This window comes from Duganella sp. HH101 (assembly GCF_001758795.1).
GTDB lineage: Bacteria > Pseudomonadota > Gammaproteobacteria > Burkholderiales > Burkholderiaceae_D > Rugamonas > Rugamonas rivuli.
Map to the genome: position 1 here is coordinate 1 of NZ_LRON01000010.1, position 57671 is coordinate 57671.

The window sequence follows — 57671 nt, forward strand, 5'->3', positions numbered from 1 at the left end:
GCGCGCTGCCGCTGGCGGCCGGCAGCCATATGCTGGCCTTCCCCAATCACCGCCATGCGCGCTTGTACGTGCCGCCGCATGACGGCGCCGCGCCGCTGCCGCTGCTGGTGCTGCTGCACGGCGCAGGCGGCCGGCACGGCGGCGGCGACGCCATCGCGCTGGCGCACGCGACCCGCCACGGCACGCTGCTGTTGCTGCCGGAAGCGCAGTCGACCAGCTGGGATGTGCTGCGCGGCGGCTACGGCGCCGACCTGGCCTTCATCGACCGCCTGCTGGCGTGGGCCATGCAGCGCTACCCGGTCGACGCCGGCGCCGTCACCATCGGCGGCTTTTCCGACGGCGCCTCGTACGCGCTGTCGGTGGGCTTGATGAACGGCGAGCTGTTCGGCGACATCCTGGCGTTCTCGCCGGGCTTCATCGCGCCGCTGCGGCGCAGCGGCATGCCGCGCGTGTTCATCGCCCACGGCAGGCGGGACCAGGTGCTGTCGGTGGAACGGGGCAAGGCCATCGCGCTGAAGCTGGCCGGCGAAGGCTACGACGTGCGCTACGCGGAATTCGACGGCGCCCACCTGGTCGAACCGGTCGTCGCCCACGCGGCCTTGCGCCAGCTGGCGGCGCGCTAGTCCGCTAGACGCCGTCGGCGGCGACCACCTGGTTGCGGCCGCCCGCCTTGGCGGCGTACAGGGCCTTGTCGGCCGCCTCCACCAGCATGCCGGCCACGTGCTCGCCGCGGCGCGGCGCGATGGCCGCCACGCCGGCGCTGATGGTGATCACGCCGAACGGGCTGCCGCGGTGCGCCGTCTGCAGCTGCTCGATCGCCTGGCGGATGCGCTCGGCCACCGCCATCGCTCCCGCCAGCTCGGTGTTCGGCATCAGGATGCCGATCTCCTCGCCGCCGTAGCGCGCCACCACGTCGCCGGCGCGCTTGGGCGTCAGCACGCGTATCAGCTTGCTGACGGTGCGCAGGCAGTCGTCGCCGGCGCCGTGGCCGTACAGGTCGTTGTACTGCTTGAAGTAGTCGACGTCGATCATCACGAAGGCCAGCGTATCGGCGTGGCGCACGGCGCGGCTGAACTCATTGCCCAGCGTGACGTCGAGCTGGCGGCGGTTGGCCAGCCCGGTCAGGCCGTCCTGCATGGCCAGCCGCTCCAGCGTGCGGTTGGCGCCTTCCAGCTGGTCGCGCGCCTGGCGCAGCTCGGCCTCGGCCTGCACCCGCAGGTTGATCTGCCCCACCAGCCGCTTGCCGAAAAAGCCCAGCAGCGCGGCCAGCACGATCACGCCGATCGAGCGCGTGAAGCTGTCGCGCCGCCAGTGCTCCAGCATTTCCTCCTGCGACAGCGCGGCCGTCACGAACAGCGGATAGTGCTCCAGCGCGCGGTAGGAATTGAAGCGCAGCTCGTCGTCGTAGGGCGAGACGAACATGCCGCTGCCGCTGCCGTGCCGCGCGGTGTAGGCCAGGAACAGCGGGTTGTCGCGCAGGCTGGTGCCGACGCGGTTGTCGTCGAACGGCCGGCGCGCCATCAGCACGCCCTGGTTGGAGATCAGCGCCACCGCGCCGCGCGCGCCGATGTCGAAGCTCTGGTAGAAGCGGCTGAAGTAATCGATGTCCAGCGTGGCCAGCACCACGCCGCCGAAGCTGCCGTCGGCCCGGTTCAGGCGGCGCGACACCGGGATGATCCACTTGCCGCTGGTGCGGCTGATCACCGGCTCGCCGACGTGCGGCCCGCGGCCGTCGTGGGTGCGGTGGTAAACGAAGTATTCGCGGTCGGCGTTGTTGAGCGACGGCCCCAGCACCGCGCGCGAGTTGACCAGCCATTGGCCGCCCTCGTCGTAGACGAACAGGCCGGCCAGCTGCGGCAGGTTGGCCACCTGGGCCTGCATCTGCCGGTGCACGCGCGCCAGCGCCGGGGCGCCCCGGCCGTCGGACTCGATGCGCTCGACGATGTCGGCCAGCGAGGTGTCGGCCGCCTTGATGGTGTCGTCGGCGTGCTGCGCCATCGCGCGCGCGACGTTGGACGTGAGGCGCTGGATTTCCTGCACCTGGGCGTCGCGCGCGATCAGGCTGCGCCAGACGTCGACCGCGATCAGCGACAGGCAGACCACGCCGACGAACAGCGTCGCCCAGAAGGTGATGGTGTAGCGTTTAAACATGGCCCCGCGCATGGCCCCGCGCATGGCCCCGAACAGGGCCCGGCGGCGCGGCCAGCATGGGCTGCAGGCTGCGCCACACCAGCTCCGGCGTCAGCTTGACCATGCAGTCCTGGTGGCCCAGCGGGCACTCGCGCTGCCGGCACGGCGCGCAAGCGAGGCGCAGCGAGATCGACGCGGCCAGGTCGGCAAACGGCGGCGCGTGGTCGGGATCGGTGGGGCCGTACAGCGCCACCACCGGCCGGTTCAGCGCCGAGGCGATGTGCAGCAGGCCGGAATCGTTGGCGACCACGGCGGCGCTGGCGGCGATCAGCGCGATGGCGTCGGCCAGGCTGGTGGCGCCGGCCAGGTTGAAGGCGGCCGCGCCCGGCACGCCCTGCGCCACCTCGGCGCAGGCGTCCTGGTCCTTGGGCGAGCCGAGCAGCACGATCTGCGTCGCGCCCTCGCGTTCGAGCACGGCGCGCGCCAGGGCGGCGAAATGCGCGGCCGGCCAGCGCTTGGCGCCGCCGAACTCGGCGCCGGGGGCGAAGGCGACGATGGGCCGCGCCGGATCCAGGCCCAGGCGGGCGCAGACGGCGGCGATCTGCGCCTCGCTGGCCGCCATGCGCGGGCGCGGCAAGGCGGCGCGCCCGGCCGCCGACTGCACGGCCTGCGGCGGCGCCGCCAGCGCGGCGTAGAACGCCACCATCGGCCGCGGCGGCGTTTCGTCGCGATGCATGACGTTGATCAGGCCGTGCCGGCTTTCGCCCTTGTAGCCGACCCGGCGGCGGATGCCGGCCAGCCAGGGGATCAACGCGTATTTGATGGTGTTGGGCAGGACGTAGGCTTCGGCATAGCCGCGCCGGCGCAGCAGGCGCGCGTATTTCCAGCGCTCGCGCAGTTGCAGCGCGCCGTGGCGGAACGGGGTTTCCAGCACTTCGCCGACTTCGGCCATCTGCCGCCACACCGGCGACACCGCCGGCGGCGCCAGCACGTCGATCGGCCGCCCCGGATGGGCCGCGCGCAGCAGCTGCAGCAGCGGCTGCGCCATGACGGCGTCGCCTATCCAGTTGGGGGAAATGACCAGGATGCGCTCTGCGGCCCCGGCGGTGACGTTTTTTTCTGGCAACACGGATTCTTTCATCATCGTCGGGCCGGTGGCCCTTGCCGGACCGATTATCGCCCATCGCGGGCCCAGCGACAAGCGCCCGCGCCCTGCCGGGCGGCCCGAAAAACCGCGGCCTTGGCGCTATGGCGTGCTGCTATAATCGGAGCTTTTGCTCCGGCCACAGGCCCCACTCGCGTGACCATGACTCCAGCCAGCCCCTCGACGCCGCAAATTGAATATGGCGGTCCGCTCTCCTCCACGATGATCTTCCTGCTGCCGGCGCTGGCGATGTCGAGCAAGGTCGGCCTCGGGCTGGTGCAATTGATGATCTTATTGCTGCTGATACGCCGCCGCCGCCCGCTGCTGGCGCTGTACCGGCGCCACTGGGACGATATCGGTGGCGTGATGCTGGCCTTCGGCGGCTACTTCCTGGTGTCGCTGGTGCGCATGCTGCTGGACCACCAGCGCCTGAACACCCTGGATGGCCCGTCGCGCCTGCTGTTCGGCCTGAGCTGCATCGGCGTGGTCTACTACCTGCGCCCGCGCGCCCGCCACTTCTGGCTGGGCCTGTCGTTCGCCGCCGTGCTGTCGGCTGTCATGGCGCTCTACCAGGTCACACTGGGCGGCATGGAGCGGGCGATCGGCCTCACCCACCATGAAATCACCTTCGGCGACCTGGCGCTGGCCTGCGGCCTGCTGTCGCTGTGCGGCCTGGCCGACCTGCGCCACACGCGCATGAGCTGGCTGCCCGGCCTGGGCCTGGTGTGCGGCCTGCTGGCCTCGATCCTGTCGGGCTCGCGCGGCGGCTGGCTGGCGCTGCCGCTGGTGCTGATCCCCGTGACCCGCTACGGCGTGCAGATCTACGGCCGCCGCCTGCTGCTGGTGGGCGTGGTGCTGCTGGCGGTGGTGGTGCTGGCCTTCGCCGTGCCGGCCACCGGCGTGGCGCTGCGGATCGAACAAGCCTTCGCTGAAATCCAGCGCTACCTGACGCTGGGCGACGCCACCACCTCGGTCGGCATCCGCCTGGAGCTGTGGAGGGCCTCGCTGATGATGTTCGCCGAACACCCGTGGCTGGGCGTGGGCCGCGACCAGTTCGACGTCGCGCTGCACGCGCTGGCGGCCCAGGGCCGGCTGCAGCCGTCGCCGGCGCTGGCCTACAGCAGCAGCCACAACGACATGCTGCACTGCCTGGCCACCGGCGGCCTGCTGGACTTCGGCCTGCTGCTGGCCATGTACATCGCCCCGCTGCGCTTCTTCTCGGGCCAGCTGCGCCGCCCGGACCAGGGCCAGCGCGCGCTGGCGCTGGCCGGCGTGATCGTGGTGGTGGCCTTCTTCGGCTTCGGCCTGACCGACGTCATGTTCTGGCTGATGATGCCCAAGGTGTTCTACGTGATGATGGTGTGCAGCCTGGTCGGCCTGTGCCTGGCGGCCCAGTATCCGGCGCCGGAGCCGCGCCGCATCCTGATCGCTCGCACCGACAATATCGGCGACGTCGTGCTGACGCTGCCGCTGGCCGGCTACCTGAAGCAGCGCTATCCGCAGGCCGAGGTGGTGTTCCTGTGCCGCCGCTACGCCGCCGCCGTGGTGGCGCAGTGCCGCCACGTCGACCAGGTGCTGACGCTGGAGGAGCTGGGCGACGACTGGGCCCACGGCCTGGCGCACAGCGGCTGCGACACCATGATCTTCACCTTCCCGATGCGCACGCTGGCGGCGGCCGCGCGCCGCGCCGGCATCAACCGCCGCATCGGCAGCAGCCACCGCATCCACCACTGGTACCACTGCAACCGCCTGGCCACCTTCAGCCGCGCCGATTCGCCGCTGCACGAGGCGCAGCTGAACTTCAAGCTGCTGCTGCCGCTGGGCATAGACCACGTGCCGCCGCTGGAACAGTTGAAGACCATGTACGGCCTGAACACGCCGCGCCACCCGGCCGCCGACGCCGTGCTGGACCAGCCCGGCTTCAGCGTGATCCTGCATCCCAAGTCCAACGGCAATGGCCGCGAGTGGCCGCTGCAGCACTACACGGCGCTGGCCGCGCTGCTGGGCAAGGTGGACGGCGTGCGCGTGCTGGTGACGGGCAGCGCCGCCGAGGGCGAGCTGCTGGCGCAACAGGCGCCGGCGCTGCTGGCCTTGCCGAATGTGGAAAACCTGTGCGGCAAGCTGGACCTGGACGGCTTCACCGCGCTGATCGGCGGCTGCGGCGGCCTGATCGCCAGCGGCACCGGGCCGCTGCACCTGGCCTCGGCGCTGGGGCGGCCGGCGGCCGGCCTGTTCCCGCCGCTCAAGCCCATCGATCCGGTGCGCTGGGGCGCGCTGGGTCCGCGCGCGCGCAGCCTGGTGACGTCGCCGGCCTGCGGCCAGTGCGCCGATCCGGCGCTGTGCACCTGCATGCTGGCGATCACGCCGGAGCAGGTGCTGGCGGTGGTGATGGAGTGGCGCGCCGAAGCGCTGGTCGAGGCGGCACCTGCCTGAACCACGGCGCAGGCCGGGCCTGCGCCAGTGCTTTAATCCTGCATCGTAATCCGCACCAGGTCGGCGACATTGTCGACCCCCAGCTTGGCCATCAGCCGCGCCTTGTGCACTTCCACCGTGCGCACGCTGATGCCCAGCGCCGGCCCGATCTCGCGATTGTGGCGGCCCGTGACCACCAGCGCCATCACTTCCCGCTCGCGCGGCGTCAGCTCGCTGAGCAGGCTGACGTTGCGGCTGCGCTTTTGCTGCTCGCTGTGCACGCTGCGGGCGCGCGCCAGCGCCTCGTCGATGGCGCCGATCAGCTTGGCGTCGTCGAAGGGTTTCTCGAGGAAGTCCACGGCGTCGGCCTTGAACGCCGCGCGCGCCATGCTGACGTCGCCGTGGCCGCTCATGATGATCACCGGGATCGGGCAGCCGCGCCGCTGCAGCTCCAGTTGCAGGCTCAGGCCGTCCATGCCGGACATGCGGATGTCGATCAGCATGCAGCCGCGCCAGGCCGGCTGCCACGATTGCAGGAAGGCTTCGCCGCTGGCGAACATGGCGGTGCGGTAGCCGCGCACGCCCAGCAGCAGGCCCAGCGCGTCGCGCACCGAGGGATCGTCGTCGACGATGAATACGGTCAAATCATGCTGCATAGTGTTCTCCATCCTGCTCCAACGGGCGCGCCAAGGGCAGCGCCAACCTGAAAATTCCATGCTCGCCCACCTCGGCCCACAGCGAACCGCCGTGCGCCTCCATGATGGCGCGGCTCAGCACCAGCCCCAGCCCCAGGCCGCTGGCCTTGGACGAAACAAACGGCTCGAACAGGCGCGCCGCCAGCGCCGCCGACACGCCGTTGCCGCTATCCTCCACCGACAGCTGCAGACAGCCGCCCCGCAGCGGCGCCTGGCCCGGGCGGCGCTTGCCGTCCAGCCGCTGCGCCGACAGCGTGAAGCTGCGGCGCGCGGCCGGCGGGGCGCTCCTGCACCGCCTCCAAGCGCGTTGGCCAGCAGGTTGCGCAGCACCAGCTCCAGCTGCAGGCGGTCGGCCAGGATGGCCAGCGGCGGGATCTCGCCCACCTTGAGCTCGACGCCGTGCTCGCGCAGCTGGCTGAAGAACTGCTGGCTGATGCCCGACACCAGCTGGCCGGCGTCGACCGCCTCCAGCTTCATGGCGCCGGTGCGGAAGAAATCGCGCAGCCGCCGCACCACGTCGGCGGCCCGGCCCGCTTCGGCGATCATGCGCTGGATCGCGCCCTTGAGCACCTCGCCGCTCTCGCCCCGCTCCAGCAGGAACTCGCAGGCCTTGCCGTAGGCGCCCAGCGCCGTCAGCGGCTGGTTCAACTCGTGGGCCAGCGCGGCGGCCATCTCGCCGGCCGCCGCCAGCCGCAGCGTCTGCTTCAACTCGCTGGCCACCTTGCGCAGCTCGTCGACCGCGATGCCGATCGAAAAGCCCACCAGCGCCAGCACCGCGTCCAGCATCTGCAGCTCGTGCACGGCGATGTTGACCGCGTGGTTCCATTTGACCAGCGCGCCGATGCCGGCCTGCAGCACAAACACCATCAGCGCCGTGCCGAACAGGCCCTGGCGGAACGCCGCCCAGATCACCGGCAGGAACAGGAAATAAAAATGCTTGAACTCCGAGGTGGCGATGGTGCCGAACACCATGGTCAGCACGCAGATCGCCAGCGCCAGGTAGGCCAGCGTCTCGGCCCGCCACACGGTGGCCTTCAGCTGCCGCCGCCCGCTGGGGCTGGACAGCATCCAGATCAGCGGCATCGACACCAGCACCCCGACCACGTCGCCGATGCCGAAGCGCAGCACCGCCTCGCCCCACTGCCCGGCCGGGATCAGCCCGGCCGCCGACAGCACGGTGATGTAGCCGACATCGTTGACCAGGGTGCCGACCACCACGATCAACAGCCACTGGAACAGGCGGTCGCGGCTGTCGAACACGCCGCCGTCGCCGAAGCGGCGCCGCAGCGCCGCGCCCAGCACGCCGTAGCCGGCCGCCAGCCACATGGAACTGAGCAGGCTCACCGTCCAGCCGGCCGGCATGCCGCGCACCAGCAGTTCGCCGCCGACCAGGGCCAGCAGCCACGGCAGCGCCGCGCGCCAGCCATGGCGCAGCCAGAACACCAGGCCCAGCGCCGGGTCCGGATTCCACGGCGTGATGTTCAAGCCGTACAGGGGGTCGATATAGGTGGCCCAATCGAACAGCAGGTACAGCGCGATGAACGCCGGAAACTCCAGATAGGACAGGCGCGACGGGTTGGAAGTCAGTGGCATGGTGGCTTTGTATCGTTATGTAGCATTATGCATTGCCATAATTCATCGCGCATTGCTTTTCGCTACTACGCGTTCCCCTTATGCCGGCGCTTTCGCCTCTATACAACACTTACTTTTTCGAAGCAGCAATTATTAAGGGAAAACCGTAAGCCTTTACCCCAATTTACAATACGTTACACAGGATTTACGATGCGCACATGTCGTAATGGCACCTCCCATTGACGAGAAGACACTAAAACCAGCGCGCCGCCCCCATCGTCGTCGGCCAGTGATTGATGTCTCCCGTGCAGCTGCCGCCACACCAACCCTTGCAGCCCGTTTTTCCTGAGAGACGACCGATGTCGCAGTTAATCACCATCCGCTCCGGCGCCGCCGGCTTCCACGGACTGAAGCAAGTGCGCGAGACGTTCAAGCTGTCGCTGCGCGCCATCCTGCACCGCCAGGCCACTTACGGCTGGCTGCAACTGCTGAACTCCCATCCGCTGTTCATGGACCTGGTCAAGGCCAAGCCGCGCCTGATCTACAAGATTTACCGCCCCTACCTGAGCAACACCATGGATTGCGCCCAGCGCGTCGAACTGTTGCAGCAGCACTATCGCTTCATCTTCCGCCAGGGCCTGGGGCCGCTGACGGTGCGCGCCGCGCGCGGCGGCGTGGTGCTGGGCAGCGTCGAGGGCAAGTCCGGCGTGCACTACCAGATCGAGCTGCGCGCCATCGAGCCGATGGAACGCGAGGGCGAACTGGTGTTGCAGCTCAAGCAGGATGGCGAGCTGGTCTACAGCTGCGCGTTCAGCTTCCTGCAGGGCGTGCGCGGCATGCAGCTGGGCATAGGCTGCATGCAGGGATCGAAGAGCGAACACGGCCTGCAGGTGATCAAGGACGCCACCCGCGAACTGCACGGCCTGCGGCCGAAGAATTTGATGGTCAAGCTGCTGAGCCAGATCGGCCACGACTACGGCTGCGTCGAACTGCGCCTGGTCAGCAACGCCAACCGCGTGGTGTGCGGCGCGGCGCGCCAGGGCAAGGTGCATGCCGACTACGATACGCTGTGGCAGGAGCTGGACGCCGGCCGCCGCGCCGACGGCGACTGGCGCCTGCCGTGCGAAGCGCTGGCCGCGCCCGACCTGGCGGCGATCGCCTCGAAAAAACGCTCGGAAGCGCGCAAGCGCCATGAAACGCTGGCGGCGCTGATCGTGGCCGTCCGCGCCGGCCTGCACGCGCCGCGCTTCGAAGCGGTGCCGACCTCGCCGGGCCAGCACTACACGACCTTGCCTTTGGGCGCGCGCGACGGCGACGAATACGCGCTGGCCTGAAAAATCCGGTACCATGGCTTTTTCGTCCAAGGAGAAATACCATGCGTGTGGATATTTATTACCGAGATGAAGCAATGGGCAAGCACAGCTATCTGGCGGTGCCGGAGGGCAAGCCCATTCCCGAAGAAGCCACCAATACCGACTGGCATCCCGAGGCCAGCCAGGTGGAAGTCGACGACGAGCGCGACGACCTGGCGCGCTACCACATCGTCCACCCGCTGGAGCAGATAGGCGCCAAGGGCTACGCCATCACCAGCATCAGCGAACAGATGTAGACCTCGGCGGCCCCCGCGCACCCCGCACACCGCGGCGCCCAGGGTCTGACCCCGTACGGGGTCAGACCCTTACGTTCGGGGCTTAGTACTCGATCGCCACGTCCTTGGCGCCCAGCACCTGCTGCAGCGCCAGTTGCAGCTCGTCCGACGGCGCCACGCGCCACGCTTCGCCCAGCTGCACCACGCAGCCCACGCCCTGCGGCGTGATGCGCGCCGACACCGGCAAGCCGTCCGCGTTGCGGTGCGGCGCCAGCACGTCGGCCATCTTGCGCACGTCCACCGAGGATGGCAGCGCCATGCCCAGCTGCTTGCCGTAGTTGATGCGCGCCGTGACGATGTCGAACACCTTCTCGGCCGAGATGCGCAGGCCGCCGGAGAAGCGGTCTTCCGACACCTTGCCGACCACGGCCAGGAACTCGTCGTCCTTGAACATGCGCTTGTTCTCTTCGAACACTTCCGAGTACACGGTCACTTCCACCACCGCCGTCTTGTCGTCCAGCGTGACGATCAGGATCTTGCCGCGCTGCGTCATCTGCGGCCGGATGCCGGTGATCACGCCGCACAGCATGCGCGGCTCGCGCGACGGCTCCAGCTCGGACAGCTTGGTGCGGGCGAAGCGGCGCGCTTCCGGCGCGAACGAGTCGAACATGTGGCCGGACAAATAGAAGCCCAGCGCGATCTTTTCCTCGGCCAGCTTCTGGCGGTCGGTGAACGGCGCGGCCTTCACGTACTCGGGCGGCGCCACCAGGTCGGAATCGTCGCCGCCGAACAGGCTGACCTGGTTGGCCGCCTTGGCTTCCTGGTCGGCGCACTCCATCGCGAAGCTGACCGAGGCCAGCAGGATGGCGCGGTCGATGTTCAGGCAGTCGAAGGCGCCGGCGCGTATCAGCGATTCGATGGTGCGGCGGTTGATCTGCTTCTTGTCGACGCGCTTGCAGAAATCGAACAGGCTGGTGAACGGGCCGCCGGCCGTGCGGGCGGCGATGATGGCCTCGATCGCGTTCTGGCCGGCGCCCTTGCAGGCGCCCAGGCCGTAGCGGATCTGCGTGACCTTCTTGCCCGTCACCGAAGGCGGCGGACCGTCCGGCATGAAGCGGAAGTCGGACTTGTTGATGTCCGGCGGCAGGATGGTCAGGCCGCAGATGTCGATCGAATCCTCGACCAGGATCTTGACCTTCTCGGTATCCTCCATCGCCAGCGACATATTGGCCGCCATGAACGCGGCCGGATGGTGGGCCTTCAGGTAGGCCGTGTGGTACGACAGCAGCGCGTAGGCGGCGGCGTGCGACTTGTTGAAGCCGTAGCCCGCGAACTTTTCCATCAAGTCGAAAATCTCGTCGGCCTTCTGCGCGGACAGGCCGTCCTTGGCGGCGCCGGCGCGGAAGATCTCGCGGTGCTCGGCCATCTCCTCGGCCTTCTTCTTACCCATCGCGCGGCGCAACATGTCGGCGCCGCCCAGCGAGTAGCCGCCGACGATCTGCGCCATCTGCATCACCTGCTCCTGATACACCATGATGCCGTAGGTTTCGGACAGAATCGATTCGGTGCGCGGATCGGGATAGTCGAATTTTTCGCCGTGCTTGCGCTTGCAGAAGTCCGGGATCAGGTCCATCGGGCCCGGACGGTACAACGCCACCAGCGCGATAATGTCTTCGAAGCGGTCGGGACGGGCGTCCTTCAACATGCCCTGCATGCCGCGCGACTCCAGCTGGAACACGGCCACGGTTTTCGCCTTGGTCAGCAGCTCGTAGGACGGGCGGTCGTTCAGCGGCAGGCGCGCCAGGTCGAAGTCGGCCTCTTTCGGGTCGAGCATCTTGATGTAGCGGACCGCGCGGTCCAGGATGGTCAGCGTGGTCAGGCCCAGGAAGTCGAACTTGACCAGGCCGACGGCCTCGACGTCGTCCTTGTCGTACTGCGACACCACGCCGCCGTCGCCGCCCTGCGTGTACAGCGGGCAGAAGTCGGTCAGCTTGCCCGGCGCGATCAGCACGCCGCCGGCGTGCATGCCGATGTTGCGGGTGATGCCTTCGACCTGTTGCGCCAGGTCCAGCAGCTGCGCCACTTCCTCCTCGTTCTGCTGGCGTTCCTTGAGCATCGGCTCCTCTTCGATCGCCTCGGCGATCGACACCGGCTTGCCCGGCTTGAACGGGATCAGCTTGGAGACGCCGTCGCAGAAGTTGTAGCCGAAGTCCATCACGCGGCCGACGTCGCGGATCGCGCCCTTCGCCGCCATGGTACCGAAGGTGGCGATCTGCGACACCGCGTCGCGGCCGTACAGGTCCTTGACGTGCTGGATCACCAGGTCGCGTTTTTCCTGGCAGAAGTCGATGTCGAAGTCGGGCATCGAGACGCGTTCGGGATTGAGGAAACGCTCGAACAGCAGGTTGTATTTCAGCGGATCGAGGTCGGTGATCTTCAGCGCGTACGCCACCAGCGAGCCCGCGCCCGAACCCCGGCCCGGGCCGATCGGCACGTCGTTGTTCTTGCCCCACTGGATAAACTCCGCCACGATCAGGAAGTAACCCGGGAACTTCATGTTGATGATGGTGTTGTTCTCGAACTCCAGCCGCTCCTCGTAGCGCGGCCGTTGCTGCTCGCGCTTGACCGGGTCCGGATACAGCTGCTCCAGGCGCTCCTCCAGGCCCTTCCTGGTTTCGGCGCGCAGGAATTCGTCGATGGTCATGCCCGGCGTCGGGAAGTTCGGCAGTTGCGGCTTGCCCAGGGTCAGCGTCAGGTTGCAGCGCTTGGCGATCTCCACCGAGTTCTGCAGCGCGGCCGGCAGGTCATGGAACAGCTCGCGCATCTCGGCTTGCGACAGGAAGCGCATCTGCTCGTTGAACCTGCGCACGCGCTTGTTATTGGCCAGCATCTCGCCTTCGGCGATACAGGTGCGCGCCTCGTGGGCGATGAACTCGTCCTTGTTGATGAACTGCACCGGATGGGTGGCCACCACCGGCAGGCCCAGCTTGGCGGCCAGCGCCACCGCGTGGCGCACCTGGGCTTCCTGGTTGGCCTGGCCGGCGCGCTGGATCTCGATGTAGAAATGGCCGGGGAACATCTGCGCCCACTTTTGCGCGTTCTTTTCGGCCAGCGCCGGGTTGCCGTTTTCTATCGCCATGCCGACGTCGCCGAAGTGCGCGCCGGACAGCACGATCAGGCCGTTGGCCGGATTGACGTCGGGCAGCAGCGGATAGCTCTTGGCGGTGAGCTCGGCCAGCCACTCGGTACGGATCTCGGCACGGCCCTTGTACTGGTTGGTGAGCCAGGCTTGCGACAGCAGCTCGCACAGCTGCAGATAGCCCATGTGGTTCTTGGCGAACAGCATCAGGCGGTGCGGCTTGTCGCGGTTGTCGTCGTTGGTGATCCAGACATCGACGCCGACCACGGGCTTGATGCCCTTGCCGCGCGCGGCCTTGTAGAACTTGACCATGCCGAACATATTGGACAGGTCGGTGACGGCCAGCGCCGCCTGCTTGTCCTTGGCGGCGGTGCTGACCAGGTCGTCGATACGGACCAGGCCGTCGACGATGGAATATTCCGAGTGCACCCGCAGATGGACGAAATCCGGTCCCGCCTTGGCAACGGCCGGTGCCGCCGCTGCTTGTTCGTTTGCTACCATGTTCATACGCCGCTCAATGCTGGTTCAATAACCAGCTATTTTACCGTGCGGCGGCCGGGTGCGATGAATCTGATTTGCAGCCCCGTTTGCGCCAGGTCGGCATGCGGTGTTAGGCTGTACGTACGATAGGCGAATGAATAGCGCAGACCTGATCAAGCAAATGGAACGAGCCGGATGGATACTCCGTAACGTCAGCGGGTCTCATCACATTTACACGCACCCGCAGCGAGGCGGACACATCAGCGTACCGCATCCTAAAAAAGATCTCGGGGTTGGCTTGGTTCAAAAACTGCTCAAGCAAACTGGACTGAAATAGGACGTCATCATGAAGTATCCAATCGCAATTGAACCCGGCGACGCGACCCATGCGTTTGGCGTGGTCATCCCCGATCTTCCTGGCTGTTTCTCAGCAGGCGACACCTTGGACGAGGCCATCGATAACGCCTGCGAGGCTGCGACGCTCTGGCTGGAAACAATGCTAGAAGACGGAGGCACTATTCCCAAGGCCCGTACGTTCGCAGAGCACCATGCGAATCCCGAATTTTCCGGATGGATTTGGGCGGTCGTTATAATTGATCGGGCAACATTGATAAACAAGAACACGACCCAATCCGCTCGTATTTCAGGCGTATCTTAAGCCGTTTGATGCGGCGCCAACATCACTTACCCCGGCTACTGCGGCAATTTAACTCTGCTCATTTTTTAGGCATGACACGGGCGTTTGGCGAACTTAGCGCGTATAATGTCGGCTCTTCACATTTTTTGCTCTTATCCACCATGCACGCTAATACTGCTTTACAAGCTGAAGCGCATGCCGCCGCCATCGCTGCAGCTGCCGCTCACGTCAACATCGCCGCCTACAAATTCGTCACCTTCGACGACACCGAGGCGATGCGCCCGCTGTACCAGGACATCTGCCAGCGGCTGGGCCTGAAAGGCACCATCCTGCTGACGCCGGAGGGCATCAATATGTTCCTGTCCGGCCCGCGCTCGCACATCGACGAGTTCCTGGCCTGGGTCCGCAGCGACGCCCGCTTCGCCGACCTGGAAGTGAAGGAAAGCTATTCGGCCGAGCAGTCGCACAAGCGCATGCTGGTCAAGATCAAAAAAGAAATCATCACCATGCGCATGCCGCTGATCAAGCCGGAAGAAGGCCGCGCGCCCTTCGTCGAAGCCCACACGCTCAAGCGCTGGCTCGACGCCGGCGTCGACGACAACGGCCGCCCGGTGGTGATGGTCGACACCCGCAACGATTTCGAAGTCGACGTCGGCACTTTCGACAATACGGTCGACTATCGCATCAAGAAATTCACCGAGTTCCCGGAAGTGATCGCCGCCCACAAGGACGACTTCGCCGGCAAGACCGTGGTGACGTTCTGCACCGGCGGCATCCGCTGCGAAAAGGCCGCGATCCACATGCAGAACATCGGCTACGACAACGTCTACCAGCTCGAAGGCGGCATCCTCAAGTACTTCGAGGAAGTCGGCGGCGCCCACTACACCGGCGACTGCTTCGTGTTCGACTACCGCACCGCGCTCAATCCGAAACTGGAACCGACCGAGACCGTGCAATGCTTCGTCTGCCGCTCGGTGGTCACGCCGCGCCAGCAGCTGGCGCCGGAATACGTGTACGAGAAATCGTGCCCGCATTGCTACGGCAAGCAGGCCTAAGTCAGAAATACCAGCCAGGCGTGCGCCAGCTCATGCAGCGCGCACGCCTCGCCCACATCCCCCTCCTCCCAGTTTGCCAGTCTCCAATCCACAGACCAGTTGCCGCGCACGCGTCAGTGGCTATGGCGCATTGCAACCATCACGTCAGCAGATTCCCCTCGACAACCAAGGCCTAAGTACGCAGGGCGGCGAGCTCTTCAAGGGCCGCAATTAATTATAAAAAAATAACTATTGCTAATTTTAAATTTGTTATTTTATAATTTAATCTGGGCAACTAAGGCCCACCGCCAACTCTTTCCTGCTACTTCCAAAGGACATCATGTCAACAATTTCCAGTCATATTAGTTTGGCTCAATTTTCTTTGCCGGTGTTCGACCAGCTTGATATCGGCAGCTGCACGGCCAACGCCGTTTGCCAAGCCGTTGCCTTGCAATCACATGAATATGGGCAAAATATTGGCCCATTGGCCAGGTTGGCGCTGTATTACAACACCCGGACCAGCGGCGACCCATCGCAAGCGTATGTCGACAGTGGCGCAGCAATATGGTCTGCGGTTGACACCGCGATCAGCAAAGGCCTTACCAGCGAGAATTTCGCAACGCAACAGGGCGAAGGATACGCCGCCAAAGCCGTATCGGACAATTGGACCAAGGCGCCGACACAGGCCATGGTCAACGATGCAGCGCTGCACAAAGTACTCAGTTCCACGCTGGTCAAAACATCCTCCAGCCTCAGCACCCAGCAGAACCACGATTTGATTGGGCAACAACTGATGCAAGGCAAGGTGGTGTTGGTTGGCAGCAATGCGCCAACCTGGCTGAACCATGTGGAGTATAACGACCAGGGTGTCCATTATTCCAGGCCATTCCAGGCGTCGTCATTCAACGAACTGGCCGACTTGCATGACAAGGCGATGGCTTCCAATCCGGAAGCCAACGCAAAATCGCTCGGCGGCCACGCGTTTATGATAGTCGGGATGGACAACACTTTATTCCACGGCAAAGGTGGATATATCATCGAGAATTCCTGGGGCACCAGCTTCGGCGTCAACGGATTCGAGGTCATCCCATATGACTTCATCAACAATGCCGCAGAAGGGTTTGGAACCACGACGCTTGAAGTCCTGAATGGCTTCAATAACGTAGACCAGACCTGGACGGCCGAACGCGGCCAGATTTCCATGTTGTATGCGTGCGCCTTGAATCGGGCGGGCGAGCACCAAGGCACGGAGTACTATGCCAACGCCTTGCGCGCCGGCACGACACTGAAATTTATCGCCAATGAGCTCGTCAATTCTGCGGAAGGCAAAGCGCTGTACACCGTGAATGGCGCCGTCATGACGAACGATCAGTTCATCGACAAGGTCTTCATGGATACCCGCGGCCGTGTTGGCTCGGCGACGGAGCACTATTGGGGCAACCAGTACTTCGCGGCGGGCGAAACGCGCGGCGACTACGTGTACGACATCATGCATGACACCGCGGCGCGGACCGGCCTGACCACGCAGGCCGAGTACGATTTCTTGATGAACCGGACCACGGTCAGTGAAAATTTCGGCGTGACCTACCAGGCCAACAACAATCACCTGCACGACGCGCAAGCCGCTCTGGCCGGCGTCACCAGCAATGCCGATACGGTGGAAGCGGCCCTGATCGGCGTACAACACGCACTCAGCATCGCTTGAGGCAGGATCGAAAGCCGTGCATCCCCGGATGCGCGGCTTTTTCGATCCTATGCCTGCTCACTGCCTGGTGACTGGCAGCAGTTGCTGTAATGCAGACTGGTAGGCATTACGGGCGGTCTGGTAGACCGCCAGTTTGGCGTTCAGGTCGGCGATCTGCGCATCGACGAACTGCAGATTGGCGACCTGGGCCTGGGCTTCCTCGCTCAGGGCCTTGACGGCGTAGCTGACGCCGTTGACGGTCACTTCCAGTTCCTCGTCCATCATGCTCACTCCGTCGATGGCCTGAAGTAAGGGGCGATCTCGCGCACATCCGATTCGGCCAGCGTGCCGGCCGCGGCGCGCATGCGCAGCGTGTTGAGCAGGTAGTTGTAGCGCGCCTGCGCCAGGTCGCGCTTGTTGGCGTACAACTGCTGGGTGGCGTTGAGCACATCGAGATTGATGCGCACCCCGCCCTTGACGCTTTGTTGCGTCGCCTTGATCAACAGTTCCGACGACGCCACCGCCTTCTTCAGCGCATCGATGCGCGCCACGCTGCTCATCATGGAATCGTAATCCTTGCGCAACTCGGACAGCACCTTGTCGGTCTGCGCCTGGAGGTCGGCCCGCGCTTTTTCCTGATTGGCGACCGCCTGGCGCGACTGCGCCACCACCGAGCCGCCGGAATACAGCGGGAAATTGACCTGCACGCCGATGCTGCGCGAGGTCGTATCCTGGTTATAGGTCTGGATCGAGTCTGACGAGCTCTTGCTGTAGGTAGCCACCAGGTCGACGCGCGGCGCGTGGCCCGCCAGCGAGCGGGTGACTTCCTGTCGCGCCAGTTCTACGCTCAGCGTCAACGCCCTGATGTCGGGATTGCGCTCCAGCGAGACGTTCTTCCAGGCTTCGAAACTGACCGTGTCGGCCGGCCGGGTCTGGAACTCCGTCACCATCTTGTCCAGCTCGCCTGGCTCGCCGCCGATGACGGCGGCCAGCGTGGTGCGCGCCACGGTCAGCGCATCCTGGGTTTCCAGCACGGCCGCCTCGGCGGAATCGCGCCGGGCCTGGCTTTCCAGCATGTCGGTGCGGGTGCCCTCGCCTTTTTCAAACAGGCGCTGGTTGACCTTGCCCTGCTCCACATACAGATCGCGCTCGACCTTGGTCAGCGCCAGCAGGTCGCCCTTGAACAGCACGTCGAAATACGCCGTGACCACGCGCGAGATCACTTCCTGCTGCTGGCTCTCGAACTGCGCGGACGCGTAGTCGGCCTGCAGGCCGCCCATTTTGTAGCGGGCATAGCCCTCCACGTTCAGCAGCGGCTGGCGCACCTGGAGCACCGAGCTGCGGCTCAGGTAATCGCGCGGATAGGTCTGCAGCGGATCGGTAATCGTGTTGCGCACCTGAGTGGCGCTATAGCTCGCCGACAGCACCGGCAGCAGGTTGGAGCGGCCCAGCGCACGGTTTTCCTGGCCGGCCTCGTTTTGATAGTAGGCCGAACGGAAAGTCGGGTCGTTCTTCAGCGCGGCCTGGTAGGCTTCCATCAGGCCCAGCGCATGCGCGCCGGAACCGTACAGCAGCGCCGCCAGGGCAGCCACCGCTTGCGCGCGGCGCGGGAGAGCAATATGTGCCACGTTAATCCTCCGACATCGACGTTTTGGCGCGATCAAAGATCGGCTTCAGCAAATAGCTCATCATGCTGCGCTCGCCGGTCTTGACGAACAGTTCCACCGGCATGCCCGGCACCACGTCCAGCTTCTTGGCCGCGATCATCTTCAAGCCTTCCGGCGTCACGCGCGCGCGCACCTTGTAGTAGGGCATGCCGGTACGCTCCTCGATACTGCGGTCGGCGGCGATCTGGATCAGCGTGCCCGGGATATGCGGCGTCTTGTTGCTGTTGAAGGCGGAGAAGATCAGTTCGACCGGCAGGCCGGTGTGGACGCGGTCGACCAGGTTGACCGCCAGCTGGCCTTCCACCACCAGCGTATCGTCGCTCGGCACGATCTCCATCATTTTCGTGCCCGGCGCGACCACGCCGCCACGGGTGAAGATGCTGGAGCCGACCACGATGCCATCGGCAGGCGATTTGATCTCGACGTTGCCGACTTCAAATTCCTGGCCTTCCAGACGGGCGGCCAGCGATTCCGCCTCTTTCTGCGTGTCGGTCAGCGAACCGCGCAGTTCCTTCTGGTACTCCTGCTGGCGCTGGCCGATCTTCAGGCGCATCTCGGCGATCTGGCGGCGCGCGCGGCCGATATTGCCAGTGTCTTCGGCGATCGCGCCGGCGACCTGGGCATAGGTCCGCTGCACGTCGAGGAAGCGGTTGCGGGCGATGTAGCCGTCACGGGCCAGGTCCTGGGTATTGTCCAGCTGCTCCTTCAGCATGGCCAACTGCTCTTTCTTGCTCTCGCGCGACTGCTCCAGGCCCTTGGCCTGGATTTCGATGCCGGCGATGCTCTCGTTCACGCTGGCCAGCTCGCTCTGCAGCGAGGACTGGCGCGACGACATCAACAGCGTCTGCGACGCCAGCAGGCTGCCGATGCGCGGATCGTTCTTGTAGGCGTTCAGCGCCGGCGGCGTGGCGATCGACGACTTGCCCGCCAGTTCGGCCAGCAGGCGCGCCTCGTTGGTGCGGCTGCTCAGGTATTGGCCCAGCGTGATGTCCATCGACGACTTCAGCTGCACATTGTTCATCCGCACCAGCACCTGGCCGGCCTTGACGTGGTCGCCGTCGCTGACCAGGATGTCCTGCACGATGCCGCCGCTGAGGTATTGCACGGCCTTGCGGTTGCCCTCTTTCATCACGGTGCCCGACAACGGCACGCCCTTGTCCAGCGGCGCGAAATTGGCCCAGATCAGAAAGCCGACCACGCCGACCAGGCAGATGATCCAGCCCAGCCGCGAGTAGGACGAGGCATCGGTGTTGACGGTCAGCGGCTCGACATCATGGCTGATGACTTCGACCGCCGGTTCCTGCTTGTTAATAATGTTCATACTGTTTAGTCCTATTCCGTCGCTGCCTGTTGCGCCGCCTGCGCGGCGGCCTGTTGCTGCGCTACGCGCAGGGCATCTTCCTGCGTGTTGCGCTGGGCTGCCTGTTGTGCGGCTGCCTGTTGCTGCGCCTGCTGGTTGGCCAGCGCCTGCTTCTGGTTCGCTTCATGCAAGGCCGCCAGCACCTGGTTAGTCGGGCCGAACGTGGCCACCGAACCTTCGCGCAGCATCAGCAGCTTGGTGGTCGCGCCGATGATGCTGGTGCGGTGGGTGATCAGCACGATGGTCTTGCCGCGTGCGCGCAGATCGTTGATCGCTTGCAGCAGCGCCGCCTCGCCGATGTCGTCGAGGTTGGAGTTCGGCTCGTCGAGCACCAGGAACGACGGGTCGCCGTACATGGCGCGGGCCAGGCCCAGACGCTGGCGCTGGCCGCCGGACAAGCCGGCGCCGCCGTCGCCCAGCATCGTGTCGTAACCTTTCGGGAAATGCAGGATCAGTTCATGGATGCCGGCGCGCTGGGCGGCCTGCACCACTTTTTCAGGATCGACGTCGCCGAAGCGGGCGATGTTTTCGCTGATGGTGCCGCCGAACAGTTCGATGTCCTGCGGCAGATAACCGATATTCGGACCCAGCTCAGCCTTGTTCCAGCTGTAGATGTCGGCATTGTCCAGGCGGACCTTGCCCAGGCCGGCAGGCCACACGCCGACCAGCAGGCGCGCCAGCGTGGACTTGCCGGAACCGCTGGAACCGATGACGCCCAGCACCTCGCCAGGCTGGATGGCGAAGCTCACGCCGTGCAGCACCGGCACCTGGGTGCCCGGCACCACGGCCGTCACCGACTCCACCGACAACGCGCCTTTCGGCTTGGGCAATTCCATGCCGGCCGAGCGCGCGGGGTTGGCGTCCAGCAGCGCGTTCAGGCGTTCATACGCGCTGCGGGTCGAGCTGAACGATTTCCACACGCCGATCACCTGCTGCACCGGCGCCAATGCGCGGCCCACCAGGATGGACGCGGCTATCATCATGCCCGGGGAAATCTTGTTTTCAAGGACCAGCAACGCGCCATAACCGAGCACCAGCGACTGCAGCGACAATTGCACGAACTTGGTCACGGCGCCGATGATGCCGGCCTTTTCGCTGGCCTCGGCCTGCAGATGCAGGAACTTGCCATGCAGCTTGTACCAGCGTCCCAGCAGGTTGGGCAGCATGCCCATCGATTCGATGACTTCGGCGTTGCGCAGGTTGTTGGTGGCCAGGTTGTTGGCGGTGATGGCCATCGAGTTGGCCTCGGCCAGCGGCTTGTGCGAGACGCGCTCGTTGACGTAGGCGCACAGCACCAGCAGCGAGGTGCCGCACAGGGCGAACAGGCCCAGCGACGGTTCGAAGACGAAGATCACGATCAGGTAGACCGGGAACCATGGCGCGTCGAAGAAGGCGAACAGCGCGTTACCGGTCAGGAACTGGCGCAGATTGGTCAGGTCGGCCAGCGCCTGGCCGGCATTGCTGCCGGCGCGCTTGAGGTTTTGCTCGAAGGCGGCGGTGTAGACGCGCTTGTTCAGCGTCATGTCGAAATGCGCGCCCACGCGCACCAGCACGAAGCTGCGTATCAGTTCCAGCGTGCCGACGAAGGCATAGGCGCCCAATATCATCAGCGACAGCATCAGCAGCGTGATCTCGTTGCGGCTGCCGAGCACGCGGTCATAGACCTGCAGCATGTACAGCGATGGCGCCAGCATCAGCAGATTGCTGATGGCACTGAACGTCCCTACCGTCACGAAGGTGCTCTTGAAAGTGCGCAGGACTTCCGCCACTTCGCTTTTTTTATCAGTCAGATTCTTTTTCATGTCGTTTCGTGCAGAGCACGACCTATTTCCGTAGTTCGAGTCAGTCAGCCGCTCAATGCTGGACCGCAAAGCATGGGCCGAGGCAAGTGCGTAGACCTGCATCACCGAAGGTTGCAGAGATTATCCCTGAATTCCCCTCGAAAATGTGATTTGCATCACAAAATTTACAAAAAATTGGCGCAGGGAAGCAAAATTAGCTACAGAAATTTCCACTATGGAAACAAAAAGACTGAGATTGGGGAAATAATGTAGCACACCAGCGACAGCGTCCGCGCCCCCGACAACCGAGCGGCACGGACGAAAAAAAACCCGCCTCCGGAGAGGCGGGTTTTCGTTCAGCTTAGTTCAGCATGAACAAGGCCCGGGGGCCTTGCTCAGGACTGGAATTAACCGAAGATCAGCAGGGTGTCTGCCGAGTTGCTGTACGAACCGACGTTCGACAGGTCAACTGCGCCAACGATCTTGACGATGTTGTCGGTGCCGTTGGTGAACGTGGTGGTCGACGCGCTGCGGTGTTCAACAACGTAGGTGTCGCCGCCGAACTGGAACCAGCCAGCATCGTTCTGCACGGAGTCGTGGATCACCTTGTTCACCAAGTCTTGGAAGACTGCGGTGCTGCCGGTGGACACAACTGCTGCCACGAACTTCGCGTTGGAAGCCGAGATCTTCAGGATGTCGCCTTTGCTGAAGTCGGTGATGGTAGCGTAGTCGTTGACGGTAGCAACCACGTTGGCGCCCGACACGTCGAAGGTGTCGTTGCCAGCACCGCCGGTCAGGGTAACGCCGTTGGCATAGACGCTGCCACCGTTGTTGCCGCCGATTTTCAGCGTATCGTTACCAGCGCCACCGATCAGGATGTCGCCAGTGTGGTTAGCGGTCAGAACGTCAGCACCAGCGCCACCTTTGATGGTCGCAGCTACGGTAGCCGTGGTCAGGGTGCCAGCGGTCAGCGCCAGGGTCAGAGCCGAACCGTCGATCGAGGTAACAACGTTCGAGGTGTGGGTAACGATGCCGCCTGCGTCGCCGGTCAGCACCAGCGACTTCAGGCTGGTGTCGCCGATCGTCACGGTGTGAACCGCGGTGATCTTCGAAGCTGCGGTGTCGGTGTCGTCCAGTTCAACTTTAACGGTCTCAACGCCAGCAGCAGCGATGGTGCCCACGTTGATGCCAGCCGAGTTGGTGATCTTCGCGTTCAGCACGTCAGCGGTGCCGGTTGCGTCGGTCATGGTCACGGTGACACCCGAACCAGCAGCGTTCAGTTCCACGGTGCCGTTGTTGGCCATGTGGCTCAGGGTCAGAGCGATGCCGCCAACTGGGTTGGTGCCGTCGACTTGAACAACACCGCCGAAGGTCGCGCCGGTTGCTGCTGGATCAGTAACAACGATCGCACCAACGTTACCAGCCGAAGCCAGGTATTTCACGGTGACGGTATCGGTAGCTGCATCGTAGGTCACGGTGTCAACGGTTGCGTTGCCAGCCTTGATCGCGGTTTGAGCAGCAGCGATTGCAGCACCAACTGCGTCAACCGACATGCCGGCGGTCAGCGCAACGTTCACGCCACCAACGGTCATGTTGCCAGCGTTCGAATCGAAGGCCACTGCGTTGTCGGTCGGAGCTGCGAAGGTAGCGCCGGTCGCGCCTGCACCGAACGCTGCACCAGCTGCAACGTTACCCGAAGCAACTTTATAGACGATCGATACGGTGTCGGTGCCGGCGTTGTAGGTAACATCAGCCACGGTAGCGTCAGCAGCCAGGATGGCAGCTTTAGAAGCAACGATAGCAGCACCGATCTGGTCGATGGTTTCAGTACCAGCCAGTGCAATGGTAGCGCCGTTGACGGTGATATTGCCAGCGCCGCTTGCGGCGCCAGTGATCACAACGGTTTGCTGTTCTGCAACAGCAGCGCCGGTACCAGCGGTCACGGTGAAGGTCTGGGTTTCAGCAGTACCGTTACCACCGTTGGCGGAAATCACGTAGCTGATGCCGTCCACGTTGGTCAGGTCAACGGTTTTGGTTGCGCCCGAAGCCACTGCACCGATGCTAACTTTCTGGAAGTTCGAGATAGCAGCATTGAACGAGCTGTTCGCGGTCAGGGTCTCTGCGTCAGCAGCGGCCAGTACCAGCGTGTTGGTGCCCGTGCCGCCGTCGATCTTACCGTCAACGGTAGGAACGTTGGTGCCGGTGAAGGTCAGGGTGTCGTCGCCAGCGCCCAGGTTGACAGCTTTGGTGATGGCAGCCGAAGCGACCAGGGTCACTTTGTCTACGCCGGCGCCGCCGGTGTAGGTGGCCTTGGTGCCGTCGATCGAAGCGGTCACGGTGCCGGTGGTGCCGGAGGTGTCAACCGATTTCAGGGTGCCCGAAGCGGTGTTGGCCAGGTTCAGGCCAGCGGTGCCTTTAACAACAACCGATTCCAGAGCGCCGAAGGTGCTGCCGGTCAGGTTGGCCGATCCGGCGCCGTCAACTACCAGTGCCTTGGCACCGGTAGCGGTCAGGCCGAAGATCGAGCCGCTGGCAACGTGCAGGTTGATGTTTTCGTACACGTTGGTCTGCACGGTCGCGCCGGTGTCCAGAGCGTCAACGGTCAGGCTCAGGGTTTTCTGCACGGTGTTGGTGACAACCAGGTCGGTGGCAGCGTTAGCCAGGCTCAGGGAGGTCAGTGCGTCCGATGCGACGGTCGACGAAGCGCCGTAGCCGCTCAGTACAACGGTAGCGATCTTGTCGGTCGCGCCGGTGTCCTGGATTGCGACCGCGCCGCCAGCAACGCCAGCAACGCCAGCATCGTAGTCAACGTTGGTGTGGCCAGCAACGGTAGCGCCAGCGGTAGGCTGCACCAGGGTTGCCGAGCCGCTGCCTTGAGCAACGGTTGGGCTCAGAGCCGAAGCAGCTGCGGTAGCAGCGGTTTTGGCGGTGAAGGTCAGGGTTGCGCCGCTAGCTGCACCCGAGGTCCAGTCAGCTGCGAAGGTGCCGGTGTACGAACCATTGGCAACTTTGCCAGCGCCTTGAACTGCCGAAGCGGACAGGCTGGCGAAAGCGGTAGCAACTTCAGCGCCGGTCAGGTCTTTCAGCGCGGTGAAGGTCAGGCCGGCAACGGTAACGGTTTGGCCTTGCAGCAGTACGCCGAAGGTGTAGGTGGCAGCTTGCTTAACGCCAGCATCAGCAGCGGTGCCGGTGTTAGCAGTCACAGCAGCGTCCTGCTTCACGGTGACGGTGGTGGCAGTGCCAGCGCCGTCGATGTTGACTGCACCTTGGGTAACGGTGGTTACGCCAGCGACGTCAGCAGCAGCAGCAGCGGTCGAGCCGTAGGCCGACTGGTTCACTTCAATCGAGGTGCCGCCTTTGACGGTGATGACGCCCAGCGGTTGGCTAGCGCCCAGAGCTGCATCGTAGTCTGCGCCGGTGACGTTGACTTTGATCGCGCCGGTCGCCACTTGGGTGCCGTTGCCGATGTCGATGGTGTTGGTGGTGGTGGCGCCGGTGGTGGTGACGGTGACGTTAGCGCCGCCGGTCACAACGACGTCGTTGGTGGCAACTTTAGCCACGGTGATGGTGATGTCGCCTTTGGTGTCTTCAGCAGCGGTACCGATGGTGCCCGAAGTCACATTAGCGCCCGAAGCGGAGATCACTTGCGATTTGCCGCCGTCAATGTTCAGAACACCGGTGGTGCCCGAAACGTTCACAGCTGCGGTGCTGGAAGCCAGCAGGCTAACAGCTTTACCTTGAGTAACGTTCACGGTCGAAACCGACCATGCCGATACATCGGCGGTCAGATCAACGCCGGCGCGGATGTTAGCCGTTTCAACATTGGTCACGCCAACGGTAGGCAGGCTGGTCACAGCGGTGCCAGCAACGCCAACGCCGTTCAGGATGTTCAGGTTCAGGACGTCGTTGCCGGCTTTGCCGTCGATGGTGTCCAGGCCGGTGAAGGTGCTGGTGACAGCGCCGGTGGTGCCGTCGATCACAGCGGTGATCAGGTCGTTGCCAGCGGTGCCGACGAAGGTGTCAACGCCGGTGGTCAGCTTGCCTTCGACGGTGTTCTGGTGGCCCAGGTTGTCGATGGTGGCGGTCACGGTAGCGTGGAACGCGGCCACGGTGGTGGTGTCGGTCACTTGGGTCAGCATTGCTTTGGCATCGGCAGCAGCGACGTCGCCCGAGAAGGCGATAACTTTAGCGATGGTGTCCAGCGAAGCGGTGAAGTCCGTAGCGATGGCGTTGACGTTGGCAACCAGGGCCGCATCTTTCAGGCCTTGTGGCGAGGTGTTGCTCAGAGCGCCTTCGGTGATGGCCAGGGCTGCGTTTTCACGGCTCAAGGCGCCGGATTCGATGGCGTTGATCCAGAAGTTACCGCCTTCGTCAGCGTTGCGGTGCAGAACGTTGTTGTAAACGTCGTTGACGAACTTCATGATCGACAGGTGGTCGCCGCTTGGAGGCTGACCAGCTTCTGGCTTGCTGGCGAAGCTGCCAACCAGTTTGCCTACTGCCGAAGTTGGGTTAGCCTGGGAGAATGCGCTCAGGGCTGCGGTGGTGGTCAGGGCGGCATCGGTGCCAGCGCCTGGGTCAGCTGCCAGCAGCTGAGCCGAGAAATTGGTCAGCGCGCCTGGGTCGGCAGGACGGCCAAAGTAGGAAATGTACAGTTGCTGTACGACTTTATTGTAATCAGTTGCCGCCATGATAGTAGTTCCTTAAAAAGTTTGGTTTAAACCAGAAATTCTGCGGCTCAGAGCATACAGCGCCGTATCACACTGAGCCCTATTTGCAGAAGGTGGGAGTATATTGCCATACCAAGGGACAATTGTTGTGACGGGCATCACAAAACAAATGTTTTTCTTCCGACTTTGCAACTAGTTGTAAATTATTTGGGCGTTATTTATGCAAGATCTATAAATATACACAAATAATCACATTACTTTTGCGCTATCAGCCCCATCCGGGCGCCTTTATATCACAGGCGGCGGGTATACACAAAAATGGGTAATGCTGCTTGTGCAACATTACCCATTTCTTTCATCCAACTACGAAAACAGTCCGCTCAACGGCTCCACTTGGTGGCGCCGTTGACATTGACTATCGTGGACCGGTACTGGAATAAATAAGCCGCCTCTTCCACATTGGCGCCACCCAGATATCCTTTGATGCGCGTATCGCTGATCGCATTGGGATTGACCAGCTCACCGTTGCGGTTGATATTGCCGGCACTACTGATCGGCACGCGCATATTGTCGCCGACCACGCTCAGGTTGGTCTTGAACGTGCGCGTGGCGAAATCGACGTCCAGCGTGCCGCTCTCCACCGCCGCCTGCACCCAGTTCCCGCCCGCACGCTGCAGCACCGCGTCGCTGCCGGCCAGCACGAACGAGGCCGTACCTTCGCGCGGCGCCACAAACGCGCTCGATTTCAGGCGGGAGATCTGATACGGCCCCAGCACCATCTCAATTTCATAAGCGCCACTATTCAATTTGGCCTGCACCGCGGCATTGGTGGTTCCGCCGGCAATCGCCTCGTAGCGGCCCCAGATCACTTCCTCCGGTCCGCGCACCAGCACCGGCGGCAGCACCGGCGGCGCGACCGGCACCACCGGCGGGACCGCCACTTCCGGTTTCTGGTCCACCAGCGGCGGCACCGGCGTGCCGCCGCCCGGCGTCACATTGGCCTGGGTAATCTGCTTGCTATTATTTAGTACGTTGCTGGACTTTTGCGCGTCGAGATTGACGTCGGAGCTCAGGCTGCTGCCGCCGACCTTGCCGACCGGTTCATCCGGACGCGCAGGCGCGCCCTGGTCGGCCGGCGACATTACCGGGCTGCGCAGCAGTTGCGGCGTGCTCTGGCCGCGCTGCACCTGCAGCATCAGCCCGGCCTGGCCGGCGAACAGTTCGCGGCTGACGCCACCCTCGCAGGGGCCGCCGCCTTCGGGGCCGCAGGCGCCGGCAAAGCCGCTGACCACCACGCCGCCGGACATCACCGTCACGCGCGAGGTCTGCTGGTCGGTGTAGACGACAAAGTCGGTGCCGCGCACGCCAATCGCCGCGACCGGCGTATTGAAGCGGAAGTTCTGCCGCGCCTGTTTGACGCCGACCCCGGAAATGCTGCGCGCCACGCCCTGCAGCAACTCCAGCTTGACGCGGGTGTTGGCCGGGTTTTGCGTATCGATATGGTAGGCGACGATGCGCGCCTTGCTGTTCGGGCGCAGCACCAGGAAGCCCTGGTCGACGGTCTTGACATAGACATAGCCGTCGGCGCCGGTGCTCAATTCATCCCCCTCCTGGACGGCGGCGTCGAGCACGAGCGGACGCGCGGCGACACTGACCTGTCCAGTGACGAACACGACCTTCCCGGCTTCGCCGGCCCAGGCTCCGGAAGCCAGCATCCCCAGCCCCAGCAGCGTGGCAGCAACGATGGTGTGAAATTGATTGCGCATAATAAGTTTCTCCCTCAGCCTACATTGTCCGCTATCCTCCCCCAAAGTATGTGACTGGGGTCACATTCTTTCAATTGGATACAATTGACCGGCGGCGGCCGCACACCACGCATCAAAGCCGACGAAAAAGATGCATAAAAGTTAATTTTGCACTATTCCATCCCAGCGCAAGCCGTTATACTGGGCGACTATTTTATATCTGCAACTATTTTTGTGTGGCCTGCCTGTCACCGCACCCACCTGGATCACCGCTCACCTTGGCCATCCGCTCTTCCTTCCCCGCCGTCGCGCGCAGCTGCATCGCCGCGGCGGCGCTGCTGATCACCGCCTGGGTCCAATGGGACCACGACGGCGCCTCGCAGCGGCTGGACAACTGGCTGCGCGACCGCTACACGCTGATGCGCGCCAGTCCTGTGCCGGAACAGCGCATGCTGCTGGTCGATATCGACGAAACCAGCCTGGAACGCTACCCGTGGCCGTGGCCGCGCACCCGCATGGCGGAAATGGTGGAAGCGCTGCTGGCCGACGGCGCCCGCGGCGTGGCGCTCGACATCCTGCAGGAAAAGCCGGCCGACGCCGCCGGCGACGCCCGCATGGCCATGCTGTCCCGGCACGCGCCGCTGGTGCTGGCCCAATTATTCGATTTCAGCGAGCGCGACGATCCGCTGCACAGCGGCGTGCTCTCCGGCGGCAGCCCCGGCGTGGTGGCCGGCAGCGTGCCGGCCTACGGCTACATCGCCAACCACGCCGGGCTGGCGCCGGCCAGCCACTTCGGCAATATCGGCGTCGCCCCCGACAGCGACGGCGTGCTGCGCCAGGTGCCGATGAGCACCAGCTACAACGGCCGCAGCTACCCCACGCTGTCGCGCGCGCTGTTCGACTGCTGCGCCGGCGGCCGCCCGCTGCCGCCCACCGCCACCGGCTGGGTGCGCGTGCCCTATACCCGCGCCTGGCCCGCCTATGAAGTGGCCAAGGCCGCCGACCTGCTGGACCAGCGCGTGCCGCCCGAGTTCATCCAGGGCCGGCTGGTGCTGATCGGCTCGTCCGCGCTGAGCATCGGCGACCGCGTCGCCACGCCGCTGGGCGCGCTCAGCGCCGGGCTGATGGTGCACGCCTCGATGCTGACCGGCCTGCTGGACCGCCAGGCCGGCCTGGCGCCCGCGCCCTGGCCCGGCAGCCTGATCGCCCTGCTGTTCTGCCTGGCCGTGACGCTGCTGGCCACCTACACGCTGCCGCGCCGCACCGCCGCCGTCAACATCGCGCTGCTGGCCGCCGGTTCCGCGCTGTGGCTGCCGCTGGCCTACGCCATCGCGCCGCACGACGCCGGCTTCGGCCCATCCGGTCCGCTGCTGTCCAACCTGTTCCTGCTGACGGTGGCCGTGCCCTTCCACTGGCAGCAGGCGCAGACGCGCTCGCGCCGCCTGCTCGACACGCTGCGCCAGTACGTGGCCGGCGACGTGGTCGACGAACTGTTGCGCAGCAACCTGGAGGATCCGCTGGCGCCGCGCCAGCTGGAAGTGACCACGCTGATCGCCGACATGGAGGGCTACACCACCCACGTCGAGGCGCTGCCGGTCGAAGAGGCCGCGCGCCTGACCACCGAATTCCTCGACTGCCTGACGCGCCCGGTGCTGGCGATGCGCGGCACCCTCGACAAATACACCGGCGACGGCATGGTGGCCTTCTGGGGCGCGCCGCTGCCCAACCCCGAACACGCCAACCTGGCGCTGGACGCCGCCCGCGCCATGCTGCAGGCGGTGCAGCATCTGAACACGCGCCGCGCCGCCGCCGGCCAGCCGCCGCTGCGGGTGCGCATCGGCATCGAAAGCGGGCTGGCGATGGCGGGCGACTTTGGCACCGCCATGCGCAGCATCTATACTGCGGTGGGCGACAGCGTCAACACGGCCTCAAGGCTGGAGCAGGCGGCGCGCGATTATCCGTATGACATTATCATTGGCGAAGGAACCGTGCGCCGCGCCAGCCGCCACCGTTTCCGCCAACTAGGCCAGCGCGTATTGCGCGGCAAGGAGCACCCGATTAATCTGTACACCCTTGAGGACGCGCCATGCGCGCCGTAAGCCCGCCGCTGCTGCTGTCGCTGCTGCTGGCGCTGCCATGGGGCGGCGCCGCTGCGCAGGCGGCCGCGCCGCAACGCGACATCGTGGTCGCATCGGCCGAGCCCGCAACCGGCGCCGAACCGGCCGCGTACGCGCCGGTCCAGCAGGAAGAACTGTACCTGGAGGCGATGCGCGCGCTGGCGGCCGACCAGCCCGAGCGCGCCAACGCCCTGCTGCTGCGTTTCCTGGAGGGCGAACCGCGCCATGCCGGCGCCTGGCTGGACCTGGCGTTCAGCCAGTGCACGCTGGGCCACGGCGCCGAGGCCGAACGCCTGTTCCGCGAGATCGAGACCCGCTTCAAGCCGCCGCCGGCGATCCAGGAGCTGATCGACCAGCACCGCGCGCGCGGCTGCGACACCAAGCCGTCGTGGCGGCCGCTGTGGGCGCTGTCGCTGGGGCGCGGCTACGACAACAACATCAACCAGGGCGCCAGCAGCAACCAGTTCTCCACCGGCAGCGGCAGCACGCTGACGCAATGGGAGCTGCCGCCCGACTACATGCCCAAGCCCGACTACCAGACCTCGGCCGGGGTCGATTACCTGCAACAGCTGGACGAAACCGGTTCGCTGCTGATCGCCCAGCTGCGGCTGCGGCAGAACGACAGCGTGCATGCGCAGGACTCGGGCTCGCTGCAACTGGGCTACGAACGCCCCTGGCAATGGGGCGCCTGGCGCGGCTACGGCACCGTCGCGGTCAGCGTGCTGCAGCTGGAGCGCCAGTTGTACCAGCGGCAGGAGCAGGTGCAGGTGCGCGCCTCGCCGCCCTTGAACGTGCCGGACCAGCTGCAGTGGTCGCTGCTGGCCAGCCTCAGCCATGTGCGCTATCCGACCCGCACCAAATACGATTCCAACACGCTGGAGCTGGGCACCAATTTGTACTGGCGCGACACCCGCCAAGTGACGTTCTCGCTCAGCGGCCTGCTGGACAAGGGGCAGAACGGCCGCCTGGGCGGCGACCGCCATGGCTGGTACAGCTCGCTGCAGCTGATGCAGCCGCTGCCCTACAATCTGAAGGGCGAGCTGGGCTGGACGCGCCAGGTGTGGCAAAGCAGCGATGTGTATTCGCCGGAGATCATCGACATCGTGCGCCACCAGGACACCCGCCAGTTGCGCGCCGCCGTGCTGATGCCGCTGGGCCAGCACCAAAGCCTGCAGCTGGAGTGGCGCGCGGTAAGAAATCAGGAAAACATCTCGCTGTTTCAATATAATAGCCATGCAATCCAGCTCAACTGGCGCTGGGATAATTTTTAATCAATGGTTTAATGACGACACCCGAGGAAAACGCAGCCGCCGACTCCAGCGCGCCCGCCGAGATGCCGATGGATCCGGTCATGGCGGCGCTGGAGTCGGGCCAGCTGGTCAATCTGCAGATTCACCTGCGCAAGATCCCGCTGCTGGCCAACCTGACCGAGCAGGAAATGGCGATGGTGCGCACCGACCTGCGCGTGCGCCGCTACGCCAAGCGCGAGGTGGTGCTGCAAAAAGGCGCCAGCGGCGACAGCCTGCTGTTCCTGCTGCAAGGCCAGCTGCAAGTGATCGACATCACCGAGGACGGCCGCGCGATCGGCCTGCGCATGCTGGTGCCGGGCGACTTCTTCGGCGAGATCGCCGTCATCAACGGCACCATGCGCTCGGCCTCGGTGGTGGCGACCACGCCGGTGCTGGTGGCGCTGCTGCCGCGCAACACGGCGCTGCACCTGTTCTCGCACTCGCCGTCGGTGGCCAACCAGATGCTGCGCTTCCTGGCCGCCAAGGTGCAGCGCGATTCGGAATTCCGCGCCCTGCTCAGCATCCACAACACGGCCAAGCGCATCTACAGCTTCCTCGAACTGGTCAAGGAGAAAAAGGAAGACGACGTCGAGGTGGTCGAGAACCTGCCGACCCACCAGGACATCGCCAACATGATCAACACCAGCCGCGAAACCGTGACCCGCACGCTGCTGACGCTGGTCCAGCAGGGCATCATCAAGAAAGGCACGCACCGCCTGATCATCGTCGATCCGGAGGCGCTGCAAAAACTGGCCCAGAGCTAGCCCGGACCGCGGCGTGCGGCATCGCCGGAAACATCTGGATACAAATTCCGCCGGCGCCGCCGGGCGCGACCTGAACCGGGCCGCAAGCCCCGCCGCCACTGGCGCGCCGCCCCGTCGGGCGGGTCCGGACGCACGGGGCGCCATGCTATAATCCGCCGCTTTGCCACCCGGCCCGCGCGCCACCGCCCCATGACGAAAATCACCTGCCCGCTCCACCGCCGCGCCCCGCGCCGGACCACCAGCCAGAGCGGAGTGGCACGATGATTTCGCGCGCCATGTTCAGCGGCCTGTGGCGCTACCGCGGCTTCGTGCTGGGCAGCGTGCAGCGCGAGTTCCAGTCGCGCTACCGCAACTCCCTGCTGGGCGCCACCTGGACCATCCTCAACCCGCTGGCCATGATCGTGGTCTACACTGTGATCTTCTCGCAGGTGATGGGCAGCCGCCTGCAGGGCAGCAACGCCACCTTCGCCTACAGCATCTACCTGTGCGCCGGCGCCCTGACCTGGGGCCTGTTCGCCGAGATCACCGGGCGCAGCCAGTCGGTCTTCATCGACCACGCCAACCTGATCAAGAAACTGCAGTTCCCGCGCATCTGCCTGCCCATCATCGTGGTGCTCAACGCGCTGGTCAACTTCGCCATCATCTTCGGCCTGTTCACCGCCTTCCTGGTGATCTCCGGCAGCTTCCCCGGCTGGGTCTACTTCGCCGTGTTCCCGGTGCTGCTGCTGCAGATCGCTTTCGCGATCGGCCTGGGCATGGTGCTCGGCGTGCTCAATGTCTTCTTCCGCGACGTCGGCCAGTTCTTCAGCATCGTGCTGCAGTTCTGGTTCTGGTTCACCCCCATCGTCTACCCGGCCAGCACGCTGCCGGCGCCGGTGCGCGAACTGCTGGTGTGGAACCCGATGGCGGCCGTGATCGGCGCCTACCAGCAAATCCTGGTCAACGGCCAGCTGCCGCACTGGGGCAGCCTGCTGCCGGTGGCCATCGCCGGCCTGCTGTGCTGCGTGCTGGGATTGCAGCTGTTCCGCAAGCGCGCCGGCGAGATGGTCGATGAACTGTAAGCGCCACACCGAAAGCACATCATGGGCAGCATAAGCGTCAAACAACTGGGCAAGGCCTACAAACAATACGGCAACCGCTGGGGCCGCCTGGCGGAATGGGTGTTGCCGTCGCTGGGCCTGCGCCACCGCCTCAAGTGGGTGATCCAGGACATCAACTTCCAGCTGGCGCCGGGCGAGGCGGTCGGCATCATCGGCGTCAACGGCGCCGGCAAGAGCACGCTGCTCAAGCTGATCACCGGCACCGCCCAGCCCACCACCGGCAGCGTCCACATCACCGGCCGCGTGGCGGCCTTGCTGGAACTGGGCATGGGCTTCCATCCCGAATTCAGCGGCCGCCAGAACGCCTACATGGCGGGCCAGCTGCTGGGCCTGACCGTCGAGGAAATCAGCGCGCTGATGCCGGAGATCGAAGCCTTCGCCGACATCGGCGACTACATCGACCAGCCGGTGCGCGTGTACTCGTCCGGCATGCAGATGCGGCTGGCCTTCAGCGTGGCGACCGTGCGCCGCCCGGACGTGCTGATCGTCGACGAGGCGCTGTCGGTCGGCGACGCCTGGTTCCAGCACAAGAGCTTCGAGCGCATCCGCGAATTCCGCAAGCTCGGCACCACGCTGCTGATCGTCAGCCACGACCGCGCCGCGATCCAGTCGATCTGCGACCGCGCGCTGCTGCTCGACCGCGGCCGCCTGGCCTTCCAGGGCCGGCCGGAAGAAGTGATGGACTACTACAACGCCCTGATCGCCGAGCGCGACGGCGTCAACATCGAACAGAGCACCGGCGCCGACGGCCGCACCCAGACCAGCTCCGGCAACGGCAAGGCCACCGTCACCGCCATCAGCCTGGAGGGCGCCGACGGCGCGCCGATGGAGGTGGTCAACGTCGGCGTGCCGGTCACGCTGCGCATCAAGGTGCAGGTGCGCGAGGACCTGCCGCGCCTGGTGCTCGGCTACATGATCAAGGACCGCCTGGGCCAGCAGATCTACGGCACCAACACCCACCACATGGAGCAGCCGCTGACCGATCTGCGCGCCGGCGAACAGATCGAGTATTGCTTCCGCTTCCCGCTCAACCTCGGCCCGGGCAGCTACTCGGTGACGACCGCGCTGACCAGCAGCGAAACCCATCTGGCCGACAACTACGAGTGGCGCGACCTGGCGCTGCTGTTTATCGTCATGAACATGAACCGTAAAGAATTCGTCGGCACCAGCTGGATGGAACCGGCGATCGAGATCGCCCGATGAGCGCCGGCTTCTACCGCGCCTTCGAGGACCGCTACCGCGGCTCGCGCGAGCTGATCAAGCAGCGCCTGCGCGCCTACGAACCCTTCTTCGGCCCGCTGCGCACGCTGCAGGCCCCGCCCGCCGCGCTCGACCTCGGCTGCGGCCGCGGCGAATGGCTGGAGCTGCTGGGCGAACAGGGCTTCCGCGCCCACGGCGTCGACCTCGACGACGGCATGCTGGCGGCCTGCCGCGAACGCGGCCTCGACGTCGAACTGGGCGACGCCATCGCCTGCCTGCGCGCGCTGCCGGACAACAGCCTGGCCGTGGTGTCGGCCTTCCACCTGGTCGAGCACATCCCGTTCGAGCTGCTGCAAACGCTGGTGGCGGAAAGCCGCCGCGTGCTGCTGCCGGGCGGCCTGCTGATCATGGAAACGCCGAACCCGGAAAACCTGGTGGTCGGCGCCTCCAGCTTCTACCTCGACCCCACCCACCTGCGGCCGATACCGCCGCAGCTGCTGGCCTTCGTCACCGAGTTCGGCGGCTTCGGCCGCCACAAGGTGGTGCGCCTGCAGGAGGAAGCCGGCCTGCGCGGCGACACGCCGATCGCCCTGATCAACGTGCTCGACGGCGTCAGCCCGGACTACGCGGTGGTCGCGCAAAAGGATGGCGGGGCCGCCGTGCTGGCGCCGTTCGAAACCGCCTTCGACGCCGGCTACGGCCTGGCGCTGGGCCAGCTGGCGCAGCGCTTCGAGCAGCGCCTGGCCGGCCGCGACGACGCCCTGCGCGCCGCGCTGGCGCAGCTGGAACAGCACACCATCGACAGCAAGCTGCGCCTGGCCGGCGCCGAATCCGGCCTGCAGGGCGTGACCCGCCTGAGCCAGGCCAACGCCGCCCGCAGCGAGGAGCTGGCGCACGCGCTGGCCGAGCTCAGCAACCGCGTGCACGCCACCGAGGTGGCGCAGGCGCAGGCCGAGGAAGCGCGCCGGCAGATCGCCGCGCTGCTGGCCAGCAGCTCGTGGCGCATCACCGCGCCGTGGCGCATGGTCGGCGGCTGGGCGCATGCGGCGCGCGCCGCGCTGCGCGCGCGCGCCAAGGCCGCGCTGCTGGGCGCCGCCCGCACGCTGCAACGCTGGCCGCGCGTCAAGCGCCTGCTGCGCCCGCTGCTGCTGCGCATGCCGGGCATGAGCCGTATCCACCAGGCCAGCATCGCCGCCAGCCAGGCCATGCCGCCGGAAGCCCAGGCGCCGCTGGGCGACATGTCGCCGCGCGCGCAGCGCGTCTACCGCGATCTACAATCCGCGCTCAAGAAGACAAGGAAACATTGATGCGTATCGTCATCGATTTGCAGGGAGCCCAATCCGAAAGCCGCTTCCGCGGCATCGGCCGCTATTCGCTGGCGCTGGCGCTGGGCGTGGCGCGCAACGCCGGGCCGCATGAAGTCTGGCTGTTGCTCAACGGCGCGCTGGCCGACGCCATCGCCGACCTGCGCAGCGCCTTCGCCGGCCTGGTGCCGCCCGAGCGCGTCTGCGTGTTCGAGGTGCCGGTGCCGCTGGCCGAGCTGCACACCGACAACAGCGCCCGCACCCGCGCCGCCGAGCTGCTGCGCGAGCACGCGATCGCCCAGCTGCGGCCGGACGCGGTGCTCGTCACCAGCCTGTTCGAAGGCTATGTCGACGACGCCGTGGTGTCGGTCGGCAGCTTCGCCGGCGCCGAGCGCACCGCCGTGGTGCTGTACGACCTGATCCCCTTCCTCAATCCGGACGCCTACCTCGCCACGCCGGCCCAGCGCCAGTACTACGACCGCAAGATCGCCTCGCTGCGCCGCGCCGGCCTGCTGCTGGCGATCTCCGACTACTCGCGCCAGGAAGCCATCGATGCGCTGCAACTGGCGCCGGCACAGGTGGTGTCGATTTCCACCGCGGTCGACGACAGCTTCCACCCGGCCGCGCCGGACGCCCGGCGCTGGAGCGAGCTGCGCAGCCGCTTCGGCCTGACGCGGGCGATGCTGATGTACGCGCCCGGCGGCTTCGACGCCCGCAAGAACATCGACGGCCTGATCACCGCCTACAGCCTGCTGCCGCAGGCGGTGCGGGCCGGCCACCAGCTGCTGATCGCCAGCAAGCTGGGCCAGCACGACCACGAGCAGCTGCTGGCGCACGCGGCACGCGCCGGCATCGCCGCCGGCGAGCTGGTGCTGACCGGCTACGTCAGCGACGCCGACTTGATCGAGCTGTACCGCAATGCCGCGCTGTTCGTGTTCCCGTCGCGCCACGAAGGCTTCGGCCTGCCGGCGCTGGAGGCCATGGCCTGCGGCGCGCTGGTGATCGGCGCCGACAACACCAGCATCCCGGAAGTGATCGGCTGCGACGAGGCGATGTTCAACGCCGACGACCCGGCCGCCATCGCCGCCAAGATCGCCGAGGTGCTGACCGACGCCGGCCTGCAACAGCGCCTGCGCGAGCACGGCCGCCAGCAAGCGAAGCGCTTCTCGTGGGACGTGACGGCGCAGCGCACCGTGCGCGCGCTGGAGGCGTGGCGCAGCCAGGCCGGCCCGGCCGATGCCGTGGCGGCTGCGGCCAAGCCGGCGCGCAAGCCGAAGCTGGCCTTCGTCTCGCCGCTGCCGCCCGAGCGCACCGGCATCGCCGACTACGCCGCGCAGCTGCTGCCGGCCATGCTGGACCATTTCGACATCGAACTGGTGCTGCAACAGGACAAGCTGACGCTGGCGCCGGAACTGGCCGCGCTGCCGCAACGCAGCGTCGCCTGGTTCGACCAGCACGCGGACGAGTACGACCAGATCCTCTACCAGTTCGGCAACAGCCCCTTCCACAGCCACATGTTCGGCCTGCTGCGCCGCCATCCCGGCGTGGTGGTGCTGCACGACTTCTTCCTCAGCGGCGTGCTGGCCTACGAGCAGCGCACCGGCAACATGCCGGGCGTGTGGTCGCAGGCGCTGTTCGACAGCCACGGCTACCCTGCCCTGCTGGCCGGCCAGAACCCCGACAACGCCGAGGCGATGCGCGTCTATCCGTGCAACCTGGCGGTGCTGCAGGACGCCACCCGCGTCATCGTCCATTCCGAGCACGCCCGCAGCCTGGCGCGCCAGTGGTACGGCGCGCAGGCGGCGGCCAACTGGAACGTGGTGCCGCTGCCGCGCGCGCTGCCGGCGCAGCAGGACCGCGCCGCCGCCCGCCAGGCGCTGGGCGTCGCCGACGACGCGCTGCTGGTGTGCAGCTTCGGCTTCATCGCGCCGACCAAGCTGACGCTGGAACTGATCCAGGCCTGGCTGGCCTCGCGCCTGCACGCCGACCCGCGCTGCGTCCTGGTGCTGGTGGGCGAGAACCACGGCGGCGACTACGGCGCCGACGTGGCGGCCGCGATCGCCGGCCACGAGCGCATCCGCATCGCCGGCTGGACCGACGAAGCCGTCTACCGCCAGTATCTGCAAGCGGCCGACATCGGCGTGCAATTGCGCAGCGTATCGCGCGGCGAGACTTCTGCCGCCGTGCTCGACTGCATGAACTACGGCCTGGCCACCATCGTCAACGCCAACGGCTCGATGGCGGCGCTGCCGGGCCACACGGTGTGGCAACTGGCCGACCACTTCGAGCTGCCGGCGCTGACCGCCGCGCTGGACGGGCTGCGCGACGACGCCGGCCGCCGCCAGGCGCTGGGCGCCGCCGCCGCGCACCTGCTGCACACCGCGCACAGCCCGTCGCAATGCGCGCAGCTGTACGCCGACGCGATGGCCGCAGCCGCCGTCGACGCCCGCAGCGACCGCCCGGCGCTGCTGCGCGCATTGGCCGCGCGCGACGACCTGCCCGGCGACGAAGCCTCGCTGCAACAGCTGGCCGCCGCCATCGCCCGCGCGCCGGACGCGACACAGCCGCGCCAGCTGCTGGTCGACGTCACCGCCATCGCCCGCCACGATTTGAAGACCGGCATCGAACGCGTGGTGCGCACCCAGGCGGCCGAGCTGCTGCGCGCACCGCTGCCGGGCTGGCGCGTGGAGCCGGTGTACCTGAGCGATGAAGGCGGCCGCTGGCATTACCGCTACGCGCGCCGCTACACGGCGCAGCTGCTGGGCATCAAGGCCGAGCTGCACGACAGCGCGGCCGACGCCAGCGCCGGCGACGTGTTCTACAGCGCCGACTACACGCCGGGCGCGGTGCTTGCCGCCGCCCAGGCCGGGCTGTACGCGCACTGGCGCGCGCGCGGCGTGCAGGTCAACTTCCTGGTGCACGACCTGCTGCCGGTGCTGCGGCCGGAATTCTTCCCGTCCGGCGCCGACCAGGGCCATGGCGCCTGGCTGCGCTGCATCGCCGCCGAGGCCGACCGCATCATCTGCATCTCCGACGCGGTGCGCCAGGAGCTGCACCTGTGGCTGCGACAGCAGGACGCCGAGGCCCCCCTGCCGCAGCTGGCGGTGCTGCACCATGGGGCCGACATCGGCGCCGCCGCGCCGTCCGCATCCGCCGCGCAGAACGCCGAACTGGCGCGCTGCACCGAACTGCCAAGCTTCCTGATGGTGGGCACGATCGAGCCGCGCAAAGGCCATCTGCAAGCCCTGGATGCTTTCGAACAGCTGTGGGCCGACGGCGTGCAAGCCCATCTGGTCATCGTCGGCGCCGAGGGCTGGAAGCCGCTGCCGGCGCACGAGCGCCGCACCATACCGCAGATCGTGCAGCGCTTGCGGCAGCATCCGCAACTGGGCAAGCGCCTGTTCTGGCTGCAGGGCCTGGACGACGGCGCGCTGCAGCAGCTGTACCGCGACAGCGCCTGCCTGCTGGTGCCGAGCGAGGGCGAAGGTTTCGGCCTGCCGCTGATCGAAGCGGCCAGCCACGGGCTGCCATTGCTGGCGCGCGCGCTGCCGGTGTTCCGCGAGGTGGCGGGCGGGCATGCGCAGTATTTCGACGGCACCGACGGCGCCGCATTGGCGGAAGCCGTGCGCGCCTGGCTGGCGCTGGATGCGGAGGGCAAGGCGCCGTCATCGGCCGGCATGCCGTGGCAGACCTGGGCCGACAACGCGGCCGGACTGCTGGCCGTGCTGCGCGGAGAACGTTAACAACGCCTCACTCCCGCGCAAGCGGGGGGAGGCCGCCAGCGTTCAGGGCTTTTCGTGGAAGCGTTCCAGACCGACTTGCATGGTGCCGGTGGTGGTGCCGACGTCGTGGTACAGGATCAGCAAATCCATATTCTCGCGGTCGCGGAACAGATACTCTTTCAAGTGGCGGATCTGCTCCGTGCTCAGCTGTCCGATACTGTTGGTCGCCACCTGCTCCACATCCGAGTAATAGCGCGAATACCAGCCCGAGATTTTCGAACCGAATGAATCGGTCAGCATCACCAGCCGGCGCTTGGGCGCCTTCGGATTGTGGAAGCGCGAGATATCGTACAGCTTCTCGGCGTATTCCTTGAACTCAGGGAAGCAACGCCCGCCATAGCAGGAGTCGACGCCGGATGCGGCGAAATCGACCTCCTGTATCGGCCCCTTCAGCTCGATGCCGGCAAACAGCCCCTGGATATCGGAACCGACGCCCTCGCGCGTCACCACCGTCAGCGGCGGCGCGGCCGGCTCCAGCGCACGGCCGAAACGCGGCAGCGTCAGCTGCACTACGTCGGCCAGGCCGGCGCCGGTCCAGTGGAACCAGTGCTTGGGAAACAGCACCTGGCGCTCCTTGATCTCGCGCATCTCCCGCAACGGATAGTAAATAGCCTGCTGCGCCTCCGGACCGAAAGCGCCGGACGCCAGCCAGCCGGCCAGCGGCGTCGCGGTCGAACTGCACGCCGGCACCAGCCAGACCGGCAAATCCTGGTACACCACCACCGGCGCCGACGGCACCACCATCATCTGCGGGTGCAAGCCCATCGCATGGAAGTCGCGGAACAGGCGGCCGATGTATTCCGGCGTGCCGGGCTTGGTTTCGCCGCCCGCGCAAGCGGCCTTGACGGCGGAGAACGGCGGCACGTTGGTGCCGTGCGCGCTGAGGAAGATGCGGCCGTGGCGGCCGGACTCGACCTGGATCGACGGGAATTCGTGGAACAGGCGGTAGCGCAGGCGGTTGTGGGTTTGCAGCAGCTTGGCGCGGAAGCCGAAATTGTCATTGATCCAGGCGTCGAGCTTGGGCGGCAGCGCCAGCGCGGACGCCGAGTCGGTGGGCCGGTCCGGCAGCGAGGCCAGGACGCGGTTCTCGCCGCGGCGGTCGCTGGCCGCATGCATGCCGCCGACGATGGCGGGAATGGACAGCAGCGCGACCAGCGCGATCTTGGCCGCGTGCCGGCGCAGCGGGCCGGATGGGTGGGCAGACGTCATCATCAGAAACGGAAGTAAATAAACGGGTTGTAGGTGCCGGCGGCCATGTTCAGCACGCACAGCAGGAGGGCCGCGACCAGCGCCGCCGAACGCAGCGGTGGCGCCTGCAGCAGCGCGGCGGCGCGGCTGCGCAGCGTTTGCGGCGACAGGCGCACGGTGGCGATCAGCACGCCGATCGCCAGCGCCGTGGCCGACGAGGCGGTGAAGTCGATCTGCCACGCATGCGGCGCGGCCGCCTCGGCTTGCAGGCCGAACATGGTGCACAGGAAGGACAGCGCATGCGGCACGCTGTCGGCGCGGAAGAACACCCAGCCCAGCATGACCATCAGCAGCGTGTAGGCTTGTGCCACCAGCGGCGGCAGCCGCGCCAGCAGCGCGCCCAGGCCCAGGCGCTCCAGCACCAGCAGGGCGCCGTGCCACAGGCCCCAGATCACGAAGGTCCAGGCGGCGCCGTGCCACAGGCCGCACAGCAGGAACACCAAGCCCAGGTTCAAATAGGTGCGCAGCGGGCCGTGGCGGTTGCCGCCCAGCGGAATGTACAGGTAGTCGCGGAACCACGACGACAGGCTGATGTGCCAGCGCCGCCAGAATTCCGTCATCGACAGCGAGGCATACGGGCGCTGGAAGTTGGGCGGGTAGCTGAAGCCCAGCATGTGGCCGATGCCGATCGCCATGTTCGAATAGCCGCCGAAGTCGAACAGGATCTGGATGGTGTAGCAGGCGATGCCGATCCAGGCGCCGGCCGTGGTCAGCTGCGACGGGTCTTGCGCGAACAGGCGGTCGGCCGACAGCGCCACGGTATTGGCGATCAACATTTTCTGCGCCAGGCCGATGATGAACTGGCGGAAGCCCGCCCACAGGCGCGCGTTCGGCAGGTCGCGGTGTTCGATCTCGTGGGCGATCTGGCGGTAGCGCACGATGGGGCCGGCGATCAGCTGCGGGAACATGGCCTTGTACATGGCGAAGCGCCAGAAGCTGCTCTGCACTTCGATGTCGCGGCGGTACAGGTCGATCAGGTAGGAAATCCCCTGGAAGGTGAAGAAGGAGATCCCCAGCGGCAGCACCACGGCCGGCACCGTCACGCCGTGGCCGAAGGGCTGGGCCAGCTGGTTGTAGACGCCGGCGAAGAAGCCGATATATTTGTAGTACATCAGGAACGCCAGGTTGGCCAGCACGCCCAGCACCAGCATGGCCTGGCGGCGGCGTTCGCCCCGGGCGGCGTTGATCAGCCAGCCCACGCCATAGTTCAGCAGCGCCGACGCCAGCAGCAGCGGCACGAAGCGCGGCTCGCCCCACGCGTAGAACAACAGGCTGCCGATCAGCAGTACGCCGTTTTTCCACGGCAGCACGTAGTACAAGAACAGGAATAAGGGGAAAAAATAGAATAAAAACGTGGCGGAACTAAAAACCATGAATAACCTCAAAAAGACCGGCCGTGTCGCTGCAATGGCATTTATATAACGGAAGGGGGGCATCATAAACCAAAATCCCCGCCGGGCCGCCAACTAAAAACTTGCTGTAGTGAACATTATCTCAGACCTGCCGTATAATCACAGCGGCATACTTGCCTTATATGTAACTGGCTGTAACGGCACTTGCCGCGCCGATAGGCGCCGCTTACCTTATACGCCCCCCAGTCCGCGCAACATAACCACCGAAGAATATGCAGCAAACCAAAAACCCTTCCGTCGCCGTCGTCATTCCCAGCTATAAAGTGACGCGCCATATCCTCGGCGTGCTGGCGGCGATCGGCCCTGAAGTGGACCGCATCTACGTGGTCGACGACCGCTGCCCCGACCAGTCCGGCGCCTATGTGCGCGCCCATAACAGCGACCCGCGCGTGGTGGTGGTCGAGCATGCGGAGAACCAGGGCGTGGGCGGCGCCGTCATGACCGGCTACCAGGCCGCCATCGCCGACGGCGCCGACATCATGGTCAAGGTCGACGGCGACGGCCAGATGGACCCGTCGCTGATCCCGGCCTTCATCGCCCCCATCCTGGCCGGCGAGGCCGACTACACCAAGGGCAACCGCTTCTTCGACCTGGAGCAGATCGGCAGCATGCCGCCGATGCGCCTGTTCGGCAACGCCATGCTGTCGCTGCTGACCAAGCTGTCGTCCGGCTACTGGGACTTGTTCGACCCGACCAACGGCTACACCGCGATCCACCGCGACGCCGCGCGCCACCTGCCGTTCCACAAGATCAGCAAGCGCTACTTCTTCGAGACCGACATGCTGTTCCGCCTCAACACCCTGAACGCCGTGGTGCACGACGTGCCGATGGACGCGGTCTACGGCGACGAGGTCAGCAACCTGAAGATTTCCAAGATCGTCACCGAATTCATGGCCAAGCACGTGCGCAACTTCTGCAAGCGGGTGTTCTACAACTACTACCTGCGCAATATGTCGCTGGCCTCGATCGAGCTGCCGCTGGGCCTGCTGATGGTGATAGGCGGCAGCGTCTACGGCGGCCTGCACTGGATCGACTCGGCGCGCGCCGGCCTGCCGACGGCGGCCGGCACCGTCATGCTGTCGGCCATGCCCATCCTGATGGGCACGCAGCTGCTGCTGGCCTTCCTGGCCTACGACATCGCCTCGGTGCCGCGCAAGCCGCTGCAAAACCGCGGCCGGCTGCTGCGCAGCATCTTCGCCCGCAACTGAAGGCAAGGCGCGCGGCTGCACGGCCGCGCCCACTCCACCCACATTCACTCGCCCATGCGCCTACTTCACCGCCCCCTTCCCCGCCTGTCCACGTCGGCCTGGTTCCTGATCGCGCTGCTGGCCGCCTTCCTCTACTTCACCTTGCGCAACATCGGCCTGTATCCGACCGTGTTCGGCGACGAGTGGTCGTACAGCAGCTTCACCCGCCTGATGCCGTTCAAGGAAACGCTGGTGCCGTCCTATCTGTACTACACGGTGTACCGGCTGACCAACTACTGCGGCGACGGCTTTCTTGAGTGCGCGCGGCTGATCAACGCCGTGTTCTACATCGGCGCCGCGCCCTTCATCTACCTGATCGCGCGCCAGTACATGACGCGCCAGGTCGCGGCCGCGGTCGCCGTGCTGGCCCTGCTGGCGCCGACCAACAGCTACACCGCCTACTTCATGCCGGAAGCCATGTACTACTGCGGCTTCTGGCTGTTCAGCTGGAGCGTGCTGCGCGCGCAGGGCCGGGTCGATGTGCGCACCGTGGCGCTCAGTTCGGTGGTGTTGGGCCTGCTGGCCATGGTCAAGGTGCACGCGCTGTTCCTGATTCCCGGCTATGTGGTCTACCTGGCCTACGCCTGCTTCGCCCAGCGCGGTGCGGGCAGCGGCGGCAACTGGCGCTGGCTGCGCCAAGCGCTGCTGCTGGTGGCGGTGGCGCTGGTCACGGCCGCCGTGGTGCGTTTCGCGGTGGGTTATCTGTACGCCGGCCGCAACGGCCTCTACCTGCTGGGCAAATTCTATTCGAACCAGGCCCAGACGCGTCCCACCGTGGGCGTGCTGATCCAGCTGGCGCTGGGCAGCCTGCAAGGCCACCTGATGGCGCTGGTGCTGATGTTCGGCATGCCGCTGGCGTCGGCCGCGCTGCTGTGCGCCAGCCGCGTCCAGCGCCAGGGCGCCGCGCGCGGCAGCAGCACGCTGCTGGCCTACGCAGCGCTGCTGATCCCGTCGCTGGTGGCGGTGACGGCGCTGTTCACGGCGATGGTGGCCGGCGGCGGCACCGAAAGCGGCGCCCGCCTGCACATGCGCTACTACGACTTTGCCCTGCCGCTGATGCTGGTGCTGGCCGGCGCGCAGCTGACGGCGCAGCGCCCCGGCGTGGGCTGGCGCGCCCGCCTGGCGGTGGCGCTGCCGCTGCTGCTGGCGACGTGGGCGGCCAGCCATCACCTGGTTCCAGCCTTTACCCCCAACTACATCGACAGCCCTGCCCTGTACGGCATGGTGCACGACGAGGGCAACTTCGGGACGCTGACCGGCTTGGGCGTGGCGGCGCTGCTGCTGTGGATCGTCAACACGCGCCAGGCGGCGCGCTGCTTCGTCTACCTCTACACGCCGGTGGCGCTGGTCATTTCCGGCGACAACCTCAACCAATACACGCGCATGGCGCAGCGGCCGGACGCCTACGTCAAGGCCGGCATCTACGCGCACCAATACCTGACCCCGGCCGAGATCAAGCGCCTGACCATCGTCGGCGCCGACATGGGCAACCTGCTCAAGAGCCGCTTCTTCGTCGACGGCATCGACGTCAGCGCGGTGCAGCTGGCGCCTGGGCGGCCGATCGCGCTGGAATCCCTGGCGCACCAGAACGGCTGGCTGCTGGTGGTGGGCGACTATCCGCTGCCGGCGGGCGCGGTGCGCCACAGCGGCTCGCGCGAATTCACGCTGGCCCGCGTCAAGCCGCCGGCCGAGGCCGGGCTGTACCGCTTTGCCGAGGCCGAGGATGAGAGCATGCGCAGCACCGGCTTGTCGGGCATGGAAGATTGGGGCCGCTGGTCCGAAGGCGGGCAAGTCACGCTGACGTTCGCCCAGCCGCTGCCCAAGCAATTGCTGCTGCGCCTGGACGTGGCGGCCTACGGACCGAACGCCGGCATGGACTTCGACGTGACGGCCGGCGGCCAGACCGTGCCGCTGCGCGCGGACGGCTGGCACGGCGTGAAGGAACTGCGTTTCAGCACCGACGGCACGGCGCGCGTGATCACCATCAAGGTGCCGAAGCCGACCTCGCCGCAGGAACTGGGCGCCGGCGGCGACCAGCGCAAGCTGGGCATCGCCATGTACAACATGGAAACCCTGGACGCGGCCGCACCGCGCCCTTAAAAAAACGGGGGTCAAGTCTGACATTCAAAACGGGGGTCACAAAACGGGGGTCAAGTCTGACATTCGGACACGAGCTCTGCCCTAGCAGCCGCTAGGGCAGAGCTCGTGTCCGAATGTCAGACTTGACCCCCAGCTTATTTGCGCACCACGGCGCAGAACTGGTAAGGCAGGTAGTTGCGGCCGATGTAGGCCGGATACACGCGGCAGCCCGACGCCGAATCCAGCCGCAGGCCGTGGCGGCCGAGGATGGCGGCGGCGTCGCTGCGCACCGCGCTGTCGGCCGCGTCGCCCTGGCGGCGGCGCTCGGCGCGCGGCTTTTCCGCCGGGTCTTGCTGTATCGACGTCAGCAACACGTAGAACGGCCCGCTGCGCTCGGCCATCATGGCCGCCACCCGCTGGTCATACAGCGCCGAACCCGGGAAGCCCCCGCTGATCGACACAAACGCCAGCGAGGCCGGGAAGCCGGCCGTGTACCAGCCCACCGGCGCCTGCGTGGTCAGCACCAGGCTTTGCTCGGGATGGGCCAGCTCCGGCACGCTGACGCGGAAGGCCTCGCTGCTCCAGCGCGCGCGGCCCCAGTGCGGCGTCGGCAGCGCCAGCAGCACGGCCAGCAGCACCGCGCCGCCCGCCACGCGGCGGGCCGCCGGCGGCGCCAGCAGCCGATGCGCCAGCAACCACAACACCAGCGGCGCCAGCAACTCCAGCGGCACCAGGTAGCGGTAGATGCTGAACAGCGCCTGCCAGCCCAGGTAGGCCAGCACGAAGAACGCCAGCACGAAGCGCGCCTGCGGCGGCAAGCCCGCCTGCCCCGCAATGCGCGGCCGGCGCCAGGCGCGCAGCGCCGCCACGGCCAGCACGATGAAGCCCAGGTACAGCAGCGGCCACAACAGCAGCCGCATGCGGATCTCGGTGACGCGCTCCGGATGCAGCGCGAAGATCACCGGCCACAGCAGCTTCTCGGTCCAGCCCTGCGGCAGCCAGTGGGTGTCGCCGATGCCGATCGGCGCGGCCAGCGGCGAGCGGAAGATGTCGTTGAATTGCGGGTACAGCGGATTGCCGAACTCCAGCCACATGCGCCAGAACCAGTGGCCCGCCGTCAGCGCGATGCCGGACAGCACGCCGGCGCCGAACACGAAGGCGCGCGACACGGCGCGCCACCAGCCGCCCGGCAGCATCAGCAGCGCCGCGCACAGCGCCAGCGCGTAGGTGGCGTTGGTCAGCTTGAGGCCGGTGCCCGCGCCCATCACCAGGCCGGCCAGCAAGGCCAGCGCCAGGCCGCGGCCGCCGGCGCGCGCCAGCGCCTCCCAGTGGCGCAGCGCCAGCGCCAGCGCACCCAGCACGCACAGGGCGGTCAGGTTGTCGCCCATCGAATTGCCCAGCTGGCTGAAGAAGGCGCACCCCATGCAGCCGGCCAGCGCCAGCAACAGCGGCACAGACAGCGGCAGAGACAGCGGCAAACGCTGCGCGCCAGCCTGCGGCAAGTGCGCCAGCAGGCGGCGCGCGATGGCCAGCACCAGCAGCGCGTTCAGGCCGTGCAAGGCGCCCATGGCGAAGCCGGCCAGCGGCGCCGGCAGCGCGCGCAGCAGGCCGTAGTAGACCAGGTCCAGCGTCGGGTTGAAGTAGCTTTGCCACTGGCCCGGCGCCAGGTCGACGTTGAGCTTGCCGTTGAGCAGGGCGAACGGGTTGTACAGGTGGTAGTTGCGCAAGTCCCAGTTGTCGTCCTGCCCCAGCAGCAGCGACAGCACGCCGAACAGCGGCGGCAGCAGCCAGGGACGGGTTTCCAGCAGGGTCAGGCAGCGCGCCATCACGGCGGCCAGGGCGGTCAACAGGCGCGACAACTTGATCATAGGCGGTAGGTCAGCGTTGGAAGACGAGGAATTTGGCGCTCAGGAAGTTCAGCACCAGGCCGGCCAGCGTGCCGCAGCACACCGCCAGCAGCGGCGCGGCGGGCAGCAGCGGCGCGGCCGCCGGCCAGCCCGCCATCAGCGCGATGACGGCGGCCGAGACGCCGTAGTTGACGGCGCCGCCGAAGGCCATGGCGCCGACATAGCGCCACCACTGGCGCCACGGCGTGTCGGTGGCGGCGTCGAAGGTGTAGCGGCGGTTGATCTGCCACGTGACCCACACCGCCGACAGGAAGGACAGCACGCGGCCCAGGTGGAAGCCGCTGCCCAGCGCCAGCGCCAGGTACAGCACCAGCACGTCGACCGCCAGGCCGGCGACGCCGGCCACGGCAAAGCGCAGCAGCTGGATGCGGACGTGCGGCTTAAGCATGCATCAGGCGTCGGAGGCCGGCGTCGGCGCCGGCACCGCCAGGTAGGCGAAGCGCTTCTGCTCGATGCGGCCCTTGGTGACGGTGTCGAGTATCAGGCCGCAGGACAGCGACAGCACGCTCAGCATGCCCAGCCCGGTGCACAGCACGGCCGTCGGCAGGCGCGGCACCAGGCCGGTCTGCAGATAGGTGGCGACCAGCGGTTCGGCCAGCACCAGCGCCAGCAGCGCGCTGACGCCGGCGCCGATGGCGAAGAACGGCAGCGGCTTTTCGTTCTTGAACAGCTTCATGATCATCCACAGGATGCGGATGCCGTCGCGGTAGGTGTTGAGCTTGCTGACCGAGCCTTCCGGCCGCGCGCCGTAGCGGGTCGGCACCTCGGCCACCGGCATGCGCAGCTCCAGCGCGTGCACGGTCAGCTCGGTCTCGGTTTCGAAACCTGCCGCGTGCGCCGCGAAGGACTTGGCGTAGCGGCGCGAGAAGATGCGGTAGCCCGACAGCATGTCGGTGAAGGTGTTGCCGAACACCGCGGCCACGCAGCCGGTCAACAGGCGGTTGCCGAAGCGGTGGCCGAAGCGGTAGGCTTCCTGCTCGTCGGTATGGCGGGTGCCGACCAGCATGTCCAGGCCCTCGTCGAGCAGCTGGCGCACCATCTGCGGCGCCACGCTGGCGTCGTAGGTGTCGTCGCCGTCGACCATCACATAGACGTCGGCGTCGACGTCGGCGAACATGCGGCGGATCACATTGCCCTTGCCCTGCTGGCGCACGCTGCGCACGATGGCGCCGGCCGCGCGCGCCACGGCCTGGGTGTCGTCGCTGGAGTTGTTGTCGAACACGTACACCGGCACGCCGGGCAGGCAGGCGTTGAAGTCGCGTACGATGGCGGCGATCGTCAGGGCTTCGTTGTAGCACGGGACAACGACGGCGATACGGTGCTGGGGAAAGGTGTTCAATTGAGCATCGGTAAGTGTTGGTGGCGAAATTGTACAGGAGTCCGCTCGCGCCGCACACCGCTGCGGCCCCCGCTTTGCCCCCATGGCAGGCGGACGCTGCTAAAATGGCAGCCCTTCGGCGCATCGACTATCAAGGAAAACCCTGCCGCATGAAACACCTGAGCTCCCATGTATAAGCGGCTGTTCCTGCAACGCCAGTTCCTGGTATTCGTCGCCGGCGGCCTGCTGACGGCGCTGATCGACATCGGCCTGATGCAGCTGGCGCTGCGCGCCGGCCTGCCCTCGCTGACGGCGGCCAGCATCGGCTTCGTCGCCGGGCTGGCGGTCAACTACGCCTTCCACGCCCGCGTCACCTTCGCCCGCCTGAGCCAGAGCCACAGCCTGTGGCGCTACCTGGTGGTGGTGGGCGTCAACTACGGCCTGACGCTGCTGCTGGTGGCGCTGGCGCAGGCGCTGCTGGGCAATCCGCTGGCCGGCAAGCTGGTCTCGCTGCCGGTGGTGGCCGCCAACGGTTTCCTGTTGAGTAAATTCTGGGTATTCAAATGACTGCTGATACTGCCACTGCCACGCTGACCTTCGCCCCGGTGCGCTACGACGAGGCCGCGCTGGCCCAGTACGGCGCGCTGTTCGCCGCCTGCTTCCCGGACGCCAGCAAGTTCACGCCGGCCTATCTGCGCTGGCTGTACGCCGACAATCCGGACGGCGCGGCGGCCGGCTACGACGCCTGGGACGGCGAGCGCCTGGCCGCGCACTACGTCTGCGTGCCCGGCGTGGCGCGCATCGGCGGCGAGGACGTGCGCGTGCTGCTGTCGCTCAACACCGCCACCCACCCGGACTACCAGGGCAAGGGCTTGTTCACCAGGCTGGCGGCGCTGACCTACGACACCGCCCGCGAGCAGGGCTATGACGCGGTGTACGGCGTGGCCAACGCCAACAGCACGCCCGGCTTCATCCGCAAGCTGGGCTTCCAGCTGGTGCGGCCGCTGGAGGCGCGGCTGGGCTGGGGCGGCGTCGGCACGCGGCCGCACGGCCAGGGCGCGGCGGCCAGCTTCGAGCGCCAGCGCAGCCCGGCCGCGCTGGCCTGGCGCTGCGCCAATCCCGACAATCCGGTGCGCATGCGCCGGCGCGGCGCGCTGTGGCAGTTCGACGCCGCCGCGCTGAGCGTGGCGCGCGCCTACGGCGAACTGGCGCTGCCGGCCGGCGGCGGCACGCCGGACCACAACCACGTGGCCGGCGCCTGGGCGCCCGCGCGCCTGTTCCTGGGCCTGGTGCCGGACAGCGAACGCCGCTACACCGGCTATCCGTCGATCCCGCAGCGCCTGCGGCCGTCGCCGCTGAACCTGATCTACCGCTCGCTGTCCGGGCGCGTGGCCCAGCTCGACCCGGCGGCGATCCGCTTCAGCTTCCTCGACTTCGATGCCTACTAAGCCCGACGCCCCGGCCGCGCTGTTCCTGTTCGCCCACCAGGACGACGAGTACGGCGTGTTCCACACCATCGAGGACTGCCTGCGGCGCGGGCGCCGCGTGGCCTGCGCCTACCTGACCGAAGGCGCGGCCGGCAGCGGCCCGCGCCGCAACGCCGAATCGCTGGCGGTGCTGACCGCCATGGGCGTGGACGCGCGCGACATCGTCTTCGCCGGCGACCGCCTCGGCATCGTCGACGGCCAGCTGCCGCAGCACATGGACGGCGCCGGCCGCTGGCTGCACGACTGGCTGGCCGGCTACGGCCAGGTCGAACTGGTCTGCGTGACCGCCTGGGAAGGCGGCCACCACGACCATGACGCCCTGCACTTCCTGGCGGCCCACACGGCGCAGCGCCTGGGCCTGATCGCCCGGCTGCGCCAGTACTCGCTGTACAACGCGTGGCGGCGCAGGGCGCCGTGGTTCAATGTGCTGGCGCCGCTGGCGGCCAACGGCGCGGTGGAGCGCACGCCCATCGCCTGGCCGGCGCGGCTGCGCCACCTGGCGCGGCTGCTGCGCTATCCGAGCCAGTGGAAAACCTGGGTCGGCCTGTTCCCCTTCGTGCTGTGGCACTACCTGCGCCACGGCAGCCAGCAGCTGCAGCCGGTGGCGCTGGAACGGCTGGCGCAACGGCCGCACGCCGGCCCGCTGTACTACGAGCAGCGCCGCTTCTACACCTACGAGGCGATGCAGCAGGACATGGCGCGCTGGCTGGCGCGCTGAGCGCAGGTGGAATTTGGTGAGATTATTTCATTAGCAAACGGTTAGAATTGCGGCGCCCTCACAACACCGAAAGCAGTACGCCGTAATGAACCAAGAAAAAAACCTGCACTGGGTGCAGCTGTTGCGCGGCGTGGCCGCGCTGCTGGTGGTGCTGACCCACGGCAGGTATGCGCTGCTCGGCACGCCCTCCTGGCCGCTGGCCGACCAGTTGATGACGCCCGGCGCGATGGGCGTCGACCTGTTCTTTATCATCAGCGGCTTCATCATGTACTACTCGACCACCGGCAATCCCGGCGGCGCGGGCGAGGCGGCGCGCTTCCTCGTCAAGCGCTTCGCGCGCGTGTGGCCGGCGTACGCGGTGGTCACGCTGGCCTCGGTGTACGTGCTCAGCGGCGGCACCAGCTACTTCCACGTGGCCGCCAACCGGCTGGCCTTCTGGCACACGCTGGCCATGCTGCCGGCCGATCCGCACCAGCCCCCCTACTTCGGGCTGACGCTGCTGGTGGGCTGGACGCTGGAATTCGAAATGTATTTCTATCTGATCTTCGCCGCCAGCATGCTGTTCAAGCGCCTGCGCTGGTTCGTGCTGGCCTCGTGGGTGCTGCTGACGGTGATCCTGCTGCCGCTGGGCCACGCCGGCTTCGACATGAGCGTCGCCCGCGACCACGGCTTTACGGCCGGCTATATGAGCATCGTCACCAGTCCCTTCGTGCTGGAATTCCTGGCCGGCGTGCTGATCGGCTGGGCGCACCGCCAGCCGTGGCTGCGCATCCGCAGCCCGCAGCTGGCCTGGCATGCGCTGGGCCTGAGCGTGGCGTTCGCCGTGTTCGCCATCTACAGCCGCGCGGTGTGGGACCATGGCCCGACCCGCTTTGGCTGGCCGCTGGCGCTGATGGTGCTGGCGATGGCGGTCGCCAGCAAGACCGTGCAGATCCGCGCGCCCGGCCTGTGCATCTGGCTGGGCTCGATTTCCTATTCGCTCTACCTGACCCACCCGATCGCGCAGGGGCTGGAACAGCAAGCCCTGCAGATGGCCGGCCTGATCGGCCTGTGGGCCACCTGGTGGTCGGTGCTGCTGTCGCTGGTTTGCGCGCTGTCGGTGGCGGCGCTGTCGCACCACTATCTGGAGCAGGGCTTGTCCAACCAGGTCCGCAACCTGCTGCTGCGGCTGCTGACCAGGCGGACGGCGGCGGCCGCCCCGCAGCAGCCGCTGGCGCGACGGGCCTGAAAGCGCTGGCCTGTTATTCAATCTTGCTATACATTTAATCCCTCGCTTGACTATGGCTTCACACAGGGGTTTACATGGATTGTCTGGTTTGCAAACATCAAACGGCGCCGGGGCTGTCCGCCTGGCACCGCGTCTGTCCGTCCTGCCGCTACGAGAGCGCGGCGCTGCTGCCCACGATTAACGACGCCGAGGTCCATGTCCACGTGGACGAGGCCCAGCGCGAAGCCGGCCTGAAGGCCATCCGCCAGGAAAATTTCAAGACCATCGTCGGCTATGCCAGGGAACTGGCGCCGGCCGGCGCGCGCCGCCTGCTGGACGTGGGCGCCGCCCACGGCTGGTTCCTGGAAGCGGCGCGCGACGATTTCGACGTGCTGGGCATGGAGCCCGACACGGCGGTCGCGCGCAAGACCGCCGCGCGCGGCCTGCCGATCCGCAGCGGCTTCTTCCCCGATGCGCTGGAGGCGGGCGAACTGTTCGATGTGATTGTGTTCAACGATGTGATCGAGCATATCCCCGACATCGAATCGGCGCTGGCGGCCTGCCGCGAGCGGCTGACGCCGGGCGGCATCCTGATACTCAACCTGCCCAACAGCCGGGGCTTCTTCTACCGCCTGTCCAAGCTGTTCGCGCGCCTCGGCTGGCGGACGCCGTTCGAGCGGCTGTGGCAAAAGGGCTTGCCGTCGCCGCATGTGCACTATTTCGAAGCGGGGAATTTGAGCAAGCTGGTCGGCGCACAGGGACTGGAGCTGCGGCTCAAGGCCGAACTGCCCGCGGTGCGCGCCAAGAGCATGCTGGAGCGCTTGCGCTGCGCCGGCCAGGGAAGCTGGCTCAGCATCTACGCGCAATACGCCGCCGTCATGATGACGATCCCGGTATTGCGCGCCTTCCCCAGCGACATCGTGGTCTGCGTCTACCGCAAACCCTGAGCGCCGGGGGGGCCGGCTGTTACTGCTTGGGCGCGCCGCCCAGCAGGAAGGCAACCTTCTGCTTGGGCTTGGCCGCTGCCGCGCTGCCCGGCGCGGCGGTCGGTGCCGGTGCCGGCGCCTTGGCCGGCTCGTACGGCTTGAGGAACCATGGATCGACCTTCTCGCGGCGCGCGCCGTAAGCCGGTGCGCCGGGAGCGCGCGGCGACGAACGGTCGCTGCGTTCGCCACGGTCGCCGCGCTCGCCACGGCCGGCGGGCGCCGCCGGCGACGGTGCGCCACGGCCGCCCTCTTCGCGGCGCGGACGGCGTTCGCCGCGCTCGTCGCCGCCATAGCTCGGGGCCGGGTTGAAGCCGTCCAGCTCGCCGCGGCGGATGGTTTGCTTGATCAGTTTCTCGATGTCGGCCAGCAGGCGTTCATCCTTGTCCGAATAGATCGACAGCGCGTCGCCCGAGGCGCCGGCGCGGCCGGTGCGGCCGATGCGGTGCACATAGTCTTCGGCGTTGTACGGCAGGTCGTAGTTGATCACGCACGGCAGGTCGGTGATGTCGAGGCCGCGCGCGGCGACGTCGGTGGCGACCAGGATGTCGATCTCGCCCTTCTTGAACGATTCCAGCGCGGCCATGCGTTCCTGCTGCGTCTTGTCGCCGTGGATGGCGACCGCCTTCATGCCCTCCTGCTCCAGCCCCTTGGCCAGGCGCGACGCGCCGATCTTGGTGTTGGAGAAGATGATCACCTGCTTGAGCTCGCGCTGGCGCAGCAGATGCGCGGTCAGCGCGTGCTTCTGGTTTTCCGGCACCTTGTAGACCACCTGCGTGACCTTGTCGGCGGTCTGGTTGCTGCGCGCCACTTCGATCGTGACCGGGTTGGTCAGGAAGGTGTTGGCCAGCTTCTTGATCTCCGGCGAGAACGTGGCCGAGAACATCAGGTTCTGGCGCTTGGCCGGCAGCAGGTTGATGATGCGCTGCAGGTCGGGCAGGAAGCCCATGTCCAGCATGCGGTCGGCTTCGTCCATGACCAGCATCTGCACCTGGCCGAGGCTGATGTTCTTTTGCTCGACGTGGTCCAGCAGGCGGCCCGGGGTGGCGATGACGATCTCGACGCCGGCCTTCAGGATCACGGTCTGGCCCTTCATGTCCATGCCGCCGAAGACGACGGTCGAACGCAGCGGCGTGTGCTGGGCGTAGGCCTTGACGTTCTCGGCCACCTGCACCGCCAGTTCGCGGGTCGGGGTCAGGATCAGCGCGCGCACCGGGTGGCGCGCCGGCGAGGTGCTGGTGCTGGCGTGGGCCAGCAGCATCTGGATGATCGGCAGCGCGAAGCCGGCGGTCTTGCCGGTGCCGGTCTGGGCCGCGCCCATGACGTCGCGTCCCTGCAGCAGCACCGGGATGGCCTGGGCCTGGATCGGCGTCGGATGCACATAGCCCTGGTCGGTCAGCGCGCGCAGGATGTGCGGCGACAGGCCGAAATCGGCGAAGCGGACTTGGGACGGCTCGGCGGCGGCAACGACGGCCGGCGCGGCAACCGCGGCTGCGGCTTCGGCGGGTGCGGCGATAACTTCGGCGGGCGCCGGCGCGGCTGGTACGGCGGTCTCTACGGCTTCGGCGGCCACGGCTTCCGTAGCGGCGGGAGCAATAACGTTCGGGGTGATGATCTCGGTTTCGGACATAATGTGTGCGGCGGCCCTGCGGCGGGCAGCCAAGCTTTCTTCAAATAACAACATATTTGCACTGCCGGCCCTGGCTGATGGTCAACTTGGAGGAAGTGCGGAAGGACCGGCGGGGCGGCACGCGATAACAGCAGGATACAATGAGCGCCGTAAACTATACCCTAATTTCCGGCAACTGCGCTAAAAACCACTGGCTTTTATATCGAAACCATTGCATCAATGGTATGTATAATAGTTAATCTGACCAGAAATCTCCCGCCATCGGATTCCCCCCATGCTCCTGTCATCGCCGGTTGTACGCCGTTTGCTCCTGCCATTCCTGCTGCTGATCGCCCTGCTTGCCATGCTGCCGCTCGCCCCCCACGCCGACGCCGCGCCGGCGCCGTCGCTGCGCTTCAAGAAACTCGGGCCGCTGGGCGGCGACGAGCCGTCGATGCTGTCGCTGATGCAGGACCGCAAGGGCTTCGTGTGGGTCGGCACCCACACCAACGGCCTGTACCGCTACAACGGCTACCAGTCGGTCAAGTACATCAACAACCCCGGCGATCCGAACAGCCTGCCGCACGACCGCGTGTCCGCCATCTACGAGGACAAGCAGGGCCGCATCTGGGCCGGCACCCAGAACGGCCTGGCGCGCTTCAACCCGGAGAGCAACAACTTCACCTTGTTCGCGCCGCCCGGCAAGGCGCCCAAGAACCACCGCATCATCAAGAACATCATTTCCGACGGCAAGAACGGCATGTGGGTGGGCAGCTGGGGCGGCCTGCAGCACTTCGATCCGGCCAGCGGCAAGTTCACCGTCTACGCCCACGACGACGCCGATCCCGACAGCCTGGCCAGCAACGACCTGAACGCGCTGGCGCTGGACGCCAAGGGCGGCGTCTGGATCGGCACCTGGCCCGGCGGGCTGGACTACCTGGCGCCCGGCGCCACCCGCTTCCGCCACCACCAGGTCGACCCGTCGCCCAAGCCCGACGCCCGCGTCAACATCGTGCGCGCGCTGCAGTTCGACCAGAACGGCATGCTGTGGATAGGCACGGAATCGGGCGTGATACGCTGGGACGGCAAGAGCGACTGGGACACGCGCAAGGCCATCGCCTCGCCGTACAGCCGCATCACCAACTTCAACATCGACAACAAGGGCACGCTGTGGTGCACCACGCTGTCGGCCGGCCTGCTGCGCTGGAACGACGCCAACGGCGAGTTCGACCAGTTCGTGCACGCGGCCGACGACCCCTACAGCCTGCCCGGCGACAATCTGCGCGCGGTGATGCAGGACCGCGGCGGCATGCTGTGGATCGCCTCTTTCACCGACGGCATCAGCCTGGCCAACCTGTCGAGCGAAGGCTTCACCCGCCACGTGCCGTTCCGTATCGACAGCCGCTCGGCGCCGGCCAGCAACGCGCTGCTGAGCCTGTCCCGCGCGGCGGGCGGCCGCATCTGGCTGGGCGGCAACGTCGGCATGAGCTTGTACGATCCGGCCACCAGCACCGTCATCAAGAGCTACCGCGCCGACGACAAGAAGCCCGGCATGCTGAGCCACTCCATCGTCTACAGCATGTACCAGGACGACGACGGCAAGGGCCCGCTGTGGCTGGGCACGTCGAACGGCCTGAACCGTCTGGACACGCCGGACAGCCCCTTCCAGGTCATCCACTTCGGCAACACCGCCAGCGACTACATCAACGCCATCGCGCCCGGCGCCGGCGGCGTGCTGTGGCTGGCCACCGGCAACAGCCTGATCCGCTACGACACCAGGACCGACGCCCGCAAGATCTACTACAACGATCCGCAAGACCCGAGCACGCGCAGCGTCAACGGCACCTCGGCGGTGCTGGAGGACCGCGCCGGCCGCGTGTGGGCCGGTTCGGAATGGAATGGCGGCGGCCTCGACCTGCTCGACACGGCCAGCGGCAAGTTCCGCCACTACCGCCACGCGGTCAACGACAAGAACAGCCTCAGCGACGACAACATCGCCAGCCTGCACGAGGATGCGCAAGGCCGCATCTGGGTCGGCACCAGCAAGGGGCTGGACCTGGTGGTGTTCAAGCCGGACGGCACGATCAGCTTCAAATCGTATGCGGCGGCCATGCGCGCGCCCAAGATCCTCGCCATCCAGCACGACCTCGACGGCAAGATCTGGTGCAGCACCATCGCCGGCCTGTACCGGCTCGATCCGGCCAGCGGCCAGGTGGCGCGCTTCACCGCCTCGGACGGCCTGACCGAGGGCTTCACCGTCAACTCCTCGGCGATGGGCGAGAACGGCGTGCTGTACTTCGGCGGCGTGCACGGCATGACGGCGGTGACGCCGTCGGCGGTGCGCACCAGCTCGGTGCCGCCGCAGGTGGCGATCACCGACATCACCGTGTTCAACCACTCGCTGCAGGACGGCAAGCCGGGCGAGAACGTCAAGGCCGAAGGGCCGGTGACGTCGCCGACCGCGCTGACGCTGTCGGCGCAGGCGACCGTGTTCTCGCTGGAGTTCGCCGCGCTGCACTACACCGAGCCGGGCGAGAACCGCTATTCCTACCAGCTGCAAGGCTTCGACCGCGACTGGGTGGAGACCGACGCCGCCCACCGCAGCGCCAGCTACACCAACCTGAATCCGGGCCACTATGTGTTCCGCGTCAAGGCGGCCAACCACCTGGGCGTGTGGAACCCGGAACCGGCCACCTTGAACATCACCATCACGCCGCCGTTCTGGCAGCGCTGGTGGTTCCGCGCCGGCGGCGCCGCGCTGATCGTCGGCTCGCTGATGCTGGCCTACAAGATCCGCATCCAGCGCCTGACCCGCCGCGAGGCCGAGCTCAAGCAGCTGGTGGCCGCGCGCACCGGCGAGCTGGAGGAATCGAACCGCAAGCTGGCCGCGCTCAGCACCACCGACGGCCTGACCGGCGTCAGCAACCGGCGCGGCTTCGACCTGGCGCTGGAGGCGGAATGGCGGCGCGCGGCACGCACCGGCCAGACGCTGGCGCTGTCGATGCTGGACGTCGACTACTTCAAGAAATACAACGACCACTACGGCCACCTGGCCGGCGACTCGACGCTGCGCACCGTGGCCGAGCTGATCACCACGCACGGACGCCGCACCACCGACCTGGTGGCGCGCTACGGCGGCGAGGAATTCGCGCTGCTGGCGGCCGC

General features: G+C 66.5%; 41 protein-coding genes (1 of these 41 running past the window's edge). 23 read left to right on the forward strand and 18 right to left on the reverse strand.

The genetic code is table 11. The features are described from left to right. Positions 1-623: alpha/beta hydrolase (locus DUGA2_RS16905; RefSeq protein WP_070270550.1), on the forward strand; the 623-nt coding region annotated here is incomplete at its 5' end. Between the two features lie 4 nt (positions 624-627). Here DUGA2_RS16905 and DUGA2_RS16910 read toward each other — a convergent pair. Next, positions 628-2151 (reverse strand): GGDEF domain-containing protein, encoded by a 1524-nt coding sequence (locus DUGA2_RS16910; protein WP_070270847.1) that lies wholly within the window; start codon positions 2149-2151, stop codon positions 628-630. After that, complete coding sequence (waaF, locus tag DUGA2_RS16915; protein ID WP_070270848.1) at positions 2144-3271, reverse strand: lipopolysaccharide heptosyltransferase II; 1128 nt, start codon at positions 3269-3271, stop codon at positions 2144-2146. Before waaF ends, DUGA2_RS16910 begins: the two co-directional genes overlap by 8 nt. A 165-nt stretch (positions 3272-3436) precedes the next feature. On the opposite strand from waaF, the gene DUGA2_RS16920 reads away from it, so the two are divergent. Next, a complete protein-coding gene (locus DUGA2_RS16920) occupies positions 3437-5707 on the forward strand; it encodes an O-antigen ligase family protein (protein WP_229214706.1) in 2271 nt (756 codons plus the stop codon). 32 nt (positions 5708-5739) lie between these two features. Here DUGA2_RS16920 and DUGA2_RS16925 read toward each other — a convergent pair whose 3' ends face one another. Genes DUGA2_RS16925 through DUGA2_RS16930 form a run of 3 tightly spaced genes read right to left on the reverse strand, consistent with a single transcriptional unit; the run spans position 5740 to position 7974 of the window. Then, entirely contained in the window at positions 5740-6342 is a 603-nt protein-coding gene (locus DUGA2_RS16925; protein ID WP_070270555.1) for a response regulator transcription factor, read from the reverse strand. After that, entirely contained in the window at positions 6332-6538 is a 207-nt protein-coding gene (locus tag DUGA2_RS34525; RefSeq protein ID WP_229214707.1) for an ATP-binding protein, read from the reverse strand. The genes DUGA2_RS16925 and DUGA2_RS34525 overlap by 11 nt, the downstream gene beginning before the upstream one ends. Continuing rightward, entirely contained in the window at positions 6457-7974 is a 1518-nt protein-coding gene (locus DUGA2_RS16930) for an MASE1 domain-containing protein (RefSeq protein WP_229214708.1), read from the reverse strand. Before DUGA2_RS16930 ends, DUGA2_RS34525 begins: the two co-directional genes overlap by 82 nt. 338 nt (positions 7975-8312) lie before the next feature. On the opposite strand from DUGA2_RS16930, the gene DUGA2_RS16935 reads away from it, so the two are divergent. Further along, on the forward strand, positions 8313-9287 hold the full coding sequence (locus tag DUGA2_RS16935) for a VirK/YbjX family protein (RefSeq protein WP_070270563.1): 975 nt from the start codon (positions 8313-8315) through the stop codon (positions 9285-9287). Positions 9288-9328: 41 nt separating this feature from the next. Continuing rightward, a complete protein-coding gene (locus DUGA2_RS16940) occupies positions 9329-9562 on the forward strand; it encodes a DUF6139 family protein (RefSeq protein WP_070270565.1) in 234 nt (77 codons plus the stop codon). An 82-nt stretch (positions 9563-9644) separates the two neighbouring features. On the opposite strand, the gene dnaE is transcribed toward DUGA2_RS16940, so the two are convergent. Beyond that, entirely contained in the window at positions 9645-13187 is a 3543-nt protein-coding gene (gene dnaE / locus DUGA2_RS16945; protein ID WP_070270567.1) for a DNA polymerase III subunit alpha, read from the reverse strand. 127 nt (positions 13188-13314) lie between these two features. Between dnaE and DUGA2_RS32745 the strand changes: the two genes are divergently transcribed. The 4 genes from DUGA2_RS32745 (at position 13315) to DUGA2_RS16960 (ending at position 16536) form a co-directional block, all read left to right on the forward strand. Further along, positions 13315-13497, forward strand: coding sequence for a type II toxin-antitoxin system HicA family toxin (locus DUGA2_RS32745; RefSeq protein WP_071658930.1), 183 nt, complete (start codon positions 13315-13317; stop codon positions 13495-13497). Between the two features lie 9 nt (positions 13498-13506). Continuing rightward, complete coding sequence (locus tag DUGA2_RS32750; protein ID WP_071658931.1) at positions 13507-13818, forward strand: type II toxin-antitoxin system HicB family antitoxin; 312 nt, start codon at positions 13507-13509, stop codon at positions 13816-13818. A 140-nt stretch (positions 13819-13958) separates the two neighbouring features. Beyond that, a complete protein-coding gene (locus tag DUGA2_RS16955) occupies positions 13959-14852 on the forward strand; it encodes a sulfurtransferase (RefSeq protein WP_070270571.1) in 894 nt (297 codons plus the stop codon). A 319-nt stretch (positions 14853-15171) separates the two neighbouring features. After that, positions 15172-16536: a C1 family peptidase gene (locus DUGA2_RS16960; protein WP_083296353.1), complete on the forward strand. Its 1365-nt coding sequence runs from the start codon at positions 15172-15174 to the stop codon at positions 16534-16536. A 57-nt stretch (positions 16537-16593) separates the two neighbouring features. Here the strand turns inward: DUGA2_RS16960 and DUGA2_RS16965 are convergent, their stop codons facing one another. The 6 genes from DUGA2_RS16965 to DUGA2_RS16990 all read right to left on the reverse strand — a co-directional run bounded on the left by DUGA2_RS16965 (position 16594) and on the right by DUGA2_RS16990 (position 27756). After that, positions 16594-16800 carry a DUF6447 family protein gene (locus tag DUGA2_RS16965; protein ID WP_229214709.1) on the reverse strand — a complete coding sequence of 69 codons (207 nt, stop codon included), beginning with the start codon at positions 16798-16800 and terminating at the stop codon, positions 16594-16596. Between the two features lie 2 nt (positions 16801-16802). Next, positions 16803-18143 (reverse strand): TolC family outer membrane protein, encoded by a 1341-nt coding sequence (locus DUGA2_RS16970; RefSeq protein WP_229214710.1) that lies wholly within the window; start codon positions 18141-18143, stop codon positions 16803-16805. 1 nt (position 18144) lies between these two features. Continuing rightward, a complete protein-coding gene (locus DUGA2_RS16975; RefSeq protein WP_070270577.1) occupies positions 18145-19503 on the reverse strand; it encodes an HlyD family type I secretion periplasmic adaptor subunit in 1359 nt (452 codons plus the stop codon). Between the two features lie 11 nt (positions 19504-19514). Continuing rightward, a complete protein-coding gene (locus DUGA2_RS16980) occupies positions 19515-21344 on the reverse strand; it encodes a type I secretion system permease/ATPase (RefSeq protein WP_070270580.1) in 1830 nt (609 codons plus the stop codon). 386 nt (positions 21345-21730) lie between these two features. After that, positions 21731-26011, reverse strand: coding sequence for a DUF4214 domain-containing protein (locus DUGA2_RS16985; RefSeq protein WP_070270582.1), 4281 nt, complete (start codon positions 26009-26011; stop codon positions 21731-21733). Between the two features lie 359 nt (positions 26012-26370). Next, positions 26371-27756: a FecR domain-containing protein gene (locus DUGA2_RS16990; protein ID WP_070270584.1), complete on the reverse strand. Its 1386-nt coding sequence runs from the start codon at positions 27754-27756 to the stop codon at positions 26371-26373. A 257-nt stretch (positions 27757-28013) separates the two neighbouring features. On the opposite strand from DUGA2_RS16990, the gene DUGA2_RS16995 reads away from it, so the two are divergent. From DUGA2_RS16995 to DUGA2_RS17025, 7 genes are all read left to right on the forward strand, one after another. Continuing rightward, on the forward strand, positions 28014-29834 hold the full coding sequence (locus DUGA2_RS16995; RefSeq protein WP_070270586.1) for a CHASE2 domain-containing protein: 1821 nt from the start codon (positions 28014-28016) through the stop codon (positions 29832-29834). Continuing rightward, entirely contained in the window at positions 29822-31123 is a 1302-nt protein-coding gene (locus DUGA2_RS17000) for a M48 family metallopeptidase (protein ID WP_083296354.1), read from the forward strand. Before DUGA2_RS16995 ends, DUGA2_RS17000 begins: the two co-directional genes overlap by 13 nt. 11 nt (positions 31124-31134) lie before the next feature. Beyond that, positions 31135-31905, forward strand: coding sequence for a Crp/Fnr family transcriptional regulator (locus DUGA2_RS17005; protein ID WP_229214711.1), 771 nt, complete (start codon positions 31135-31137; stop codon positions 31903-31905). Between the two features lie 260 nt (positions 31906-32165). Next, positions 32166-32966, forward strand: a complete 801-nt coding sequence (locus DUGA2_RS17010) for an ABC transporter permease (protein ID WP_070270588.1) — start codon at positions 32166-32168, stop codon at positions 32964-32966. A gap of 21 nt (positions 32967-32987) precedes the next feature. Then, positions 32988-34208 carry an ABC transporter ATP-binding protein gene (locus DUGA2_RS17015; protein ID WP_070270590.1) on the forward strand — a complete coding sequence of 407 codons (1221 nt, stop codon included), beginning with the start codon at positions 32988-32990 and terminating at the stop codon, positions 34206-34208. Next, positions 34205-35512, forward strand: coding sequence for a bifunctional 2-polyprenyl-6-hydroxyphenol methylase/3-demethylubiquinol 3-O-methyltransferase UbiG (locus tag DUGA2_RS17020; protein ID WP_070270591.1), 1308 nt, complete (start codon positions 34205-34207; stop codon positions 35510-35512). Before DUGA2_RS17015 ends, DUGA2_RS17020 begins: the two co-directional genes overlap by 4 nt. Then, complete coding sequence (locus DUGA2_RS17025) at positions 35512-39252, forward strand: glycosyltransferase (RefSeq protein WP_070270592.1); 3741 nt, start codon at positions 35512-35514, stop codon at positions 39250-39252. Before DUGA2_RS17020 ends, DUGA2_RS17025 begins: the two co-directional genes overlap by 1 nt. Positions 39253-39294: 42 nt before the next feature. Here DUGA2_RS17025 and DUGA2_RS17030 read toward each other — a convergent pair whose 3' ends face one another. Together DUGA2_RS17030 and DUGA2_RS17035 are read right to left on the reverse strand one after the other, a co-directional pair. After that, complete coding sequence (locus DUGA2_RS17030; protein WP_070270593.1) at positions 39295-40503, reverse strand: hypothetical protein; 1209 nt, start codon at positions 40501-40503, stop codon at positions 39295-39297. Then, positions 40503-41912, reverse strand: coding sequence for an MBOAT family protein (locus DUGA2_RS17035; protein ID WP_070270595.1), 1410 nt, complete (start codon positions 41910-41912; stop codon positions 40503-40505). The genes DUGA2_RS17030 and DUGA2_RS17035 overlap by 1 nt, the downstream gene beginning before the upstream one ends. Positions 41913-42163: 251 nt before the next feature. On the opposite strand from DUGA2_RS17035, the gene DUGA2_RS17040 reads away from it, so the two are divergent. Both DUGA2_RS17040 and DUGA2_RS17045 read left to right on the forward strand, forming a co-directional pair. Continuing rightward, positions 42164-43159, forward strand: coding sequence for a glycosyltransferase family 2 protein (locus DUGA2_RS17040; protein ID WP_070270597.1), 996 nt, complete (start codon positions 42164-42166; stop codon positions 43157-43159). Positions 43160-43213: 54 nt separating this feature from the next. Next, positions 43214-45298: a hypothetical protein gene (locus DUGA2_RS17045; RefSeq protein WP_070270599.1), complete on the forward strand. Its 2085-nt coding sequence runs from the start codon at positions 43214-43216 to the stop codon at positions 45296-45298. Positions 45299-45432: 134 nt separating this feature from the next. On the opposite strand, the gene DUGA2_RS17050 is transcribed toward DUGA2_RS17045, so the two are convergent. The 3 genes from DUGA2_RS17050 to DUGA2_RS17060 are packed head-to-tail and all read right to left on the reverse strand — an operon-like array spanning position 45433 to position 48523. Continuing rightward, positions 45433-47145: a glycosyltransferase 87 family protein gene (locus DUGA2_RS17050; RefSeq protein ID WP_083296355.1), complete on the reverse strand. Its 1713-nt coding sequence runs from the start codon at positions 47143-47145 to the stop codon at positions 45433-45435. A 10-nt stretch (positions 47146-47155) separates the two neighbouring features. Beyond that, positions 47156-47572: a GtrA family protein gene (locus DUGA2_RS17055; protein WP_070270600.1), complete on the reverse strand. Its 417-nt coding sequence runs from the start codon at positions 47570-47572 to the stop codon at positions 47156-47158. 3 nt (positions 47573-47575) lie between these two features. After that, positions 47576-48523, reverse strand: a complete 948-nt coding sequence (locus DUGA2_RS17060) for a glycosyltransferase family 2 protein (protein ID WP_070270602.1) — start codon at positions 48521-48523, stop codon at positions 47576-47578. Positions 48524-48691: 168 nt separating this feature from the next. On the opposite strand from DUGA2_RS17060, the gene DUGA2_RS17065 reads away from it, so the two are divergent. From DUGA2_RS17065 to DUGA2_RS17085, 5 genes are all read left to right on the forward strand, one after another. Continuing rightward, the gene (locus DUGA2_RS17065; RefSeq protein WP_070270604.1) at positions 48692-49069 is read left to right on the forward strand and encodes a GtrA family protein; all 378 of its coding nucleotides are present in this window, start codon (positions 48692-48694) and stop codon (positions 49067-49069) included. Further along, a complete protein-coding gene (locus tag DUGA2_RS17070; protein WP_070270606.1) occupies positions 49066-49950 on the forward strand; it encodes a GNAT family N-acetyltransferase in 885 nt (294 codons plus the stop codon). Before DUGA2_RS17065 ends, DUGA2_RS17070 begins: the two co-directional genes overlap by 4 nt. Continuing rightward, the gene (locus tag DUGA2_RS17075; protein WP_070270608.1) at positions 49940-50707 is read left to right on the forward strand and encodes a PIG-L deacetylase family protein; all 768 of its coding nucleotides are present in this window, start codon (positions 49940-49942) and stop codon (positions 50705-50707) included. The genes DUGA2_RS17070 and DUGA2_RS17075 overlap by 11 nt, the downstream gene beginning before the upstream one ends. An 85-nt stretch (positions 50708-50792) precedes the next feature. Continuing rightward, on the forward strand, positions 50793-51935 hold the full coding sequence (locus DUGA2_RS17080; RefSeq protein ID WP_070270610.1) for an acyltransferase: 1143 nt from the start codon (positions 50793-50795) through the stop codon (positions 51933-51935). 74 nt (positions 51936-52009) lie between these two features. Then, positions 52010-52861: a class I SAM-dependent methyltransferase gene (locus tag DUGA2_RS17085; protein ID WP_070270612.1), complete on the forward strand. Its 852-nt coding sequence runs from the start codon at positions 52010-52012 to the stop codon at positions 52859-52861. Between the two features lie 19 nt (positions 52862-52880). Here DUGA2_RS17085 and DUGA2_RS17090 read toward each other — a convergent pair whose 3' ends face one another. Then, positions 52881-54527, reverse strand: coding sequence for a DEAD/DEAH box helicase (locus tag DUGA2_RS17090; RefSeq protein ID WP_141753297.1), 1647 nt, complete (start codon positions 54525-54527; stop codon positions 52881-52883). A gap of 274 nt (positions 54528-54801) precedes the next feature. On the opposite strand from DUGA2_RS17090, the gene DUGA2_RS17095 reads away from it, so the two are divergent. Beyond that, positions 54802-57671, forward strand: partial view of a diguanylate cyclase gene (locus DUGA2_RS17095; protein ID WP_070270614.1) — the 5' portion only. It continues 238 nt past the right edge of the window; only the first 2870 of its 3108 coding nucleotides appear in the window; its start codon is at positions 54802-54804; the stop codon falls past the right edge of the window.

Bases quoted from the DNA above. Each gene is read 5' to 3' on its own strand.
- DUGA2_RS17035 (WP_070270595.1), bottom strand. From the start codon at position 41,912: ATGGTTTTTAGTTCCGCCACGTTTTTATTCTATTTTTTCCCCTTATTC.
- DUGA2_RS16965 (WP_229214709.1), bottom strand. From the start codon at position 16,800: ATGATGGACGAGGAACTGGAAGTGACCGTCAACGGCGTCAGCTACGCC.
- DUGA2_RS16920 (WP_229214706.1), top strand. From the start codon at position 3,437: ATGACTCCAGCCAGCCCCTCGACGCCGCAAATTGAATATGGCGGTCCG.
- DUGA2_RS16910 (WP_070270847.1), bottom strand. From the start codon at position 2,151: ATGTTTAAACGCTACACCATCACCTTCTGGGCGACGCTGTTCGTCGGC.
- DUGA2_RS17075 (WP_070270608.1), top strand. From the start codon at position 49,940: ATGCCTACTAAGCCCGACGCCCCGGCCGCGCTGTTCCTGTTCGCCCAC.
- DUGA2_RS16935 (WP_070270563.1), top strand. From the start codon at position 8,313: ATGTCGCAGTTAATCACCATCCGCTCCGGCGCCGCCGGCTTCCACGGA.
- DUGA2_RS32745 (WP_071658930.1), top strand. From the start codon at position 13,315: ATGAATAGCGCAGACCTGATCAAGCAAATGGAACGAGCCGGATGGATA.
- DUGA2_RS32750 (WP_071658931.1), top strand. From the start codon at position 13,507: ATGAAGTATCCAATCGCAATTGAACCCGGCGACGCGACCCATGCGTTT.
- DUGA2_RS17010 (WP_070270588.1), top strand. From the start codon at position 32,166: ATGATTTCGCGCGCCATGTTCAGCGGCCTGTGGCGCTACCGCGGCTTC.
- DUGA2_RS17085 (WP_070270612.1), top strand. From the start codon at position 52,010: ATGGATTGTCTGGTTTGCAAACATCAAACGGCGCCGGGGCTGTCCGCC.
- DUGA2_RS16975 (WP_070270577.1), bottom strand. From the start codon at position 19,503: ATGAACATTATTAACAAGCAGGAACCGGCGGTCGAAGTCATCAGCCAT.
- DUGA2_RS17005 (WP_229214711.1), top strand. From the start codon at position 31,135: ATGACGACACCCGAGGAAAACGCAGCCGCCGACTCCAGCGCGCCCGCC.
- DUGA2_RS16925 (WP_070270555.1), bottom strand. From the start codon at position 6,342: ATGCAGCATGATTTGACCGTATTCATCGTCGACGACGATCCCTCGGTG.
- DUGA2_RS16985 (WP_070270582.1), bottom strand. From the start codon at position 26,011: ATGGCGGCAACTGATTACAATAAAGTCGTACAGCAACTGTACATTTCC.
- DUGA2_RS17065 (WP_070270604.1), top strand. From the start codon at position 48,692: ATGTATAAGCGGCTGTTCCTGCAACGCCAGTTCCTGGTATTCGTCGCC.
- DUGA2_RS17055 (WP_070270600.1), bottom strand. From the start codon at position 47,572: ATGCTTAAGCCGCACGTCCGCATCCAGCTGCTGCGCTTTGCCGTGGCC.
- DUGA2_RS16955 (WP_070270571.1), top strand. From the start codon at position 13,959: ATGCACGCTAATACTGCTTTACAAGCTGAAGCGCATGCCGCCGCCATC.
- DUGA2_RS17000 (WP_083296354.1), top strand. From the start codon at position 29,822: ATGCGCGCCGTAAGCCCGCCGCTGCTGCTGTCGCTGCTGCTGGCGCTG.
- DUGA2_RS16960 (WP_083296353.1), top strand. From the start codon at position 15,172: ATGTCAACAATTTCCAGTCATATTAGTTTGGCTCAATTTTCTTTGCCG.
- DUGA2_RS17020 (WP_070270591.1), top strand. From the start codon at position 34,205: ATGAGCGCCGGCTTCTACCGCGCCTTCGAGGACCGCTACCGCGGCTCG.
- DUGA2_RS17045 (WP_070270599.1), top strand. From the start codon at position 43,214: ATGCGCCTACTTCACCGCCCCCTTCCCCGCCTGTCCACGTCGGCCTGG.
- DUGA2_RS17080 (WP_070270610.1), top strand. From the start codon at position 50,793: ATGAACCAAGAAAAAAACCTGCACTGGGTGCAGCTGTTGCGCGGCGTG.
- DUGA2_RS16990 (WP_070270584.1), bottom strand. From the start codon at position 27,756: ATGCGCAATCAATTTCACACCATCGTTGCTGCCACGCTGCTGGGGCTG.
- DUGA2_RS17040 (WP_070270597.1), top strand. From the start codon at position 42,164: ATGCAGCAAACCAAAAACCCTTCCGTCGCCGTCGTCATTCCCAGCTAT.
- DUGA2_RS17070 (WP_070270606.1), top strand. From the start codon at position 49,066: ATGACTGCTGATACTGCCACTGCCACGCTGACCTTCGCCCCGGTGCGC.
- dnaE (WP_070270567.1), bottom strand. From the start codon at position 13,187: ATGAACATGGTAGCAAACGAACAAGCAGCGGCGGCACCGGCCGTTGCC.
- DUGA2_RS17050 (WP_083296355.1), bottom strand. From the start codon at position 47,145: ATGATCAAGTTGTCGCGCCTGTTGACCGCCCTGGCCGCCGTGATGGCG.
- waaF (WP_070270848.1), bottom strand. From the start codon at position 3,271: ATGAAAGAATCCGTGTTGCCAGAAAAAAACGTCACCGCCGGGGCCGCA.
- DUGA2_RS17025 (WP_070270592.1), top strand. From the start codon at position 35,512: ATGCGTATCGTCATCGATTTGCAGGGAGCCCAATCCGAAAGCCGCTTC.
- DUGA2_RS17015 (WP_070270590.1), top strand. From the start codon at position 32,988: ATGGGCAGCATAAGCGTCAAACAACTGGGCAAGGCCTACAAACAATAC.
- DUGA2_RS17030 (WP_070270593.1), bottom strand. From the start codon at position 40,503: ATGATGACGTCTGCCCACCCATCCGGCCCGCTGCGCCGGCACGCGGCC.
- DUGA2_RS16940 (WP_070270565.1), top strand. From the start codon at position 9,329: ATGCGTGTGGATATTTATTACCGAGATGAAGCAATGGGCAAGCACAGC.
- DUGA2_RS16930 (WP_229214708.1), bottom strand. From the start codon at position 7,974: ATGCCACTGACTTCCAACCCGTCGCGCCTGTCCTATCTGGAGTTTCCG.
- DUGA2_RS17090 (WP_141753297.1), bottom strand. From the start codon at position 54,527: ATGTCCGAAACCGAGATCATCACCCCGAACGTTATTGCTCCCGCCGCT.
- DUGA2_RS16980 (WP_070270580.1), bottom strand. From the start codon at position 21,344: ATGAAAAAGAATCTGACTGATAAAAAAAGCGAAGTGGCGGAAGTCCTG.